The organism is Niallia sp. Kr1 (assembly GCF_050389805.1).
Classification (GTDB): domain Bacteria; phylum Bacillota; class Bacilli; order Bacillales; family Cytobacillaceae; genus Bacillus_BD.
The window spans coordinates 1,235,344-1,293,014 of sequence record NZ_CP130945.1 but is presented as its reverse complement, the minus strand read 5'-3'; the positions used below and the strand labels follow the sequence as shown (position 1 = coordinate 1,293,014).

General features: G+C 36.4%; 57 protein-coding genes (2 of these 57 only partly in view). 20 read left to right on the top strand and 37 right to left on the bottom strand.

The window, feature by feature from the left end:
• Positions 1–556: the 3' portion of a tryptophan--tRNA ligase gene (trpS, locus tag Q5760_RS06440; protein ID WP_428911379.1), read on the top strand. 437 nt of this gene lie to the left of the window's left edge; 556 of the gene's 993 nt are visible here — the last part of the coding sequence; its start codon lies off the left edge, out of view; its stop codon occupies positions 554–556.
• 104 nt (positions 557–660) lie between these two features.
• Here the strand turns inward: trpS and Q5760_RS06435 are convergent, their stop codons facing one another.
• From Q5760_RS06435 to Q5760_RS06415, 5 genes are all read right to left on the bottom strand, one after another.
• Positions 661–1,410: a YjbA family protein gene (locus tag Q5760_RS06435; RefSeq protein WP_428911378.1), complete on the bottom strand. Its 750-nt coding sequence runs from the start codon at positions 1,408–1,410 to the stop codon at positions 661–663.
• A gap of 124 nt (positions 1,411–1,534) precedes the next feature.
• On the bottom strand, positions 1,535–2,305 hold the full coding sequence (locus tag Q5760_RS06430; protein WP_428911377.1) for a DUF2268 domain-containing protein: 771 nt from the start codon (positions 2,303–2,305) through the stop codon (positions 1,535–1,537).
• Positions 2,306–2,388: 83 nt separating this feature from the next.
• Positions 2,389–2,823: a Fur family transcriptional regulator gene (locus Q5760_RS06425; protein ID WP_428911376.1), complete on the bottom strand. Its 435-nt coding sequence runs from the start codon at positions 2,821–2,823 to the stop codon at positions 2,389–2,391.
• Between the two features lie 184 nt (positions 2,824–3,007).
• Complete coding sequence (gene fabF, locus Q5760_RS06420; RefSeq protein ID WP_428911375.1) at positions 3,008–4,246, bottom strand: beta-ketoacyl-ACP synthase II; 1,239 nt, start codon at positions 4,244–4,246, stop codon at positions 3,008–3,010.
• 38 nt (positions 4,247–4,284) lie between these two features.
• Positions 4,285–5,217 carry a beta-ketoacyl-ACP synthase III gene (locus Q5760_RS06415; RefSeq protein ID WP_428911374.1) on the bottom strand — a complete coding sequence of 311 codons (933 nt, stop codon included), beginning with the start codon at positions 5,215–5,217 and terminating at the stop codon, positions 4,285–4,287.
• A gap of 263 nt (positions 5,218–5,480) precedes the next feature.
• On the opposite strand from Q5760_RS06415, the gene Q5760_RS06410 reads away from it, so the two are divergent.
• Complete coding sequence (locus Q5760_RS06410) at positions 5,481–5,804, top strand: hypothetical protein (protein ID WP_428911373.1); 324 nt, start codon at positions 5,481–5,483, stop codon at positions 5,802–5,804.
• Between the two features lie 31 nt (positions 5,805–5,835).
• Here Q5760_RS06410 and Q5760_RS06405 read toward each other — a convergent pair whose 3' ends face one another.
• The gene (locus Q5760_RS06405; protein ID WP_428911372.1) at positions 5,836–6,348 is read right to left on the bottom strand and encodes a hypothetical protein; all 513 of its coding nucleotides are present in this window, start codon (positions 6,346–6,348) and stop codon (positions 5,836–5,838) included.
• Between the two features lie 90 nt (positions 6,349–6,438).
• On the bottom strand, positions 6,439–7,173 hold the full coding sequence (locus Q5760_RS06400; RefSeq protein ID WP_428911371.1) for a hydrolase: 735 nt from the start codon (positions 7,171–7,173) through the stop codon (positions 6,439–6,441).
• Positions 7,174–7,585: 412 nt separating this feature from the next.
• On the opposite strand from Q5760_RS06400, the gene Q5760_RS06395 reads away from it, so the two are divergent.
• The gene (locus Q5760_RS06395; RefSeq protein WP_428911370.1) at positions 7,586–7,774 is read left to right on the top strand and encodes a YjzD family protein; all 189 of its coding nucleotides are present in this window, start codon (positions 7,586–7,588) and stop codon (positions 7,772–7,774) included.
• Positions 7,775–7,846: 72 nt separating this feature from the next.
• On the opposite strand, the gene clpB is transcribed toward Q5760_RS06395, so the two are convergent.
• The 9 genes from clpB to argC all read right to left on the bottom strand — a co-directional run bounded on the left by clpB (position 7,847) and on the right by argC (position 20,399).
• On the bottom strand, positions 7,847–10,444 hold the full coding sequence (clpB, locus tag Q5760_RS06390; protein ID WP_428911369.1) for an ATP-dependent chaperone ClpB: 2,598 nt from the start codon (positions 10,442–10,444) through the stop codon (positions 7,847–7,849).
• A 143-nt stretch (positions 10,445–10,587) separates the two neighbouring features.
• On the bottom strand, positions 10,588–10,767 hold the full coding sequence (locus Q5760_RS06385) for a YjzC family protein (RefSeq protein WP_428911368.1): 180 nt from the start codon (positions 10,765–10,767) through the stop codon (positions 10,588–10,590).
• A 152-nt stretch (positions 10,768–10,919) separates the two neighbouring features.
• Positions 10,920–11,885: an ornithine carbamoyltransferase gene (gene argF / locus Q5760_RS06380; protein ID WP_428911367.1), complete on the bottom strand. Its 966-nt coding sequence runs from the start codon at positions 11,883–11,885 to the stop codon at positions 10,920–10,922.
• Complete coding sequence (locus Q5760_RS06375) at positions 11,886–14,999, bottom strand: carbamoyl phosphate synthase large subunit (RefSeq protein WP_428911366.1); 3,114 nt, start codon at positions 14,997–14,999, stop codon at positions 11,886–11,888.
• On the bottom strand, positions 14,992–16,074 hold the full coding sequence (locus Q5760_RS06370) for a carbamoyl phosphate synthase small subunit (RefSeq protein ID WP_428911365.1): 1,083 nt from the start codon (positions 16,072–16,074) through the stop codon (positions 14,992–14,994). Before Q5760_RS06370 ends, Q5760_RS06375 begins: the two co-directional genes overlap by 8 nt.
• Before the next feature lie 90 nt (positions 16,075–16,164).
• Positions 16,165–17,310, bottom strand: coding sequence for an acetylornithine transaminase (locus tag Q5760_RS06365; RefSeq protein WP_428911364.1), 1,146 nt, complete (start codon positions 17,308–17,310; stop codon positions 16,165–16,167).
• A 7-nt stretch (positions 17,311–17,317) separates the two neighbouring features.
• A complete protein-coding gene (gene argB, locus Q5760_RS06360) occupies positions 17,318–18,079 on the bottom strand; it encodes an acetylglutamate kinase (RefSeq protein ID WP_428911363.1) in 762 nt (253 codons plus the stop codon).
• A gap of 13 nt (positions 18,080–18,092) precedes the next feature.
• A complete protein-coding gene (gene argJ / locus Q5760_RS06355) occupies positions 18,093–19,328 on the bottom strand; it encodes a bifunctional ornithine acetyltransferase/N-acetylglutamate synthase (protein WP_428911362.1) in 1,236 nt (411 codons plus the stop codon).
• Positions 19,329–19,364: 36 nt separating this feature from the next.
• Positions 19,365–20,399, bottom strand: a complete 1,035-nt coding sequence (gene argC, locus Q5760_RS06350; protein ID WP_428911361.1) for an N-acetyl-gamma-glutamyl-phosphate reductase — start codon at positions 20,397–20,399, stop codon at positions 19,365–19,367.
• A gap of 365 nt (positions 20,400–20,764) precedes the next feature.
• Between argC and Q5760_RS06345 the strand changes: the two genes are divergently transcribed.
• Complete coding sequence (locus tag Q5760_RS06345) at positions 20,765–21,460, top strand: Crp/Fnr family transcriptional regulator (protein ID WP_428911360.1); 696 nt, start codon at positions 20,765–20,767, stop codon at positions 21,458–21,460.
• Between the two features lie 19 nt (positions 21,461–21,479).
• Here the strand turns inward: Q5760_RS06345 and mobB are convergent, their stop codons facing one another.
• From mobB to Q5760_RS06320, 5 genes are all read right to left on the bottom strand, one after another.
• The gene (gene mobB, locus Q5760_RS06340) at positions 21,480–22,007 is read right to left on the bottom strand and encodes a molybdopterin-guanine dinucleotide biosynthesis protein B (RefSeq protein WP_428911359.1); all 528 of its coding nucleotides are present in this window, start codon (positions 22,005–22,007) and stop codon (positions 21,480–21,482) included.
• On the bottom strand, positions 22,001–23,266 hold the full coding sequence (locus Q5760_RS06335; protein ID WP_428912509.1) for a molybdopterin molybdotransferase MoeA: 1,266 nt from the start codon (positions 23,264–23,266) through the stop codon (positions 22,001–22,003). The genes mobB and Q5760_RS06335 overlap by 7 nt, the downstream gene beginning before the upstream one ends.
• Positions 23,267–23,472: 206 nt before the next feature.
• Entirely contained in the window at positions 23,473–24,489 is a 1,017-nt protein-coding gene (moaA, locus tag Q5760_RS06330; RefSeq protein WP_428911358.1) for a GTP 3',8-cyclase MoaA, read from the bottom strand.
• A 375-nt stretch (positions 24,490–24,864) separates the two neighbouring features.
• Positions 24,865–25,176: a metal-sulfur cluster assembly factor gene (locus Q5760_RS06325; RefSeq protein ID WP_428911357.1), complete on the bottom strand. Its 312-nt coding sequence runs from the start codon at positions 25,174–25,176 to the stop codon at positions 24,865–24,867.
• 56 nt (positions 25,177–25,232) lie between these two features.
• On the bottom strand, positions 25,233–26,003 hold the full coding sequence (locus tag Q5760_RS06320) for a prolyl oligopeptidase family serine peptidase (protein WP_428911356.1): 771 nt from the start codon (positions 26,001–26,003) through the stop codon (positions 25,233–25,235).
• A gap of 195 nt (positions 26,004–26,198) precedes the next feature.
• On the opposite strand from Q5760_RS06320, the gene Q5760_RS06315 reads away from it, so the two are divergent.
• From Q5760_RS06315 to Q5760_RS06305, 3 genes are all read left to right on the top strand, one after another.
• Positions 26,199–27,017, top strand: coding sequence for a Cof-type HAD-IIB family hydrolase (locus Q5760_RS06315; protein ID WP_428911355.1), 819 nt, complete (start codon positions 26,199–26,201; stop codon positions 27,015–27,017).
• 561 nt (positions 27,018–27,578) lie between these two features.
• On the top strand, positions 27,579–27,740 hold the full coding sequence (locus Q5760_RS06310) for a hypothetical protein (RefSeq protein WP_428911354.1): 162 nt from the start codon (positions 27,579–27,581) through the stop codon (positions 27,738–27,740).
• A gap of 1 nt (position 27,741) precedes the next feature.
• A complete protein-coding gene (locus tag Q5760_RS06305; protein WP_428911353.1) occupies positions 27,742–27,918 on the top strand; it encodes a DUF3813 domain-containing protein in 177 nt (58 codons plus the stop codon).
• A 35-nt stretch (positions 27,919–27,953) separates the two neighbouring features.
• Here Q5760_RS06305 and Q5760_RS06300 read toward each other — a convergent pair whose 3' ends face one another.
• Entirely contained in the window at positions 27,954–28,352 is a 399-nt protein-coding gene (locus tag Q5760_RS06300; protein WP_428911352.1) for a hypothetical protein, read from the bottom strand.
• Between the two features lie 205 nt (positions 28,353–28,557).
• Between Q5760_RS06300 and Q5760_RS06295 the strand changes: the two genes are divergently transcribed.
• Both Q5760_RS06295 and Q5760_RS06290 read left to right on the top strand, forming a co-directional pair.
• Positions 28,558–29,418, top strand: coding sequence for a DegV family protein (locus tag Q5760_RS06295; RefSeq protein WP_428911351.1), 861 nt, complete (start codon positions 28,558–28,560; stop codon positions 29,416–29,418).
• Positions 29,419–29,496: 78 nt separating this feature from the next.
• Complete coding sequence (locus Q5760_RS06290) at positions 29,497–29,628, top strand: DUF3941 domain-containing protein (RefSeq protein ID WP_428911350.1); 132 nt, start codon at positions 29,497–29,499, stop codon at positions 29,626–29,628.
• Between the two features lie 12 nt (positions 29,629–29,640).
• Here Q5760_RS06290 and Q5760_RS06285 read toward each other — a convergent pair whose 3' ends face one another.
• Positions 29,641–30,510 carry a CvfB family protein gene (locus tag Q5760_RS06285; protein ID WP_428911349.1) on the bottom strand — a complete coding sequence of 290 codons (870 nt, stop codon included), beginning with the start codon at positions 30,508–30,510 and terminating at the stop codon, positions 29,641–29,643.
• A gap of 190 nt (positions 30,511–30,700) precedes the next feature.
• Here Q5760_RS06285 and Q5760_RS06280 point away from each other — a divergent pair, with 190 nt between their 5' ends.
• The gene (locus Q5760_RS06280) at positions 30,701–31,195 is read left to right on the top strand and encodes a YajQ family cyclic di-GMP-binding protein (RefSeq protein WP_428912508.1); all 495 of its coding nucleotides are present in this window, start codon (positions 30,701–30,703) and stop codon (positions 31,193–31,195) included.
• Between the two features lie 244 nt (positions 31,196–31,439).
• Here Q5760_RS06280 and Q5760_RS06275 read toward each other — a convergent pair whose 3' ends face one another.
• Together Q5760_RS06275 and asnB are read right to left on the bottom strand one after the other, a co-directional pair.
• On the bottom strand, positions 31,440–32,915 hold the full coding sequence (locus tag Q5760_RS06275) for an alpha-amylase family glycosyl hydrolase (RefSeq protein ID WP_428911348.1): 1,476 nt from the start codon (positions 32,913–32,915) through the stop codon (positions 31,440–31,442).
• A gap of 183 nt (positions 32,916–33,098) precedes the next feature.
• Entirely contained in the window at positions 33,099–34,946 is a 1,848-nt protein-coding gene (gene asnB / locus Q5760_RS06270; protein WP_428911347.1) for an asparagine synthase (glutamine-hydrolyzing), read from the bottom strand.
• Positions 34,947–35,410: 464 nt separating this feature from the next.
• Here asnB and Q5760_RS06265 point away from each other — a divergent pair, with 464 nt between their 5' ends.
• Positions 35,411–35,971: a DUF2777 domain-containing protein gene (locus Q5760_RS06265; RefSeq protein ID WP_428911346.1), complete on the top strand. Its 561-nt coding sequence runs from the start codon at positions 35,411–35,413 to the stop codon at positions 35,969–35,971.
• Between the two features lie 49 nt (positions 35,972–36,020).
• On the opposite strand, the gene Q5760_RS06260 is transcribed toward Q5760_RS06265, so the two are convergent.
• Both Q5760_RS06260 and Q5760_RS06255 read right to left on the bottom strand, forming a co-directional pair.
• Positions 36,021–36,368: a YisL family protein gene (locus tag Q5760_RS06260; RefSeq protein WP_428911345.1), complete on the bottom strand. Its 348-nt coding sequence runs from the start codon at positions 36,366–36,368 to the stop codon at positions 36,021–36,023.
• 53 nt (positions 36,369–36,421) lie between these two features.
• Positions 36,422–37,639 (bottom strand): DUF418 domain-containing protein, encoded by a 1,218-nt coding sequence (locus Q5760_RS06255; protein ID WP_428911344.1) that lies wholly within the window; start codon positions 37,637–37,639, stop codon positions 36,422–36,424.
• Positions 37,640–37,894: 255 nt separating this feature from the next.
• Between Q5760_RS06255 and Q5760_RS06250 the strand changes: the two genes are divergently transcribed.
• The 6 genes from Q5760_RS06250 (at position 37,895) to Q5760_RS06225 (ending at position 39,917) form a co-directional block, all read left to right on the top strand.
• Positions 37,895–38,116, top strand: a complete 222-nt coding sequence (locus Q5760_RS06250) for a spore germination protein (protein WP_428911343.1) — start codon at positions 37,895–37,897, stop codon at positions 38,114–38,116.
• 57 nt (positions 38,117–38,173) lie between these two features.
• Positions 38,174–38,404 carry a spore germination protein GerPB gene (locus tag Q5760_RS06245; RefSeq protein WP_428911342.1) on the top strand — a complete coding sequence of 77 codons (231 nt, stop codon included), beginning with the start codon at positions 38,174–38,176 and terminating at the stop codon, positions 38,402–38,404.
• A 101-nt stretch (positions 38,405–38,505) separates the two neighbouring features.
• On the top strand, positions 38,506–39,123 hold the full coding sequence (gene gerPC, locus Q5760_RS06240) for a spore germination protein GerPC (RefSeq protein WP_428911341.1): 618 nt from the start codon (positions 38,506–38,508) through the stop codon (positions 39,121–39,123).
• The gene (locus Q5760_RS06235) at positions 39,120–39,293 is read left to right on the top strand and encodes a spore gernimation protein GerPD (protein WP_428911340.1); all 174 of its coding nucleotides are present in this window, start codon (positions 39,120–39,122) and stop codon (positions 39,291–39,293) included. Before gerPC ends, Q5760_RS06235 begins: the two co-directional genes overlap by 4 nt.
• Positions 39,293–39,697 carry a spore germination protein GerPE gene (locus tag Q5760_RS06230; RefSeq protein WP_428911339.1) on the top strand — a complete coding sequence of 135 codons (405 nt, stop codon included), beginning with the start codon at positions 39,293–39,295 and terminating at the stop codon, positions 39,695–39,697. The genes Q5760_RS06235 and Q5760_RS06230 overlap by 1 nt, the downstream gene beginning before the upstream one ends.
• A gap of 1 nt (position 39,698) precedes the next feature.
• Entirely contained in the window at positions 39,699–39,917 is a 219-nt protein-coding gene (locus Q5760_RS06225) for a spore germination protein (RefSeq protein WP_428911338.1), read from the top strand.
• A 21-nt stretch (positions 39,918–39,938) separates the two neighbouring features.
• Here Q5760_RS06225 and addA read toward each other — a convergent pair whose 3' ends face one another.
• The 5 genes from addA to Q5760_RS06200 all read right to left on the bottom strand — a co-directional run bounded on the left by addA (position 39,939) and on the right by Q5760_RS06200 (position 49,667).
• Positions 39,939–43,718: a helicase-exonuclease AddAB subunit AddA gene (gene addA / locus Q5760_RS06220; protein ID WP_428911337.1), complete on the bottom strand. Its 3,780-nt coding sequence runs from the start codon at positions 43,716–43,718 to the stop codon at positions 39,939–39,941.
• Positions 43,705–47,187 (bottom strand): helicase-exonuclease AddAB subunit AddB, encoded by a 3,483-nt coding sequence (gene addB / locus Q5760_RS06215; protein WP_428911336.1) that lies wholly within the window; start codon positions 47,185–47,187, stop codon positions 43,705–43,707. The genes addA and addB overlap by 14 nt, the downstream gene beginning before the upstream one ends.
• Before the next feature lie 193 nt (positions 47,188–47,380).
• Entirely contained in the window at positions 47,381–47,935 is a 555-nt protein-coding gene (gene lepB / locus Q5760_RS06210; protein ID WP_428911335.1) for a signal peptidase I, read from the bottom strand.
• 70 nt (positions 47,936–48,005) lie between these two features.
• Complete coding sequence (locus Q5760_RS06205; RefSeq protein ID WP_428911334.1) at positions 48,006–48,629, bottom strand: TVP38/TMEM64 family protein; 624 nt, start codon at positions 48,627–48,629, stop codon at positions 48,006–48,008.
• A gap of 90 nt (positions 48,630–48,719) precedes the next feature.
• Positions 48,720–49,667 (bottom strand): LCP family protein, encoded by a 948-nt coding sequence (locus Q5760_RS06200; protein ID WP_428911333.1) that lies wholly within the window; start codon positions 49,665–49,667, stop codon positions 48,720–48,722.
• A 426-nt stretch (positions 49,668–50,093) separates the two neighbouring features.
• Between Q5760_RS06200 and Q5760_RS06195 the strand changes: the two genes are divergently transcribed.
• A complete protein-coding gene (locus Q5760_RS06195; RefSeq protein WP_428911332.1) occupies positions 50,094–50,468 on the top strand; it encodes a hypothetical protein in 375 nt (124 codons plus the stop codon).
• A 108-nt stretch (positions 50,469–50,576) separates the two neighbouring features.
• Here Q5760_RS06195 and Q5760_RS06190 read toward each other — a convergent pair whose 3' ends face one another.
• Complete coding sequence (locus Q5760_RS06190) at positions 50,577–51,137, bottom strand: competence protein ComK (RefSeq protein WP_428911331.1); 561 nt, start codon at positions 51,135–51,137, stop codon at positions 50,577–50,579.
• Between the two features lie 241 nt (positions 51,138–51,378).
• Between Q5760_RS06190 and Q5760_RS06185 the strand changes: the two genes are divergently transcribed.
• Positions 51,379–51,615: an IDEAL domain-containing protein gene (locus Q5760_RS06185; RefSeq protein WP_428912507.1), complete on the top strand. Its 237-nt coding sequence runs from the start codon at positions 51,379–51,381 to the stop codon at positions 51,613–51,615.
• 151 nt (positions 51,616–51,766) lie between these two features.
• Here Q5760_RS06185 and Q5760_RS06180 read toward each other — a convergent pair whose 3' ends face one another.
• The 4 genes from Q5760_RS06180 to Q5760_RS06165 form a co-directional block, all read right to left on the bottom strand.
• Complete coding sequence (locus Q5760_RS06180) at positions 51,767–53,035, bottom strand: M48 family metallopeptidase (RefSeq protein WP_428911330.1); 1,269 nt, start codon at positions 53,033–53,035, stop codon at positions 51,767–51,769.
• A 94-nt stretch (positions 53,036–53,129) separates the two neighbouring features.
• A complete protein-coding gene (locus Q5760_RS06175; RefSeq protein WP_428912506.1) occupies positions 53,130–53,924 on the bottom strand; it encodes an ABC transporter ATP-binding protein in 795 nt (264 codons plus the stop codon).
• A gap of 69 nt (positions 53,925–53,993) precedes the next feature.
• Positions 53,994–54,983, bottom strand: coding sequence for an ABC transporter permease (locus Q5760_RS06170; RefSeq protein WP_428911329.1), 990 nt, complete (start codon positions 54,981–54,983; stop codon positions 53,994–53,996).
• 359 nt (positions 54,984–55,342) lie between these two features.
• Positions 55,343–56,338, bottom strand: coding sequence for an ABC transporter substrate-binding protein (locus Q5760_RS06165; protein WP_428911328.1), 996 nt, complete (start codon positions 56,336–56,338; stop codon positions 55,343–55,345).
• 392 nt (positions 56,339–56,730) lie between these two features.
• Here Q5760_RS06165 and Q5760_RS06160 point away from each other — a divergent pair, with 392 nt between their 5' ends.
• On the top strand, positions 56,731–57,671 hold the 5' portion of the coding sequence (locus tag Q5760_RS06160; protein WP_428911327.1) for a M24 family metallopeptidase. Its footprint extends 154 nt past the window's final position; the window shows 941 of its 1,095 coding nt (coding positions 1–941); the start codon lies at positions 56,731–56,733; its stop codon lies beyond the right edge, outside the window.

The window sequence follows — 57,671 nt, the reverse complement described above, 5'->3', positions numbered from 1 at the left end:
TCAAAAGCAACATTTGGAATTAACAAGAGATCTAGCCCAACGATTTAATAAAAAATATGCAGAAATTTTTACAATTCCTGAACCACGCATCCCAAAAGTGGGAGCACGGATTATGTCCCTACAAGATCCAACAAAGAAAATGAGCAAGTCTGATCCAAATCAGAAGGGCTTTATCTCCATGCTTGATGAGCCTAAACAAATTGAAAAGAAAATTAAAAGTGCTGTGACTGACTCAGATGGCGTCGTAAAATATGATGTAGAAAATAAACCAGGTGTATCCAATCTGATGTCCATTTATTCGATTCTCTCTGGGAAATCAATAGAGGAATTAGAAACGATGTACGAAGGAAAAGGATATGGTGCCTTTAAAGGAGATCTAGCACAAGTAGTCATTGATGCACTCGCTCCGATTCAAAAGCGATATACTGAATTAATGGAATCTCAAGAATTAGATGACATTCTTGATAAAGGTGCAGAAAAAGCAAATGAAGTGGCATCAAAAATGCTTAAGAAAATGGAAAATGCGATGGGACTAGGTAGAAAGAAAAGAAAATAAGGAACAAGCCTAAAAAAGGAGCTGAAATCATTTCAGCTCCTTTCTTTTTTCTAACTCCAGCGCTTACCCCTCGGGGATAAACAGACGCTGCCGCTTTTTTCTAATTAATTAACTTTGTGTCCTTGTTCCATATCCCATAGTTTTTCAAAGAATGGCTGTCCTTTAATCAAATTCTCGCAGAATTGTTCATGTTTATTTGTCCAGCCATACTTGATACTTTCGAATAATTGCTGCCAAGCTGTTTCCATTTCAAGCATTTGGATCTCTTCGTATTGATCTGGACTCCATTCAGTATACCAATAACGAATTTCCGCAACATTCTGTGACGTATATAATTGATCTAATGCCATGAATAAAAGCTGCTTTAATTGCCTTTCTTTTCGTGTAAGACCATTCATTAATTCTGGCTCTGGTGCTAAAATATGGAATTCTTTATGAACCGTTGAAGATGGATTAAACGAATAAGGAATGACTTCCTGATTTTCTAACATTTCAAAGGCTAACTGTTCTTGACGTGGAATCAACCTACTTTTTCGAATTGGAATATTATAACCAATTGTATCTACGGCTAAAATTCCGACGCCATCTGAAACCACGAAACAATATTCCAATTGAGCTCGCTCGTGATTTTTTCGCAAGTAAGCCTTTTGAAAAACATCATCTAATAATTGCTGTGGTAACTCTGATAAATCATTTTCAATGTAGTTATAAAGAATAGGGTCTACTTTTAATAACGGTACTTGGTCGAGTAACTCTACGCTGTCATCTTTACGCCATTCATGAAAATGGCAAACATTATAACCGTTCTCTTCCCCTTCAAACCAATTTACCCAAACATCATGAAGATACATCATTTTATACCCCTCACTTCAGCTAACTATTTGTCATTCAGTATAGGCAGATAACAGTTAAAATATTCCTGAAGTGGAGGATAACAACCAATTTTTTATTGATAGTATTACTTTAATCACTTAGCTTTCATGTATTTAGTCCAAGTATTTTTAGAATTTCCTCTGATTGAATGGAAAAGGTTTCGTTTATTGAAAAATCTTGTTTCTGACTGGCTTTTTTGACAAGCCAATACCCAACTGAATATCCTAATAATTTAGGATAGAAACCTTTTCCAAAAATCAATCTGTCATGAATTTTATCCGTTCTTTTTGCTCGAAGGTGTTCTTTTAAGAATCGATGATAAAACTTTTCAAGTTGATCGTCTGAAAAACGGCGAATCCAATGAGCATTATATTTTTCACCACAATTTTTGGTCACAGCAAATTCAGCAAAACCTTCCATGATGATTGAATCTAGTACTGTATATTCATGAACAACCTTGGTGCCTTGGTTTAAACGACATACATGATGATATTCATGTACAATCAAAGATTCTAATTCCTTTATATCCTTTAAAGGGGATAAAAACAAAAACATTTTATTCTTAAAAGAAACGCCTGACACTGCTTCGTCTATCCCTTCATGAATAGGGAAGATATATATCGGTATATCTGGGCCTTTCCAACCCTTCTTATACCGATTAAAAATCTGTGAAGCCTTAGTCCAATAGTTATGTTTTTTTAGACTTTCAACTATTTCTTTCGATTTTAAATTCGGACTATACATTCCAAACGACCGTAAATAGTTATATAATTTTCGTTCATCTTCTACCCGAGATGACAAAACTTGCTCTTTTATTAGTTTAATAGGTTGATCGAAATTTTCATCTAACCACTTATCTGTTCTTTCAATTCCCACGACCACCCCTCCCTACCATAATCTATGGGAGAATTTCACTCTTGTTCACAAAAAAAACACATCCAATAGATTGGATGTGGAGATTAATTCGATTCTTCTTCATTTTCCTTTTCACTACACTCTTGGCAAAGTCCATAAAACAATAAATGATGATTTTTTATCTTAAATTTGGACAGATCTTGAGCAAAAGATTCTACTTCCTTTAATTGCGGATAATAAAAATCCTCTATTTTACCACAAGAAGAACATATAATGTGGTAATGATCATTTTCAATCCACTCAAATTTACTTAATCCTTCTCCAAATTGCAGCTCATGAACTAACCCCAAACTCACAAAAAGTTTTAAATTATTGTATACGGTTGCAATACTAACAGATGGAAATTGTGTAATTAGTTGTTTATAAATATCCTCTGCTGTAAAATGTTGTTTCGTTCCCTTTAAAATCGAAATCATTTCTTGTCTTTGTGGTGTAATGCGAATATTCTCTTTTTTTAACTTTTCGATTACTCTCTCCATGTTACACCCACAACTTTCTAATTAGAATAATTTATGATTTATGAAAATGTTAAAGTACCCTAATATTTTATTTGTGTTCTTTATATAACTTTATTATAACCTTTTTTTGATTAAAGTCAATTTCAGCTTATAATCATTATTATATGGATATAAAAAACAGACTAGAAACTAGTCTGTTTTTTCCTTATTGATATTTTTTAAATATAATGGTCGCATTATGTCCGCCAAATCCAAGTGAATTACTTAGGGCTGTATTAATGTCTGTTTTTCTTGCTTCATTTGGAACGTAATCTAGATCACATTCAGGATCTGGCGTTTGATAATTGATGGTCGGCGGAATGATTCCTTCCTGTAAAGCTAATACTGAAATTATCGCTTCCACTCCACCTGCTGCACCTAATAAATGACCTGTCATCGATTTTGTTGAACTGATCTGAAGTTTGTAAGCATAGTCGGAAAATACTGCTTTAATTGCCGCTGTTTCAAATTTATCATTATAAGCTGTACTTGTTCCATGCGCGTTTATATAATCAATTTCCTCTGGAGCCAGTCCTGCATCATTAATAGCCATTTTCATTGCTCGCGCACCACCCTCACCTGCCGGAGCTGGTGCTGTAATATGATAAGCATCTCCTGTTGAGCCATATCCAACAATTTCAGCATAGATATGGGCACCCCGTGCTAAAGCATGCTCTAAATCCTCTAATACAACTATCCCTGCACCCTCACCAATGATAAAGCCATCACGATCTGTATCAAATGGTCGACATGCTGTCTTTGGATCTGGATTTGTACTTAATGCCGTATTGGCACAAAAGCCTGCAATAGACATGTTCGTAATCGGTGCTTCGGCACCACCTGTAATCATGGCAACGGCATCTCCACGTTGGATCACTTTGAATGCATCTCCAATAGAATTAGTTCCTGTTGCACATGCTGTCACCGTACAAGAATTTACCCCTCTAGCACCTAGAGTGATTGATACTTGTCCAGCAGCCATGTCAGGAATAAGCATCGGAACAAAGAATGGACTTACTCGTCGATACCCTTTATTTATAAAGTTTTGGTACTGATTTTCGAAAGTCTCCATCCCACCGATTCCTGAACCGATCCAAACACCGACTCGATCAGCAATTTCCTCGTTAATATCAAGACCGCTATCTTTCACAGCCATAAGAGAGGCAGCTACTGCAAATTGAGTAAACCGATCCATCTTTCTAGCATCTTTTTTCTCCATAAATTCACCAGGATCAAAATCCTTTACTTCTGCTGCTACCTTTGCTGGGAAATCATCCGCGTTCACACGGGTTAAAGGTCCAATTCCCGATACCCCAGCAATCAGATTATTCCAAGTCGTTTCCGTATCAAGTCCAAGAGGTGTTACGGCTCCAATACCGGTTACAACAACTCGACGTTTTTCCATTGTTAACATCTCCTTATGTTTGCTTTATCACGAATATTTTAGCGTCCCCAGCGCATACAAATAGCGCCCCATGTCAAACCGCCGCCAAATCCTACCATTACGACCACATCGTCATCTTTTATTTTTCCTGCTTCTAATTCCTCCGCCATCGCAATCGGAATGGAAGCCGAAGAGGTATTTCCATACTTTTTAATCGTTTTAGCCATTTTTTCCTCAGGCAAATCTAATCTTTGTCTTGACGCTTCCATAATTCGAATATTGGCTTGATGCGGAATTAAGAAATCAACATCATCTTTTGTTAGACCAGCTTGTTCAATCACATGTACAGAGCTATCAGCCATTTGTCGAACAGCAAACTTAAATACTTCTCGACCATTCATAATGATATATTCATCTTGGTATAAGTGTTTGGCACCCGTACCATCTGCTCCTAACTCAAATGATAGAATTCCACGACCTTCGGAAACACTTCCCATGACAACAGCACCTGCACCATCACCAAATAAAACAGCCGTATTCCGATCATTCCAGTCCGTAATTTTAGAAAGCTTTTCCGTACCGACAACAAGGATGTTTTTATAAGCACCACTTTCAATAAACTGTTTTGCTGTGATCATTCCATACATAAATCCCGCACAGGCTGCACTTACATCCATAGCAGCTGCTTTCTTAGCTCCTAAACGTTCTTGTAGCATGCAAGACACAGATGGAAATGGATGATCAGGTGTTACGGTTGCTACTAAAATCATATCAAGCTCTTCTGCTTTAATATTTGCATCTTTTAAGGCTATAACAGCAGCCTCATAGGCCATATGGGATGAATCCGTGTTGTCATCGGCAATTCTACGTTCTTCAATACCCGTTCTTGTACGGATCCATTCATCATTGGTATCCACTATTTTTTCTAAATCAAGATTTGTCACAATTTTTTCGGGTACGAATTTCCCAACTCCTAATATTCCTGCGTTCATCATGAACACTCCTTTATATCATGATTAAAGTTCCCTATAACCTCATTTATTTTGCCTAATAATGCATTAATTATTGATTCACCTTTGTTATCAAATATTATGACTTGGTACTAATTTTATCAAATGTTGATCAGAATGAAAAGAACCTTCGTATAAGAAATTCTTGATTAGCCCTAAAGTCCATGCACTTTTGAGCTTTTTTCATATTTTATATATAGAAGGCACTTTAAAACTTTCAAAAATCAAGGAAGAGGAGGATTAAGATGGAGCACGAAGAAAAAAAGGAATCTAAATCCAAACATGAGGAAGATCCGTTTGCATCTTTTATGTTTGGTAAGCGTAAAGTTAAGGATGACATAGGAGAAAAAGACGAAAGATCTAAAAGCAGAGATAGCTATGATTGGTTGTTTGGGAAACCGATTAAAAATAAATCCCAAGATAAGGAGAAAAATACCATAGATGATTTTTTGAGTCAAATTGATACAGAAAAACTCATGGAAAATGTAGATTTATTCCTTGAAACGACGCAAGAATTAAAACCTCTATGGAAAAAAGTCTCCCCTTACCTTCAAAAATTTAAAAAATAAACAAAAAGAGCTGACCATTTCTTTAAATCGGTCAGCCTTTTCTGTTTTTTCTTTTCTCCTCTATGATCTGTACAATGGCTTCAATTACATTTTCAATACATTCTCTATCGCCAGAACGAATCATTTCTTCATAAGCAGGTAAATAAAAATGATAAATCCCCTTCTGTTTTTCCCTTTTCTCATCATCATTATCGTTCTCTAGATCAAATTTTTGAATAGGCATAATGACCGCCGAACGATAATGATGATTTTTTTCAAAATAGGGCTTTATCTTTTCCAACAAAATTTTTTCTCTACTATTCACATAAAAACTATAGAAATCGATAAAAAGAAACATGTCTTTTGGTAAGTGTTCTAAAAAGGTTTCATCCTTTTCTATAAAATTACTATTCCTTCCAATAAATAATCGTTTATCATCTACCATTGCCTCAGAAGTATTTATTGGAATATGAACACCATATACTTCTATTCCTTCTTGCAATAAAACTTCACAAAGGTGATAACCTATAAATTCATAAGTCCCCACGATGACAGCCTTGTCCATAAGAAAACCTCCCTATGCTGGTTTCACTACCATCATCATATGCACAGGGAGGCTTATTATTTACACTTGAAAACAGGTTACACGGACTTATCATATATTTTCGTACTTCTTTAAGAACTCTAAGATTGGGAAAGACATTTGTGTTCTTTTTTCAGGAACCATATAACATAATGAAATCGGTACATTATTCTCTTTCCATTTAAGAGATAATTCATTCAAAAATTGAGATTGTTTGTATGCCCGACTATCAGAAAGAACTTGGAGAATTTTCATCGGGATTATAGGAATAGAGTTCAACGGTGCATCCACCTCAGCGATCTTATTAATCATTTGTTCACCACTTTGATTAAAAGATTCAGATAACTCTTTCACCATCTTTTTATAAAAAAATTTCCGATCCTTTTCTAACTCTAGCTGATGGTTTAAAGATAAAATGGGATTTAGTAAAACGACAGAACGGATACAATCTTCCATTTCACGGATTAGTTTCAATGTGACGAGTGCACCCATCCCTTCTGCAAGTATATGAATTTTTTCATTCAGAATTTCTGAACGAATCACATGTTGATAAAGCCTTTTTGATAATCGTACCGCCTTTTCACTACCCCAATTTTTTCCATACAAATTGCTATAAAAAACCGTATAACCGGCATCCAAAAGTGTTTGTAATAATAATGATTTCCCCTCATTTTGCATCCAGAAGCTTGTGTTTGAATCAACAAAATGCCTGTCGTCCCCAATGATGAGGATACCGAAACCTTGAGGTCTTTCAGGATAATGAATAACATTCCATTCGGTATCCAATTGAAAGTTCCGGTTCTCCATCGATTACTCTCCTTTAACTGATTTATAAAACGCTGATAAAAAAGTACCTTCTATGATTAATGTATGTAGGAAAGAATAAATTGAATAGGGATTAGCCTAAAATGTCCAATATCTTTTCAAAAATAAGAAAACTTTTTAATGGATAGTGAACCCACTCTTAACAGTCAGTTAGACACCCACCTTAAGAGTCCGAATATACAAAAGAGGTTAGTCTTAGGTCAACTACTCGTAAAGGTCCCATTGGCGAAATCAGATTTCTCTGTGGACTTCAGCGCTTAGAGAAATCGATCAGGGCTGTGTGACTGACCATCAGTCCGGGAAGAATACCCTTTTCTAATAGAAGTTTCACTTTATAAATAATTTAAAATATGGTAAGATAATTAGAAAGATTATACTTTTGAGGTGAGTGTTTGTGCGTTCTATTATGACAGCGATTTGGTCTTTTCTTTTAATGTTAATGCTTACATATGTCGTCAGTTCAATGGTCGGTGTTGCTTTTAATCTCCAACTTGCTTTAACCTTGGGTGTGATTACAACGATTTTGGTACATGTCATTCCTTTTATTTTACCCCAACCTGCAGAGCAAGATGGACATCATTAAAAAAATTAATGGAAACAAGTCATTCTGAAAAACAGAATGACTTGTTTTTTATTTTTTGGGGTACATAGTGTTCTATTCGATTTCAAAACCTATTTCGTTTTGTTTTATAACAATCGTCACAGATTGATTTTCACGAATTTCTCCTGCAATAATGGCACGTGCCATTTTCGTTTCAAGGTTCCTTTGAATAAATCTTTTCAGTGGTCTTGCTCCATAAATCGGATCAAAGCCATTTTCTGCAATATATTCCTTTGCTTCATCATTTATACGTAATTTTATTTGTTGCTCTGATAATCTAAGTTGCAGCTCTTGAACAAGCTTGCCTACAATCTCCTTGATATTTTGTAAAGTCAGTGGTTTGAATAAAATGATTTCATCAATCCGATTTAAGAATTCTGGTCGGAAGTGACCTCTTAATTGACCCATTACTAAGTCACGCGTTTCATCTGCGATTTCTTCGTTCCCATTATGTTGCTCTAACAGATATTGCGATCCAATGTTAGAAGTCATGATGATCACAGCATTTTTAAAATCAACCATTCTTCCCTGGGAATCGGTAATTCTACCATCATCGAGAACTTGTAGCAAGATATTGAATACTTCCGGATGGGCTTTCTCAATTTCATCCAATAAGATGACCGAGTAAGGTCTTCTTCTAACAGCTTCTGTAAGCTGCCCTCCTTCTTCATAGCCTACATATCCTGGAGGAGCACCGATTAACCTTGAAACGGAATGTTTCTCCATATATTCAGACATGTCTAAACGGACAATTTGTTCTTCACTATCAAATAAGCTTTGGGCTAAAGCTTTTGCTAATTCTGTTTTTCCGACACCAGTTGGACCCAAAAAGACAAATGAACCAATTGGGCGTTTCGGATCTTTAATTCCTGCTCTTGCCCTTAAAACAGCGTCTGATACTAAACGAACCGCTTCCTCTTGTCCAATGACTCTTTCGTGTAAAATACTTTCTAAACGAAGAAGTTTTTCTCGTTCTCCTTCTACAAGTTTCGTAACGGGGATCCCTGTCCATCGAGCTACAATGGAAGAGATTTCATCTTCTGTCACTTCTTCTCTTAATAACCGCTCTCCTTGTTTTTCATTAACCTCCATTTCTAATTGTTTTAATTCTTTTTCCAATGCTGGGATACGCCCGTGACGAAGTTCTGCAGCTTTATTGAGATCATATTCATTCTCTGCATGCTCTAATTCACGACGTAACTTTTCTAGCTGTTCGCGTTTCTCTTGAACCTTTCCAATGCTCTCCTTTTCAACCTGCCATTTAGCCCGCATTGCATGCGCTTGTTCACGGAATTGGGCTAATTCCTTTCTTAGAGAATCAAGTCTTTCTTTACTTGCATCGTCCTTTTCCTTCTCTAATGCCGCTTCTTCGATTTCTAATTGCATCACTCTTCTCGTGACTTCATCTAATTCAGATGGCATTGAATCCATTTCCGTACGAATCATCGCACACGCTTCATCAATTAGATCAATCGCTTTATCAGGCAAGAACCGATCGGTAATATAGCGATGAGACAATGTAGCTGCAGCTACTAATGCACGGTCATGAATATTCACACCGTGATATACTTCAAAGCGCTCCTTTAGTCCCCTTAAAATGGAGATCGTATCTTCTACGTCAGGTTCTTGAACAAGAACTTGCTGAAAGCGCCGTTCTAAAGCAGGATCTTTCTCAATATATTTACGATATTCGTCGAGTGTTGTCGCACCAATACAGTGAAGTTCCCCACGAGCAAGCATAGGCTTTAACATATTACCGGCATCCATGGCTCCTTCCGTTTTACCAGCACCAACAATCGTATGAATCTCATCAATAAAAAGAAGAATTTGTCCGTCACTTTTTTTCACTTCGTTTAATACAGCTTTTAGACGTTCCTCAAATTCTCCGCGAAATTTTGCACCTGCAATCAATGCACTCATATCCAGTGAAAAAATGGTCTTATTCTTTAACCCTTCTGGGACATCTTTGCGGACAATACGCTGTGCCAATCCTTCAACAATAGCTGTTTTCCCAACACCAGGTTCTCCAATAAGCACTGGATTATTTTTTGTTTTTCTTGATAAGATTCGAATTACATTTCGAATCTCACTGTCTCTTCCAATAACTGGATCTACCTTCCCAGCTTGGACTTCCGCAACCAAATCTCTTCCATACTTTTTCAACGCCTCATATGTACCCTCTGGATTTTGCGATGTCACTCTTTGATTCCCCCTTATCTCTCTAATCACTTCTAATAAAGTTTTTAACGATATTCCGTTATCCTTAAAATAATTCCCGATCTCGGATGGAAGGGAGATGGAAGCTAATAAAATATGTTCTACAGATAAATAATCATCCTTAAATTGCTTCATAAATTTTTCTGATTCAGCAAGAACCCTTTGCAAGCCGTTTGTGATATAAAGTTTCCCTTGTTCTACACCACTACCGGTGACTTTCGGTTTTTTCATGAGAAACTGTTGTATACCTGCCCGAATCTCCGTCATATTTACATCCATTTTTTGTAAAATAGAAAGGATTAAATTATCTTGATCTTCAAGCATGACCATAAATAAGTGGACTTCATCAACCTCTTGATGCTGTTCTCTAATGGCTATGCTTTGGGCATTCATAATTGCTTTTTGAACTTTTTCCGTCATTTGATTAATGTCCATATAATGCCTCCTTGACCTTTTTTGACCTTTATTTTTATTATATCCTTTTTAGTTTCATTTTAAAAGCTTCATGGAAATGTAAAACACTGTTTAAAGTAGAAGAAATGCACAAAAAGACCACCCATTTCGGATGGCCTAAAAGATTAAGGTTTTCTTTGATATGTCCAAATACGATCGTCATTTGAGTTTTCCGGGAATGCATCTCCCGCTTTCATTCTAAGCATTTTTGGGTTTTTCACATTGCTTCCTGTTTCACCAATTTCTATATAAATCCCATTATTTGGAGCTTTTTGACCTGGACGAAATTGTCGATTCTGACCCATATCGATTCCCCCTTATGTTTGGTCCCTTTTATTATGGCTATTTTAGAAACCATTCATGAAGGAAAATAAGGGAAGTTTGATTTACAATTGGTCACCAACCGTAAAAAAACTTTTTGACGCTGCTAATAATTCAATCTCAGCTAAACCGATCCTTACGCTAAAAGAGCTACTAGCAATGCCTTTTGTGCATGTAATCTATTTCCAGCTTCTTGGAAGACAACTGAATGATCCCCATCAATAATTTCAGCTGTAACCTCTTCACCTCGGTGGGCAGGAAGGCAATGTAAGAAAATAAAGTCATCTTTTGCATGCTTAACAAGTTCTTCATTTACTTGATACTTACCAGCGAATGCTTTCATTCTGTCTTCATTTTCTTTTTCCTGTCCCATACTCGTCCAGACATCTGTATAAATGGCATCTGCCTCTTTCACTGCTTCTACTGGATCTTGTGTGATTAGGATATTAGCTCCCGTTTCTTTGGCTATTTCTAGAGCCATATTCGTTACTTTTTCATTTGGTTTATATCCTTCTGGACAAGCTATAGCAAAGTCCATTCCAACTTTTGCAGCAGCAATCATTAAAGAATGAGCCATATTGTTTCCATCTCCAATATAAGCCAATTTCAAACCTTTCAGATTTTCCCCTTTACATTCTTGGATGGTTAATAAATCAGCCAATGCCTGACAAGGATGGGATAAATCGGTTAAGGCGTTAATCACTGGAATCGATGCATATTTAGCAAGTTCTTCTACCTTTTCATGCTCAAATGTTCGAATCATAATGGCATCTAGATACTCTGAAAGTACTTGCGCAGTATCAGATATCGGTTCCCCTCTTCCAATTTGTAAATCATTGCTGCTTAAAAAAAGTGCATGACCACCCAATTGGTACATCCCTGCTTCAAAAGAAACACGAGTTCTTGTTGAAGATTTTTCAAAAATCATACCAAGTGTTTTTCCTTTTAAAGGGTGGTACGTTTCACCCGCGAGTTTCAGGGCTTTGATTTTCTTTGCCTTCGACAATAACCCTAAAATCTGTTCCTGAGTTAACTCCGCTACTGTTAATAAATCTTTTCCCTTTAATTGAAGTTCATCTTTTGCTGTAATTTCAGCTGACATTTATGCATTCACGTCCTCTTTCATCATATTGTACCAATCTTCAATGGAATGAACCGTAAAATCTTTAACCGTTAATGCTTGTAAAAACGCATATAAACTTTCCTTTTCAGAAAATGTTATGACCCTGTTTTTTGTAGCAATCGCACGAAGTTGTTTATCTTGTTGTAGTCCACTAGGGTTATAATAGGCTATCGTATTCTCATCTTTCAAAAGAGCTTCAGACTGTTCTCCAGTTAGAACGAGCTTGGATCCAGATGCAGTAGCAACATCCTGATAATTCTCTAATCCATTCAATGTACTTACCAGTACAGTAGTTCCCTTTTTATTCTTTAAAGCAACATGGAATGCCTTATTTAATGCTTCTTTAACACTATCTGCAATCGAAATTCCTTCTCCTGTAGATCTCATTTCAGCCGTTACTTTTGAATCAAGTCCGCTTAAAGCATAATTAGAGAAAACAGGATATTTAATACAAACATATGGAATTTTACGCTCTTGGTTCACTTCATCTGATGATAATTGATAGTTCCCAAGCAAGATCTTTGTCGCAATTTGGACAAGCGGGATACCCGTTACTTTACTTACAATAGGAACTGTTCGACTTGCGCGTGGATTGACTTCAAGTAAATAAACGCTATCACCATCAACAATGTACTGGATATTCATAAGTCCTTTATAACCAAGCTTTCGAACAATTTTTAAAGCATAATCTTTCATTTTTGCTTCTGCAGCATCCGTTAGATTTTGCGCTGGCAGCATAGACAGACTGTCACCAGAGTGAACACCAGTTTTTTCAATATGCTCCATTAATGCTGGAATGCACGCATTCATTCCATCTGCAACAAGATCGAGTTCTGCCTCTGATGCTTGCATAAATTGATCCACTAATACTGGATAAGGAATATCATCATTTTGTAAATAGGTTTGGAGTTCTTGTTGATTCTTGATGGTTTCCATTCCTTTTCCACCAATTACATAGGAAGGGCGAATCAACACAGGTAAACCTAATTTAGAAACGGACTTTATTATTTGTTCCTCATCATAAGCAATATCCCCTTGAATATGAGGAATTTGTAATTCATCTAATAATTTATAGAATAGATCACGGTCTTCTAATACATCAATCGTATGTGAATTCGTTCCAAGAATCGTTACACCATACTCCTCTAGTTTCTTAGCAAGGTTGAGAGCCGTTTGTCCACCAAGTTGAACGATTACCTCAGTTATACCTTCACTTTCAATTACATTCATAATCGTTTCGAGAATTAACGGTTCAAAATATAATCGGTCAGCTGTTGTGAAATCAGTACTAACGGTTTCAGGATTATTGTTGATTAAAATCGTTTCAACATCCTCATTCTTAAGAGCAAGCACTCCATGTACAGAGCAATAATCAAATTCAATTCCTTGCCCAATTCTAATTGGACCACTGCCAATGATAGCTACTTTTCGGCGATTACTTGGAATTTGTTCATTCTCACCAAAATAACTTGAATAATAGTAATTGGATTGAGCCTCAAATTCTGCTGCACAAGTATCAACCATTTTATAAACAGGAAGGATTCCCAATTCTTTTCGCTTTTGACGAACACTTTCTTCCGTTACTCCCCACTGTGAGGCAATAAATGTATCGCTAAAGCCTTTTTCTTTCCACAATTGAAGCTGGTCTTTTGTAACATTTTCAATGGAAGACGTAGAAATGGCTTGCTCCTGTTGAATCAGGATTTGGAAACTTTGTAAGAAAAAGAAATCAATACCCGTTTTGTCATGTATTTCGTTTACGGTTACGCCTCTTCTTAAAAGCTCCATGATGACAAAAAAGCGCTGATCGGTTTGTTGAAGTAAAAGTTGCTGCAATTCGTTTGTTTTTAATTTATCTAATTCCGGTAATCTTAAATCATTAACGTTAATTTCAAGCGATTGAATTGCTTTTAATAGCGCTCTTTCTAAATTACGGTCAATCCCCATTACTTCACCGGTTGCTTTCATCTGCGTTCCTAATTTTCGCTCAAGCGAAGTAAATTTATCAAAAGGCCATTTTGGAATTTTCGCAACCACATAGTCGAGGGCTGGTTCAAAGCTTGCGAACGTATCCCCTGTAACCGGATTTATAATTTCATTTAGTAAATAGCCAACTGAGAGTTTTGCGGCCATTCTCGCTATTGGGTATCCCGTTGCCTTTGAAGCAAGTGCTGACGAACGACTTACCCTCGGGTTTACTTCGATTAAATAATATTTTTTGCTATTCGGATCAAGAGCAAACTGGATATTACAGCCACCGATAATTTCTAATGCAGAAATGATTTTAATGGATGCTGAACGAAGCATTTGATATTCCACATCTGTTAATGTTTGGGACGGTGCCACAACGATGGAATCACCTGTATGAATCCCGACTGGATCAATATTTTCCATGTTGCAAATCGTAATACATGTGTTGTTCGAATCCCTCATCACTTCATACTCAATTTCTTTAAAACCTGCAATACTTTTTTCAATTAAACACTGATGAATCGGACTTTCTTGTAAACCACCCGATACAAGTTTCACAAACTCTTCCTTATTGGAAGCAATCCCGCCACCTGTTCCACCTAATGTATATGCCGGGCGAATGATGATCGGAAACCCAATTTGTTCTGCAAAGTCAAGAGCTTCTGGTAATTCATGCACAATCGTGCTTTCTGGTACAGGTTCATTTAATTCGTGCATCAATGCACGAAACGCTTCTCGATCTTCTCCTTTTTTGATGGATTCAATTGAACTACCGAGCAACTTCACCCGATACTTTTCAAGAATTCCGTTCTCACTTAATTGAAAAGCTAAATTTAAACCTGTTTGCCCACCAAGGGTTGCCAGTAATCCATCGGGTTTTTCTTTTGCAATGATCTTTTCTAATACATCTACAGTCAATGGCTCAAAATAGATTTGATCAGCAAAGCTATGATCGGTCATAATCGTTGCTGGATTGTCATTTACAAGGATGACTTTATATCCGTCTTCTTTAAGAGCTAAGCAGGCTTGTGTTCCTGCATAGTCGAATTCTGCTGCCTGACCAATAACAATCGGACCGGAGCCAATAACAAGAATTGAATGGATGGATGTGTCTTTAGGCATAAGCGTATACTCTCCCGTTGTTTGCTTTTACTGTTTCAATAAATTCATCAAATAGATAACCGCTTTCCACTGGACCTGGATTCGCCTCAGGGTGGAATTGCACCGTTTGGAGCGGATAAACCTCATGTGTGAAACCTTCAATTGAATCATCATGTAAATTTTTAAAACGTAATACCAGCCCTGTATCTTTTAACGAGTTTTTTTCCACTACATAACTATGGTTCTGTGAAGACATCATAACTTTATTCTTTTCTAAATCAATAACAGGATGGTTCGCTCCACGATGTCCAAAAGCCAATTTTTCTGTATTAGCACCCAAAGCTAAGGATGCCAACTGATGACCGAGACAGATTCCTAATGTAGGATAGTGCTGGATTAAATTCTTGATCGTCGGCAATACGAACTCAATGTCTTTTGGATCCCCTGGTCCATTTGATAAAAGAATCCCCTCTGGTTTTAAACCATTAATAGCTTCTAAGGTTGTATTATAAGGCACCGAAGTAACTGTGCAATCTCGTTTTAACAAACTATTCATAATTGATTTTTTTGAGCCAAAATCAATTAGGACTATATGGTGTTTTCCGTTTCCAAAACGTTCAACTTTTGTAGAAGTAATTTCTTTTACTTTTTCTGTATTGGATAAAGTAAAACTGTTTTCATCTACATCTGTAGTGGATGATAAAACAGCTGGCATTGTACCGACATTACGAATCTTTTTAACTACTGCTCTAGTATCAATATGACCAAGCATTGGAATTTCCCATTTTTGCAGATATTCTTTTAACGAATACTTTGCTTCATAGTGGAACACTGATTCCTTAGCTTCGTACACAACTACACCAGCAACATGTGGCTTACTGCTTTCAAAATTCACTTCATTTATTCCGTAATTTCCAATTAATGGATAAGTAAATACAATGATTTGATCTTTATAAGATGGATCTGTTAAGACTTCCTGATAACCTGTCATTCCTGTAAAAAAAACGATTTCCCCTTTAATTGGTTTTTCAGGAGCATTTGTTAGCCATTCTCCCTTAAACTGATCCCCGCATTTTAGTTGTAAGTATCCTTCCATTATTTGCCCACCCCACATTTTTGTATATTTATTATACTTTATTTATATTTATACGGTCAACTGTAAATTAAAACAGCCTAATTAGCTGTTTTAATTTCTTTCAGAAAGCACATTTGTAATAATCTCGATTCCAGTTCTAATTTCTTCGATTGTTGCTGTTAATGGTGGTAGAAGTCTCACAACGTTTTCACCGGCTGATAGAACGATTATTCCACTGATTCTTAGACTTTTTAATATTTCTGAAACCCCTTCAGTCACTTCAATTCCTATCATGAAACCTAGACCTCTAATATCCTTTACATTTGTTAGACTGGAAAGATTCTTCTTTAGATTTATCTTTAAAAACTCAGCTTTTTTATTTACCTCTGTTAAAAATTCTTCATCAAATATCATATTCATGGTTGCAATCGATGATGCAACTGAAAGTGGATTTCCTCCAAAGGTTGTGCCATGGCTGCCAGGACCAAAAACATCTTTCAATTCTTTTCTACCAATAATAGCACCGATTGGAAGTCCATTTCCTAACCCTTTTGCAACCGAAACAATATCTGGTTTTAGGTCAAAATGTTGAAAAGCAAATGGCTTACCGGTACGACCAATCCCAGTTTGAATCTCATCGAGAATCAATAGGGAGCCATGTTGCTTACAAAGAGCTTCTATTCCATGAAGGAACTCTTCTGTAGCAGGAAAAATTCCACCCTCTCCTTGAATTACCTCTAACATAACAGCAGCCACTTCATCATTCATTTCTGACTCTAGTGCTTTTAGGTCATTAAATGGCACATATGTAAAGGTTTCAAGCATAGGGCCAAATCCTTTTTTTATTTTATCTTGACCTGTTGCAGACATTGTTGCATATGTCCGTCCATGAAAAGATTGGTTAAACGTAATGATCTTTTTTCTACCTGTTGCTTTTCTTGCTAATTTAATCGCCGCTTCATTGGCTTCTGCACCACTATTGCAAAAGAATACTAAATCCATTCCAGCAGCAGGGGCCAATTTTCCTGCTGCGATTTCTTGAAGTTCCACCGGAAATAAATTCGATACATGCCAAAACTTATCTAATTGTTCTTGGATTGCCTCCTGCACAACTTTTGGACGATGACCTAGGTTATTAACACCAATTCCAGATGTAAAATCCAGATATTTTTTTCCGTCTTTACCATATAGATAACTACCTTCCGCCCACTCGGGTTCAATTTCCCATCTACTATATGTTGGAAACAGATTGCTCATCATTTACTCACTCTTTTCCGATAATTTTCGTACCTTTCCAATTCTCACCATCATAGAAGGTTGATGTCCCAGAAACAATCATAACACTAGATAAGCCTTTATCGAGTGCTGACATGGCTGATGTCACTTTTGGAATCATGCCCCCATAGATGGTTCCATTTTCTATCAGCATTTCAACTTGTTTCTTTTCTAATGAATCAACCACTTTTCCATTAACCATAATCCCAGCTACATCCGTCACAAAAATACATTGTTCAGCACCGACTGACTGTGCAACAGCTGCAGCAGCATAATCTGCATTCACATTTAACTTTTGCCCACTTTTATGAATCGCAATGGGTGTAAGAACTGGGACAATCTCTTCTTGCATGATCAATGAAATGATTTTGTTATTTACAGATGTTATTTCTCCAACAAAACCTAATGTATCTTGATCTACGTAATCTGCCTGTAGTAAGTTAGCATCACTTCCGTTGATACCGAATGCCTGAAATCCGTTTTCCGTAAGTTTTTGAATTAATTTTCGATTCGTTAGCCCTGAAAGCACTAATTCAGCTATTTCTAATGTTTGTTCTGTTGTTTTCCTTAGACCATTGTAAAATACAGGCTCTACTTCATACAGGCTCAGCATTTTATTGATATCAGGTCCCCCGCCATGAACAAATATTAACTGATTTCCTTGTTCCTGTAGGTCTTTTAAGGATTTAAAGAAATCAGGCGTTAGTTCATCAAGGATACTGCCTCCACATTTAATGACTATTTTCCGCATTATACTTTCACCCTTACGTTCGATAATTTCCATTTATTTTCACATAGTCATAGGATAAATCACAGCCCCATGCTTTTCCTACTGCGTCCCCATAATGTAAATCAACAAAGATTTGTATAAAATCCTGTTGTAAATACTGAAGTGCCTCTTCTTCTGAAAATGGAACAGGAGAGCTTGATTTCAACATATCAATAGAACCAATGGCTACATCCACATCATCAGGGTTTAATTTGGCTTTTGTTTGACCAATCGCACTAATAATTCTTCCCCAGTTTGCATCCGTTCCAAATATCGCTGTTTTTACCAAACTAGAACCCACAATTTGCTTTGCAATCATTCTTGCATCAAGCTCGTTTTCCGCTCCCATTACCGTAACTTCAATGAGCTTTGTTGCCCCTTCTCCATCTTTAGCAATTTGCTTAGCAAGACTTTCACTTGTTAACTTTAACATGTTGATAAAAACAGGCCATTCTGGATGTTCTGGAGATAACGGTTCATTTCCGGCATTACCGTTTGCAAGGACAATCACTGTATCATTCGTTGATGTATCGCCATCAACGGTAATTTGATTAAAGGACGTTTCTGTTACTTCTCTTAATGCCTGCAAAAGAGCTTCTTGTGAAACTTCAGCATCCGTAGTAATAAAGCCTAGCATCGTTGCCATATTCGGATGGATCATGCCAGAACCTTTTGCTGCTCCACCCATTGTTATTGTTTTTCCATTTATTTCGGCAGTATAGCAACATGTTTTCATTGTAGTATCCGTTGTAAGGATTGCCGTCTGAAAAGCATCGGCATGGTCTTTTGATGAAAATGGATTTAACTTTTCAATTCCGTTTCGTATTTTCTCCATCTCTAGATTGACTCCAATGACACCAGTAGAACCAATAGCTACTAAATGTTCTGGTAGATTAAACTTTTGCGCCACTAGTGTTCTTGTTTCATAGGCATCCTTTAACCCCTGTTCGCCCGTACATGCATTTGCACAACCACTGTTCACAATAACGGCTTGAATGCATCCTGTGCGAGAAATGCTATTTTGTGTTACCTTTATCGGTGCTGCTTGAAATTGATTCGTTGTATAAACGGCGGCAGCAGTGGCTGGTACATTACTAAAGATTAAGCCTAAATCTTTTTTCCCTTGTTTGATCCCTGCTTCTATTCCATCCGCTGTAAAACCATTTGGCGATAAAATACTACCGTCTTTTATTTCTTTAATTTTGCAATTAGATACTGCTTGCACACTCATTTCCCCCTTCATATTCCGCACCGGGATTTTTACCTTTTAAGGGTACATTGGAATAAAATCAATTCCAGTTTTTTCATCAAGCCCATTCATTACATTTGCATTTTGAACAGCCTGACCTGCGGCGCCTTTCATTAAGTTGTCGATAACCGATACAATCGTTAATCTCCCTGTTCTTTCATCTAAGTGTAAACCGATATCACAATAATTTGATCCTGCTACTTCTTTTACTGCAGGAAATTGACCTAATGGTCGAATCCTAACAAATGGTGAATTTTCATATGATTGTTGATACAGGTCATAAATCTCATGTAACGTTTTTTCGTTATTTAATTGGACATAGATCGTTGCCATGATACCTCGAGAGATAGGAAGTAAATGAGTCGAAAAGGTAATTGTTTTCATACCTTTATTCCAAATATTCAATTGTTGTTCAATTTCTGGAATATGTTGATGTTCATTTACTTTATAAATTTTAAAGTTTTCCGACATTTCAGCCATCATATTCATTCTTGTCGGTTTTCTTCCTGCACCAGAAGTTCCTGATTTTGCATCAATAATGACAGATGAAGGAACGATCCAATTTTCTTTCACAATTGGTGCCAAACCAAGTAATGATGCAGTTGAATAGCATCCTGGATTTGATATCCACTTTGCATTCTCCACATGTTCACGATTCCATTCCGTTAAACCATACACTGCTTTATTTATTAATTGTTGTTGCGCTGGTTCATGCTTATACCATTTTACATAATCTTCTTGATTCTTTAGACGTAAATCACCAGATAAATCAATGACCTGTAAATCATACGGTTCAAATTGTGCTGCAAGTTGACTAGAAACACCGGATGGAGTTGCGAAGAAGACCATGTCGGCTTCCTGGGCAATCTTTTCTGGATTAATGGTTTCTAATGATTGATGATTAATATCAAATAAATGCGGATATTCCTTCCAAATAGGCGCATCGCCTCTCGTTGAGTGAATAGATTGTATATGAAAAACAGGATGATTATGAAGGATTCGTACTAATTCTATTCCACCGTACCCTGTTGTCCCGATTAAAGCTACTTTCATTTTATTTTGCCCTCCAAACAGAGAATGAATATTTAATCATTTTCTTTTATATTTATAAGTTTTATTTCTCTCATTATAAAAATATGTAATTATAAAATCAATGGTTTTTTACAAAAAATTATTTTCATACAAAACACTATAATTATAGTATAATATTAATCAAGAAGATGATTTTGTCCTTTTCATCTTTTAAAACCCTTTCAATAGATATATACTTTTATATTAGATGCAATTATAAAAATCATTTATGAATTGACACATTTGTTTTTATATTACAAAAATATTTAGCGGAAAAATATTTTCTTTTACGTGAAACATACTATGTGTAATACACTGGTTTATTCCGCAAAAAAGGTGGTTATTTTATGCAACCTGTTCAAGAAGTATCTAAAGAACTATCCCAATTGTTAGAACAACATATTCATCATGAAAGTAAAATAGAAAAGGGTAGTTTTTTATACCAAGAAGGCGAATCCGATTCTGAGATGTATATCATCCGCAGCGGGAAAATTAAAATAAGTAAATTAACACCTGACGGCAGTGAGCTTACATTAAGATTATGTTCCTCAAACGATTTAGTCGGTGAACTATCTTTAGGTTGCCCATCTTCCAAGCATAAGCTTAATGCAAAGGTATTAGAGGACGGAAAGGTTGCCGTTATTTATAAAAATGATTTAGAGAATCATCTTTTTTCAGATAATAAATTGGCAATCGAATTTATGAAGTGGCTTAGCACTCAAAACGAGATTACGCAAAGTAAACTTCGTGATCTCATCTTAAATGGAAAAAAAGGGGCTTTATACTCTACCTTAATTCGCTTAACCAATACGTATGGAAGTAAAACGAGTTCTGGCATCTTAATTGAGCACCCTTTAACCAATCAAGAAATTGCTAATTTTTGCGGTACATCAAGAGAAGTCATCAACCGTTTACTCAGTGAACTGCGTAAACTAGACGTGATTTCAGTTGATAAAGGGATTATTACAATACATGACTTAAATTATTTAAAAACTGAAATTAACTGCGAAAACTGCCCTTCATATATTTGTACAATAGGTTAAAAGAAAGGCTGATCCTTGCTTATTGCGGATCAGCCTTTTTCCATTGAATTTGTTGCCTGAGATAATCAATCAACCATTGTATTGCTTTACTATCATCACGTTGAAAGCAAACCATGTCTGTTTCTGGAAACTCGTCTTGATATAAAACAAGTTCTATCCCTTTTAATTTCTTTAAAAGTTCCGTATCCTTTTGATTTCGGATAAAAACAGCTTTTGGATAGGGTTCATGCTTATGACCTTCTATTAGGATCAGATTAGGCTTTATCATTGAAATGAGTTGGATTTGATCTGCTAGATCGGTCTCACAGTTTTCTATCTGTAAAAGTAGCCGCCCTTCCCCTTCAACTAAAGAGGCTAAAGCACCTGCTGTAATATGACTGGATGAATCCTTTTTCTCTACAATTTCAGGTTTACCTCCATGTCCATGGTGCTTAATCGTTGCCGTCCTGATCCCTAACAATTTTAATTTCGTTATTAAATGATTAATAAATGTGGTCTTTCCACTATTTTGATAACCCACGATTTGAAAAATGAATGGTTCTACCAAGGCCACGAGCTCCCAGTAACATCATCAAGTAATAACACATCCACTTCTTCTCCCGTTTCAAAACCTCGAGTTCCTCCAGGTAAAATAATGAAAGAGTTGGCTCCAGCCAAACTCATGACAATATTGGATTTATCCATACCATTTGGCTTTACAACAAGTCGCCCTTCTGATATTGAAACTGCACTCCTTACAAAACGGGTAAATGGATTGGCTTTAGGAAAATTCGCTTGTAGGATCGCAGATTCTTTTCGAAGATGCGGTTTGTCTGTAAATAGCATCTTTCTTATAATCGGTCTAGTGAATAATTCAAAGCCTACATAACAAGCAGATGGATTACCAGAAAGACCAAATAGTAATTTGCCTTGATGCTGTGCGACCGTTGTTACACTGCCTGGACGCATGGCAATTTTATTAAACAGGACCTCTGCTCCAAGCTTTTCATATATTTCAGGAAGTAAATCAAAGTCCCCTACTGAAACCCCGCCAGTTGTTATTAACATATCTACTTCAGGTAGGACTTTAGAGATGGCTTCAAAACAAGTATCGAGTTCGTCTGGTAAGTTTCCGTAAAAACGAGCTTCGGCACCAACTCGTTCAATTTGAGCCATGATCATATGTGAATTACTATTTCGTATTTTACCAGGTTGCAATGGCTCTTCAACATTTAATAATTCCGTTCCTGTAGCAAAAAGTCCGACGATCGGTTTCTTTGCTACAGGTACTTTAGCATATCCAAAAGTTGCTAACATCGCTTGAACACCAGGGTTAATGAAGCTCCCTTTTTGAACAAGGATCTCGCCTTCTTTTGCATCTTCTCCGCAATACGACACATTATCGCCTTTATTATAAGCTCGTTTAATGGTTATGTATGATTTCCCAACTTTTTCTGACTCTTTAGCTAATTCAAGCATGACCACAGCATCACTACCCTCAGGCATTTGCGCACCCGTCATAATCCGGATCACTTGGAATGGTCCAAGAGTCTTCGTACTCACGATTCCTGCGCCAATATGATCAATTACCTCAAATTCTACTGGATTTGAGAGTGCGGCTTCTTTTGTATCAACAGAGCGAATCGCAAATCCATCATATGGGGCTTTGTCAAATGGTGGTACATGATTTGTCGCAACTAAATCTTCGGACAAATATCGCCCATAGCTTTCATCGATTGAAACATATTCTACCGTGCCTGGTTTTTCATACTTCATAACCTTCCGTACTGCGTCACCTACTGAAATAGGCGTTCTTCTTTCAACCATATGATCTCTCACTCCTAAATACATCCTTAGTCATATTATAACGAATAAACATTTTGACAATCCTAACTTTTTTCCTCTAGACTATTTAAAGAGTCATGTTAATTTTGGATGGTTTAACAGAGCTTTCCTTTTTTAAAAAATGTTTATTCAGTGATAAATCTCACTTTTTAGCATTAATATGGAAAGAACTCCTTAAGAAAGGAGTTCTATCCACCAATATAAGACATTTCGATTTTCTTTCGATTTGCAACCGTTTCAGCAGTTCGTTCTTCAGAATATCGATCTGTTCGATCATGCCAAATTCCCATTACTCGATTTCGAATCTCTTCATCCGTTGCTCCATTGCGCATAAAATCACGAATATCATACCCATTTCCATTAAATAAGCAAGTGAAAACTTGACCATTAGCGGATAAACGAGACCTAGTACAAGTAGAACAAAATGCCTCTGAAACAGATGTTATGAATCCAACTTCAACACCATTATCTTTATATCGATAACGCTTTGCAACTTCACCATAATAATCAGGATAAACAGACTCTAGTTCAAAATGTTCTTTTAAGATATAATAGATCTCTTTTTTCGTTACCACATCGTCCATTTTCCAACCATTCGTGCTACCGACATCCATATATTCTATATAGCGAAGCTGTAGTCCTTCGTCTTTACAGAACTGGGCCATTGGAACAATTTCAGAATCATTGAGACCTTTTTTTACTACCATATTAATTTTAATCCCTAAGCCTGCTTCCTGGGCCGCTTTAATTCCTTTTAGTACGGGTTTCGTTCCAACGTTTCGACCATTAATTTCACCAAACAATTCATCTTTAAGCGTATCCAAACTAATGTTCACCCGTTTTAACCCTGCTGCTTTTAAAGCTTTTGCATACTTTGGTAAATAAACACCATTTGTTGTTAAAGCGATATCATGGAGTCCTTCAATAGAAGCAAGCTTTTCTACTAATAGAGGAATGTCTTGTCTTAATAAAGGTTCTCCACCCGTTAAGCGAATTTTCTCTACTCCTAGATCAATAAAGATACGTGCAATTCTCTCAATCTCTTCAAAGGAAAGTAATTCTTCTTTTGGCAAAAAAGCAAAGTCTGGGCCAAAAAGATCTGCAGGCATACAATATTGACAACGGAAATTACAACGGTCAATTACAGAAATACGCAAATCTCTTAGTGGTCGATCTAATTTATCTTTTACTAATTCTTTTGTCATGTAGTCAACTCCTTTAAAGAGTTTTAGTCATTTATTCAACAATAGTACAAATCAGATTAAATGTATATGGTAATTTAGACAATATAAAGAAACAAAGTCTTATATTAATTATATATTAAATGAATAAAACTATAAATGTAGTGACAATACTCACAAATTAACTACTCTAATACGTTATAAAAAGTTCAAACCTTCGGAAACTACCATTTTAAAATAGTGGAAAATTAAAGACACATAGAAGGTTAGGGTGTAGAATTTGCGAGGAAGTATACTCTATTTGCTATATAATAAAGAAACCGACAAATATGCCGGTTCTCTTAGATTTATCGTCTAATCAGGACGAATAAAAGATTGTTTCTATTTAAGGATTTGATATTAATCGTGGATCCCTAGTGCAATTTTTGCATATCTTGACATTCTAGATTTGTCCCATGGCGGATTCCAAACGATATTCACATTTGTAGCATTTACTTCCGGAATATCTTTTACTGCAGCTTGTACTTGATCCACAATAACCCCTGCTAACGGACACCCCATAGAAGTTAATGTCATATCAACGGTCAAAATCCCATCATCGTCCATTTTCAAATCATAAACTAAACCTAAATTGACAATATCAATGCCAATTTCAGGATCGACTACGTTCTCTAATGCACCCATAATATTATCTTTTAGTTCTTGTTCCATTTTCCAGTCCCCCTAATATTTAATCTAATCTATCATAACAAATCAAACAGAATTCTTTAAGCAAGATGCTGTTCAAACCATTCTACTGTTTTGAGCACACCTTCTCTACTTACCTTATGTCCGGATTTTTCATCGACAATAAATTGTAATTTTCCGGGTTCGTTCTTATAAAGTGGTTTAATCTCTTGGTAAAAATCATAAGTATATGTAAACGGAACAACTGGATCTTGCTTACCATGCCAAAATAAAAGTGGTCTTCCGTTTAACGCTTTTGGATTTTTACTTAAATCATAAGTGTTGATTTTAAGGAGTAGTTGATCAATTGCTTCCTGTGTTACAGGTAATTGAACACCTTTTTTCTTTAATGTTTCAAGTTGCCATAAAGCAAATTTTTCATACGATGGCATTCCCATTAAGCTAACTGCTGCCTTTACCCAATGGTATTGGGTTAAGGAACCTAGTGTGACAATCCCTCCCATCGATGTACCAACTAAGCCGATTCTAGATGGATCAATAAATTTCCGTGTCTCAAGATATTGACGAATCGTATCCAGTTCACCAATAGATTGCACCACAATTTCCCAAAAACGAAACGCTAGTTGTTCTGTACTAAGATTAGCACTACGTTCCCCATGATAAGCTGCTTCAGGTAAGACTACACGCATTCCCTTTTCTGCAAGTAAATAAGCATAATGTAGATTATTTTCTTTTGCACTTGTAAACCCATGTTCGAATATAACCAAAGGAAGTTGAGCATCGTAACGATCTTTTTGCGCCAAATGTAAAACAGGAATCTCATTCATATGCTGTTTTTCAACTAATATCAACTTGAATATCCCCCAAATCGTCTGTAAAGATATTTTTACAAAAAAAGATTATACTATTAATAAAATAGTATTAGTATTAAACCTACTTGAATACAATATCTGTTCATTCATCTCAAATTAAGTTTAACATGTGGACTTTTAATTTCCAAAAGGATTACACTTAATGCAAGCGATATTTAATAAAGGGGAGATAGCATGGCAGAAAAACATTTAATTGTACTGGATTTAGACGGAACACTGCTAAAAGATGATAAAACCATCTCAAGTAAAACAAAAAAAGTTCTTTTTAAGGCAAAAGAGGCAGGACATGAAGTCATGATTGCAACAGGCAGACCTTATCGATCATCAGAAATGTACTACAAAGAGTTAGACCTAAAATCTCCTGTTGTTAATTTCAATGGTGCTTTCATTCATCATCCGAAAGATTCTAGTTTCGGCATCCATCATTCTCCATTAGATATGTCAGTAGCCAAAGACATTGTTGATGCTTGTAACGATTTTGATTTTCACAATATCATTGCTGAAGTAATCGACGATGTTTTTATTCATTATCATGATGAGAAGCTTTTACAAATTTTTAGCTATGGGAACCCGAATATTACTACTGGAGATATACGAAAATTTTTAAATGCCTCCCCTACTAGTTTGCTCATTCATTCTGAGAAAGAACAGGTTAAAAAAATTCGACAACATTTAGCAGAGGTCCACGCTGAAGTGATCGAACAACGTAGCTGGGGTGATCCATTCCCTATCATCGAGATTGTTAGACATGGTCTTAATAAAGCGGTTGGGTTAAAAAAGGTGTCTCAATATTATGGAATTCCAAAAGACCGTATTATTGCTTTTGGGGATGAAGATAATGATCTAGAAATGATTGATTATGCAGGGTATGGCGTTGCCATGGGGAATGCGATTGATGAACTAAAAAACCTTGCAAATGACATTACTTATACAAATGAAGAAGATGGAATTGGTCATTACTTAAATGATCTGTTGAACTTGAAAGCTATTTAGAAGGAAAAACCAAAGCGACTTCGGAACGTATGGACTGCCATGCATAGGATGTACTGACATCGACGTTCGCCATAGGTCGTGGCGGTTTCAAGTCGATGTTGACGCAACCTTTGCGGAAGAAGCGGGAAGTCCACTAGGAGCTAGACATCAATCTAACTTCAAAGAAACCTTTTACCTTTTGGCTCAGTTATTTTTCATTGTTGATTTCGTGTAGGTAAAAGAATTCATTGGCGGAGAATTTCCGGCTAATGTATGTGTCGGAGGCTTTAGATGCAGATATAAGTGGAGATAAACCGTTTAGCCTTTCTGAATAAGACAAAATCCGAAGATTAGGATCAAATAATCAGAAAAATTTCCTTTATTCTTAGGAAAATATGAGTTTTTCCCCATTTAAACGGAATTTTACCGTTTATTTTTTCATACACAGTGAAACCGACATACGCCTTTAACACAGCCTAACTTTAAGGGAAATTCCATCTATTTCCATTTTATTATCACTATGACTAGCCCATACTATAACTGAAGCCAATGCTTCAATTACTCTTTTTGGAGGGGATTTGAATGGGTAAACGTAATAAATCAAAACGTTTTGTACAGCAAGGTGTAGATTCTGTCACGAAACATGCTGAACGTATCCCTTATCACATGACATATGCTGAAGCTGAAAGCTATAAAATGTCAAATGTGAAAGAATCAAATTCCATACTTGGAGAGGGCTTATAATATGAGTAACCGCTTATTTCAAGATGCTAGAAAGTTTGTCGAGGCAGCAAAAAATAGTTACTCAGAAGAAGCGCATTTAAAAGCGAAAAATGCGTTATCTTCAGCATATGCTAATTCTACAACAGCTGAAAAACAGCAACTCCAAGAACTGCAAAAAGAGTTAGAATCGCTACAATAACATTTTTTAAAGAGGCTGGAATTTCAGCCTCTTTCTTACTTAAATGAATCCAAAACTATAGGAGTCGAATGAGCTATTTTACCTCGTTTATCTTTTTCATATAAATTTAACATCAACACCCCATTTTTCGGTAGTTGTTGGGATGGAATAGAAATCTTCAATTTAAAATGGACCCAATTTAAATTGTTTAATTTTACTTTTTTCTCAGGAACCAATACATGATGTCCATTTTCAACTGAATAATAAAAAACCCCTTTACGTACTTTAGCCATTCCGGTTACTTCATAGTTCCTACCTATTTTAATGATTTGCAAATCTTTGAAATGGATCGTTTCTGGTTGTTCCTTATTTATACGCAACTCATTTTCCATCGCCAAAACTTGACTGGAAAAGGGAATTAGAAACAGGACCAAGATGATGAGCGACTTTTTCATATAGCACTCTCCTTAGTTTATAAGTCTTTCCAATTATCCTTCTTATTCCAGTGAAAAATTATTCCTTTATTGAATATTTTTATTTAAAACATCTTTCATTTTCTTTAATAGCAAAAAATTTAATGGTAAACTAGGGATTGATAGCATGGCAGTCTTTGTGTATACATAAAGTATTAGATAAATAGTGGAAAGAAGGTGCGTCCGAATGCCAGTTAAAATTTTAGCTGACAGTGGGAGTGACTTACCCTTACAATTTTATAAAGAAAATGACATAAAGCTTTTCCCATTAAAAGTTCTTCTTAAAGACCAAGAATACGAGGATTTAATTAAAATCGAACCAAAGACCATATTTGATTCGATAAGAAATGGGGAACTACCAAAAACATCTCAAGTATCACCACTTGATTTTGAAAAGACGTTTACCGAAATGGCTCAAAATAAAGAAGAGGGCGTTTATATTGCTTTCTCGTCACAGTTATCTGGAACTTATCAAACAGCTGTGATGATGCGTGACCAAGTAAAAGAAAGCTATCCAGAGTTTAAACTAGAAATCATAGATACAAAATGTGCCTCCTTAGGTCAGGGGTTAGTTGTTAGAGAAGCCTTAAATGTCGCAAAAACAGGTGCCACACTTGAAGAAGTTGCAAAAAGAGCAGAGTGGATTGCATCCCATATGGAGCATTTATTTACTGTCCCTGATTTGGATTATCTGGCTAAGGGTGGAAGAGTGTCAAAGGCATCTGCATTCTTGGGCGGATTATTAAATATTAACCCCCTCTTAAATGTAGAAGACGGAAAACTAGTGCCACTTGAAAAAATCCGCGGCAGAAAGAAAGTGTTGCGTCGAATGATAGAAGTCATGAGAGAACGCGGGGTCGATTTTGACAAACAAACGGTAGGAATTAGCCATGCCGATGACCTTAATACGGCTACAGAAATGAAAACAATGATTCAAGATGAACTTCATGCTAGAGAGGTTATTATTACTGAAATTGGTGCCGTTATTGGCTCCCATACAGGTCCTGAAACGATTGCCATCTTTTTCTTAAATGAAAAACCACAGTGATTGGTAAAAACTCTCTAACATACTCTTTTTCAGCATCACTCATACTAAATGAGAAAGATGATGGAAAGGAGTTTTTTTATGCCACACACTTCAGATAATGATAAAAAAGCAAAGGACAATAATGCCCTTCGCCATGAAAAAAACATGATTCGAGAAAAAAATCGCAAAGCAGGTAAAAATCAATATTCAAAAATGACAGATCACCTATAGAATGATGCGGAGTTACTCCGCATCTTCTCTTTTCAAATACGTCCACCCTTCTTCCTGATAGATCTTTCCTTCTTTCATTAATCGACCTAACGCCCGTTTAAATGCAGCTTTACTCATATTGAACTTATCCTGAATATCCTCTGGCATACTCTTATCCCAATATGGCATCGCACCACGTCCTTCTAAAACGGAAAGAATTTTCTCCGCATCTTGATCAAGAGCCTCCTGCTTACGCGGCAGTAAAGATACATTAATGGATCCGTCTTCTTTCACATCTATGACCCTTCCTTCTACCTTTTCTCCGAGGCGTGGCTCAACTTCCCGCTGCGACTCATGAATAAAACCCTTATACCCTTCTGCAGTAAAAATCCATGATCCTACTTTGGCTGTTCGATAAATAAATCCATGAACAGTTTTATTAAAACTATCCCTTGATGCTTTGATTGAGTTTTCTTCTATAATAGGATCGGTTGCAGTTTTGACATAAATACGATGGTTTTTATTCACTCTCAATGTAATAAAGAGGCGATCTCCCTCAACTGGCCAAACACTTTTATGGACAGGTAGGTCCTCTTGACCAAGCAGCATATCCTTTTGTATGCCAATATCTAAAAATACGCCTAAGCCTGGCTTCGTATCACTTACCGTTGCCCAATTATAGGTTCCTACTGTAACAGTGGGAATCGTGGTAGTTGCTGCAATTCTTCCTTTTGAATCTGTATATAAAAAGACCTCTACAGACTCATCTTCTTCTAATTCACGTTCCACCTCATTTTTATGTAAAAGAACATCCTCTGTTCCATCCGTTAAAAAGTAGCCAAATTCTGTTTGTCTCGCTACATTTAATGAAACGACCTTCCCAATAAATTCCTGAATAGCCACAAAATCACTCCTTATAAGTTGCATCACTTCTCGATCATAAAACATTGGGAAATGTGCATCTTTTTTATGAAAGTTGTATCAACTGGTTTATTTTACTATAATTGGTTTGGAAAGGAAAATTTCCATCTTAAAAACCCGATTGTTTCGATGGAAAGCAATTACAATGAAAACGAGTGTAGTGGAGGTTCATATGGCGGCAAAAGAAAGTTCTTTTGATATTGTATCTAACGTTGATTTTTCAGAGGTCACAAATGCAATTAATATTGCGATGAAAGAAATTCAAACACGCTACGACTTTAAAGGAAGTAAAAGTGAAATCACACTTGATAAAGAAGAAATCGTGATTGTATCTGATGACGAATTCAAACTAGATCAAGTAAAGGATGTATTATTCAGTAAATTAATAAAGCGTGAAGTCCCTGTCAAAAACCTTGACTATGGAAAAATAGAAAAGGCAAGCGGTGGAACGGTTCGGGTTCGAGCAAAGTTGGTTCAAGGAATCGATAAAGATAATGCAAAGAAAATTAATACCATTATCAAAAATAGCGGTTTAAAGGTAAAAAGCCAAATTCAAGATGATCAAATCCGTGTAACCGGAAAAAACCGTGATGATTTACAAAAAATCATCCAAGCCGTGAAAGAAGCCGATTTAAGTATTGATGTACAATTTGTCAATTATCGATAAAATCGAAAAGCAGAAGCGCCTTGCTCAGCTCCGCATGGACTGACTTGCACAGGATGTGTAGACATCGACGTTCGCCACAGGACGTGGCGGTCTTTAGTCGATGTCCCTCCCCTGAGATAAAGGAAACACGATGAGCACGTAGTGCGAATCGATGTTGACGCAATCGTTGCGGAAGAAGCGGGAAGTCCATTAGGAGCTAGGCGCTGAAGCTAGACATCCATCTAACTTCAAAAACTTTTCCTTTTTAACTTTGTGTTTTTCGTGATTTGCGCCATACAAGATATAAAAATACCCCAAATGTTATCGGAACGAGTACAATGGCCAGTATAAAAGTCATATTGATACCTGTTTGCGGTTGCAACAAGTAGATTTCAGATTCGTCTCGGTCAATCGTAATTTTGTACTCCTTGTCCTGACTACGAACTAGATCTCCATTTAAGACTCCTCTTAATTCCATATCATCTGCTAGCTCTTGAGCTTGAATGGTTGCTGTCTGGGTTCCTTTTGTATTATTTATCGCAACGACCGATATTTCATTTTCATATTGTCTTTTATAAATAGAAAAACCATCTTTTTCATATAAAACGTCTAACGTCCCTCTGGTCAAAGACGTTAATTGAGAACGCAACTTACCAATTTGAGTAATATAATCGACTAACTCAGGGTCCGTCCTAAAATTCATTTGTCGATGATTATCAGGTATCTCCCCGCCATCTAATGCGATTTCACTACCATAAAATACAATCGGAATTCCTGGAGTTGTATAAAGAAACGTTAACGCCTGCTTCCAACGAGGTCCTGGATGCTCGTTCTGTTCAATAATGCCTTTCGTAAACCTTGATATTCTATCATTATCTAAAAAAGTCCCAATCAAGTGTGGATTTTCAAATTGATTCATCTTGTTTTCAATCTGTGAAAATAAATCTGTAAACCCATGATCCGGTTCATGCATAACATTTCTTAATTCTTCGCTTAATCGATAATCTGTAAAACCATCCATTCCTGCCTCTATATAAACTTGATCCGTCCTTGAATCACCTAGAAGATAAAATGACTCCTTAACTGATTTTACACTTTCTGAAAAATCCTGTAAAAATTCTACAGGAATCTCATCTAAAGAAGTGAGTCGGTAGCCATCGAGATCTGTTTCTTCTATCCAATATTTTGCTGCCTCTATCATATATTGACTAGCATCTTGATTTTCAAGGTTAATTTCATACAGATGATCATCCACTTGACCTGTCAGCCATCCTTCTTTTGTTGAATCATTTAACCAAGGATGATCAGAACCAACATGACTGATCATAAAATCAATCATCACATTAACACCACGATTATGTGCCTCATTTATCAATGTCTTAAATTGGTCCATTGTACCAAAATGCTCGTCGACCGCATAAAAATCTGACACCCTAATCCCCTGATAATCCCCTTCTGTATGATTAAATATCGGTGATAATAAGATCGTAGTAAAGCCCATGTCTTTTATGTAATCTAACTTATCAATTATTCCTTGCAAGTCTCCACCATGATAAGCCTCTGGATCATTCATATCAACGTTAAAATCATTACTTTGATCAGCATTAAGATAACGATCAATCAGAATTGAATAAACGGTTTCATCTGGCCACATCCGGCCCTGTTTTTCAGCAGATCCTGCAGGCAAACTATTTGTTGTAAGCAGAATTAGAAAAGTGATCATACAAATTACTTTTTTCATTTTATATCCCCCGAGCTCTAATCTAATATTATATTTAAAAATCATTTTTGTTCGCACTTTAAGAGTATCCTTTTACAGAAAAACCGTCAATTAAAAATACTATCATTTTGAAATTTTCTGTATTTTATCCATTCCATATTAAAAAAGCTCGAAGAATCGAAGCTCCGAACTTTTTAACGATTTTCATTCTACCATATTAATATTATAATCATTGAACCAATAGTGGAGCTGAATCAGATAGGCCAATAATTGGGGGCCTGTCATTAATTGACCAAACCATGGCTCTTTGAAGGAAGAACCTTCCGATTCTACAATCCTAATCAATTGATCTTTATCAAATAATTCATACAGAACGGAACTACGATCCTGCAAAATCCCATGTAGCATACCCTTTACGATTTTTGTATATTGAGGGTGATGGGTTTTCGGATATGGACTCTTCTTTCGATATAAGACTTCATTTGGTAGAATCCCTTCTAACGCTTTTCGGAGAATTCCTTTTTCTCGGTTTTCGTACATTTTCATCTCCCATGGAATATTCCAAGCATATTCCACTAGACGGTGATCTGCAAAAGGTACCCTTACCTCCAAACTTGCCCCCATACTCATTCGGTCCTTACGATCTAATAATGTCGTCATAAAGGAAAGCATATTCAAATAGAATAATTGTCTTCGTTTTGTTTCCTCCTCACTTTCTCCTTCTAATAAAGGTGTTTCTCCGATCATTTCTTCATATTTCGTTAAGGTATATTCACGAATATTAAGCTTTCCTTGCCAGTAATCTTTTAATAACCCTTGCCTTTCATTTATAGATCTCATCCATGGAAACCCAACTCGGTTTAAATCTTCTTCTCTTCTAAACCACGGGTATCCGCCAAAAATTTCATCTGCACATTCACCTGATATACCAACAACAAAATCCTTTTTGATTTCACGGCAAAACCAAAGCAATGAAGAATCAATATCTGCCATACCGGGTAAATCTCGGACATGCACAGCCTCTAATAAATAATGCGCTAATTCTTGTTGAGAAATCACGCAACGATGATGAATGGTTTGAAATGTATCCGTCATTTTTTTGATAAATTCACTGTCTGAGTTTGGCTGGAACTCATTTGCTTTGAAATATTGATCATTTTCTTCATACTCGATGGAATAAGTATGCAATGAGCCTTTGCCTTCCTTTCTAATTGCATTGGCTGCAATGGCTGTAATCGCACTTGAATCGACACCACCTGAGAGAAACGTACATAACGGTACATCTGAAACTAGTTGTCTTGTAACGGAGTCCGTAAATAAATAGCGAACTTTCTCCACCGTTTCTTCAAATGAATCAACGTGTTTCTCACTCTTTACATTCCAATAACGCCATATTTTTAATCCATTTTTTGAAAACGTTAAAGCATGGGCTGGTCTTAATTCTTTGACTCCTTTAAATACCCCAGAACCTGGTGTTCTTGATGGTCCTAGTCCAATCACTTCCGCTAAACCTTCTCGATCAAGCACACAATGAACATCTGGATGCGCTAATATCGCCTTCATTTCTGATCCAAATAGAATAGCTCCCCCCATTTCATAATAAAATAATGGTTTTACTCCGAGTCGATCTCTTCCGATAAATACTAATTCACGCTCACTATCCCAAACAGCAAAGGCGAATATCCCATTCAAATAGTCTACGCATTTTTCTTTCCATTCTATATAGGCAGATAACAATACTTCAGTGTCAGAATGGCCATTAAAGGAATAACCTTTAAGTATAAGCTCTTTTCGGATATCTTCCGTGTTGTATAATTCACCGTTATAGGCGATTGTGTATCGTTGATCATATTTTTGTTTTACCATCGGTTGTTTTCCGTTTTCTAGGTCCACCACAACAAGTCTTTTGTGACCAAATCCTACATGAGTATCCGTCCATATTCTAGTGTCGTCTGGACCTCTTTTTGCTAATGTTTCCGTCATCATTTGTAAAATCTTTGTTTCATTGATCATATTTCTTTTAAAATCAACCCATCCTGTAATCCCACACATTTTACTCATCCCTTCTTTACTGAGTATGTTAGCTTACCTTACTTGAAATTAGTGTATGTGTGGTATACCAAATCGGTTAGTTGTCCGAAAAACAAATCATTGGGTTTAAAAAAAAAGAATTATGTCTAGAAATAGAAATGCGTGATTTCTTAAACGAAAAGCGGAAGCGCTTTGCCCAGCAACCTGAAGCCTGACTTGTACAGGGCGTAGCAACTTTTTAGTCGCTGCTCCTTTTCTAGAGATAAAGGTAACGTTGAGCAGGTAATGCGCGATGTTGATACAATAATCGTTGCGGAAGAAGCAAGAAGTTCACTAGGAGCTAGGCGCTGGCGCTAGGCGCTGGAGCTAGACATCAATCTATCTTCAGAAACTTATACATGATTTACAAAAACGATTAATGGTTCGTCTAAGAAATGAGAGAAAGTATGACATCCGAATGAGTGTCTAGGAGGTGTTTCAATTCCTTGGAAAAACAACAGCGCAACAAACTAATCCAACATCAGCAACGCGCCTTTACAGAAGGGTCTGTTGAATATATAAATGAACAATGGGTCTTTTTTGATGATGAAACAGAGGAGGCCACCCTTTTAAATGTGTGGATAAACGAAGAAATAGAAGTATTTGTATACAATCGTTGGCGAAATGGGGTATTAAAAAGTGACGGAATGATCGAATTGGGGCAAGAACATTATCATCTAAAAGATCAAGATCTAATCCGAATTCGTAAACGTCTCGTCTACGCTTTAGAACAATTACTAGCCGAAATTAATGATGATGCTTTCTGTCAATTCATCATCCATTTAAATTCCTTACAATTTTCGATTTACGATTGCATCTATTGCTACAACCATTTAAATTTTCTTAGTGAAAGTAATCAAAAAAGCGGGGTCAACTTTATTGTTTTTGATAACGGAGATAATATTTGTAGTGTACAACATCATTTCGTTTATTACGAAAAGAAAAGTGACCGTTTCGAATTCACCATGAGTTCTGGCAAACGAATGGTCATCGAAAAAATAGGGTGAAAGAAGCCTTCCATATACTGGAAGGCTTCTTTCACCCTTTTATTCTTAATTAAAATCCCATTGGTAAGTCAAATCCTAAATAAACAACTGCTATAAAGCCAACGATTAATAAAATCCAAGCAACCCCTGCTGATTTTCCTTTAGTTGAAAAACTTAAAACCATTTCTAAGAAACCGATTACTAGCAATCCAAGTAATGCTTTAACCCAGTACATTCCTGTAATCGTAGCTAAGCTAAATAATAACATAGCCCCTGTCGCTATAATTAATAGATAGAATACCCGTAGAATCATGACAACAATTTTATAAGCGCGTTTGCTTTCTTTCTTATGTAGTGCAATCGCAACAAAGAATAAAATTAATGCAATTACCCATGTTGTAATATGTGCATGCGTCATTTTTCTCCCTCCTCTCATTCAACTTACATATTATCATAATCAATTAGAAAAACCTATTTATATGGTGTTAACTCTGACTCTACGTTTCTACGTAATTTTTGTTTCTTCCAATAAGTAAAATTTCGCCACAGCCATTCCGCTAGTCCATAATGATAATATTTTAGCCAAAGTCGGCTCAATATGATTTGAATCATAAAAATGATAAGGACTAGAATCGTTCCCCATGTAACCGATACATCACCATAAAACCCTAATCCATATTGATAAAAAATAAGGGTTGAAACAATCGATTGAAATAAATAATTGCTAAAAGACATCCGCCCTACATAACTCATTGCGGATAAACCTTTTCTTCCACCTTTGGTTTCAGCTAAAAAAACGATAAGCAAACCGTAAGAAATGGCTAACAAGGGTCCACCAAATAAATCTTGAAGAAAACTAGTTGCGACATTATAACTGATGACATATGGAGAAAGCTTAAGCAACACTCCCAATATAAGGGTAATCAGGAAGGTGATCTTAAAAGCCCTTCTAAATTTTCCTACATGTTCTAACCATTTATATTTTGCTGCACTACCTCCGATTAAAAATAGAGGTAATAGCGTAAACAGCTGTGTCATGATTCCAAAAAGATTATTTGTATATGACCAATCCTTTATCCGCTGTACTGTTATTTCTAAAAAACTTCCATTTTGATAAATCTCCAATGACTGCGAAATCAATACAGGATTTTCCATAGAAAGATCGGTTCCTGTTCCTGCCATCATCATGACCGTCAATACTAATAATCCTAATAAAAGTAAATTAGGCAAAATATAAAAAACACTTCCGATAAGTAGCATACTTTTTCTACTTAATCTTAAAAATAAGAGAAAAATAAATCCGAGTAACGCATAGTTGAACAAAATATCACCATGCCAAACGAAAAAGGCATGAGCTAATCCAACGATTAACAACAATGATAGCCTTCGAAATACAATTGGGTAAAAATGCAGTCCCTTCTGATTCGTTCTTTCCCATAATAAAACCAGACCATATCCGAAAAGCATTGAAAATAATGGATAAAAACTAGCTTGGATAAAAATATCAATAAAGATATATGTCCATTTATCTAGGGGGGCTTTCCACCATTCTAAAGGGTCTATATACAAAAAGGGTGAATGAAACGATAACATGTTTACTAAAAAAATACCTAGTATTGCTCCCCCCCTTATCATGTCTAAAGACACAATTCGATTCTCTACTGAATTTTGAGTTGTTTTTCCTTCCATCATCTAACTCCTTATATTTAAAGTGCAAATAACGATCATTCTATATTTATATATTCTAAGATAAGAGTCATCTTTCCTTGTTTTTATCCCATTTGCATAATATAGATAAAAACAGCATATTTATAAACAAACCTTACACCTCAACCATATTCACATTTTTTTCATCCATTCATACAATATAAAAAAACTGGGCATATGATCTGAAAGTACAGATTTATACCCCGATTTAATCATATTATTAAAGGGTGTTTATAAATGCCAGCTATTGTAGGTGTTGTTCAGGTTATAAATATCAGTTCTGCTTCCGTTTTCCATATTGGTGATACGTTTAAAATATCGGCTAATTCAAATGCAAAAACATATGCCGGAGCTGGTTCTTTTAATACAGGAGATAATGTGTACTTACAAAACTATCAAAGTGCAACAAATACATTTGATCAAGATAGTATGGATCAAGGTAATTTCTTTAATGTATAGGTATCGTTGCCTTCCCAAAAATTCATAATATGACAAAGAATAAAGTGGTGATTTTTAATGAATCTCTACGTTCAACAATCCATAACGATTCAGTTCTTAAAAGTAAATAGTGTCACAAATTCCTCTGTTTTACAAATTGGAAGTGCAGGAATGATTAAACCAGCTACCCATTTATATAACACTGGTGGATTTACGGGACCAGCGCCGGATATACAAGGTCCCATTCCTATTACCGCTGGATTTCACCATACTTCACCATTGGTTCCTTTAACATCAACAGGTAGATAAGATCTGATGATGTTATAGAATTCCGACTATCATTTTGTTTTCAAAAAACATCCTTAAAAAAATCATTTGGTTCTAGATAGATAGCATCGTGAGGTGGGAACATGAATCAGGATATTTATCAAATACTCCAGTCAATGCAAGCCTATATCTATAATCAAGATAACGTCATACGAGGAATGCAAAAAAAAATTCAGTCTTTAGAAAAGCAACTATCTGAACTTCAGACTCGACCTCCCATTCATATTGATCGCATGGAATATAAATTTGATCAATTAAAAGTTGAAACCCTTGAAGGCACTTTAAATATCGGACTTAATCCTTCTGATTTACAGGGAATCGAGGATTATTCAGTACCTAATGGAAATGGAGGTCATGGCCAGGGTCCTCGTGAACCAAAGGAAAGAATGTCTATGTTTACAGAAATTGAAAATTTGACTAACCAATATCTTGATGAAAATCTTCCGACCATTGTCGATGCCACATGCCAGCAATTTCAATATAAAGTTGACGAAACCTATCACGAGTTTATTCTTCAAGATATTAAAAGACAGCTTCCTAACCGAATTGAAGCTTATCTAAATCAACCTTTAAGAAATGGACAAACGAAAGAACAACAAAAAGAATGGATTGTTGAACAATTAAAAACAGAAATTCAAAATGGTGTTTCAGCGTTTTTGAAACATTTACCCCAAAATATGAATGGAGAGAAAACAGAATGAACTTTGAAGTAGTAAACCGTGAGATTTGTGTTGGTAATATTACTGTTCTCGGTGTTTCAAGTTCCTCGGTTTTAATGGTTGGGGATACCAATACCATTCAGCTTACTTCCCTTTTTGATACTCCGCCTGAATCATTAATTATTGGTCCGTTTGTACCATTGGGGCTGTAATGTTAACAAGAGTATCGAAAGTCGACAATATTGAGGTCAAATCAGTCATTTTCGGATCTCACATCCAAATTGGCGATTCAAACGAACTAAATGGTTTGGCCCGTGTTCTTGCTGTTCAAAGACAAAGGGAAGTGTTTTTTGGTTATGAAGGCGATTTTTCTTTATTTAAAATATATTCCTATCCACTACCGCTACCACCAATAAACGAACCGTTAACAATCCATACTACTTCACCCAACCCGATTATTAAAGTAGGCTCAATTGATGTCACTGCGCTTAGTACCTCAGCCTTTATGCATATTGGAAATACAGAACATATCACCATGGAATCTAGAATTTTACACATTAGACAACTCGAAACTGTCGATAAACCGATCAACACTACTGGAGAGGAGGAGGAATAAGATGCCTGCATTTGTTGGTCAAACGCAAATCATAAATGTTGGTGGCGGAAATGTTCAATTTGGTGATGCACTAAATATTTCACCAAAAAGTAATGCAAAATCAACTTTAGGTTCTGGAGCTGCTAATACGGCTGGATTCGTCATGGCAAACAATGGATTAAGCTCAACCAATCATTTTGATACAAACTTAATTGATCAACCTAACGTTGGAAACAATTAAAAAACGGTAGGGTTTCTACACCTACCGTTTTTCTTTTTCCAGTTTTAACGTATAAGCTCCGTCGAAAAAGAACAAATATCGTTCGGCTACTTTTTGTTTATAGATTTGTTCGATCGCTCTTGTATAAAGTTCAATTTGAACTCGATAGCGTTTTTCAAGAATAGGTCTAGCTTCTTCAAACCCACCTTTAAACCGATCGGTTATTCCATCTGTTTTATAGTCAACAAGGATTAATCCCTTTTCATCTTGGAATAAACAATCTATAATCCCTTGAACTAGTACCGGTTCATCTTCTCCTTTCCAGTCTGCATAGGCCTCACTTGCCATAAGAGAGAAACTGAACGGTACCTCTCGATCTAATTTTTCCGCTGTTTTCATCCGTCGTCCTAAATCGGATCCAGCAAATGAAACCAGCAATTCTGGATTAATTACATTTTTTTGTTCTTCCGTAATCAGTTCTTTACGTACCATTTCCTGTAACAACGTTTCAATATATTTATGATCGATATGTTTAGAAAGATCAATATGTTGCATCACCATATGCATAGCCGTTCCGATTTCCGCGGGTGTTAAGGCCTTTTCCTGCATAAAACGAGGTCGATTCATTAACGGCTTTTTAAATTTTCTTAACAGCTCTGTACCGCTTCCCTCATCAGCCACTTCTCTTTGTCTTTTAATTTCAGAAACGGATTGCTTGGAACGATGAGTTGAAGCACTCCAAAATAGATACGTCCAAGAAAGACGTTCCTCAATTTCATCCTTATAAGGTGATTCGATGGAAATCGGTTTTCCTTCTGTAACGTTTTCCAACCATGTTTCATCATTTTCTTCGACTTCTTCCTCAAGAATCGTATCATATGGCTTAATAACCTCTATCTTCCAACAAGATGGATGTTGAAGAAGGTCTTCTGAAATCAGTGAAGAAGAATGAACCGTTTCACCTATTAAGGTTTGACAATCTTGATGTCGAATAAGGGAAGGTCCGACCCAATCTAGATAGCTACCAGCTGATGCACGATCATAATCCGTTAAAAGCCATTCATGGTGATCCAGGTGTTTTTCCCAGTTCTCGAGTTTTTTCTGTAAGTTTTTTACAGAGGCCAATAAATACAATTTTTCCTTTGCCCTTGTCAAAGCCACATATAAGACGCGCATTTCCTCTGCAAGCATTTCCATCTTTTTCTTTCTTTTAAAAGCAAGCTGTGGTAAAGAAGGGTAAGTAATTCGTTTGTCGACATTTACATATTTGGTAGCAAACCCAAATTCTTTATCTAATAAATAAGGTTTACGTAAATCCATCGTATTAAAACTACGTCCCATACCTGCGACAAATACGACGGGAAATTCAAGCCCCTTACTGCTGTGAATCGTCATAATTCGTACTACATCTTCTTGTTCACCCAATGCACGAGCTGCGCCTAAATCATCCCCTCGTTCTTGCATTCGTTCAATAAACCTGAGAAAGCGGAATAAGCCCCTAAATGAGGTTGCTTCATATTGCCGTGCACGGTCATATAAAGCTCTTAAGTTCGCTTGTCGCTGTTTTCCGCCAGGAAGTCCCCCGACATAATCATAAAAATGGGTATCCCGATATATCTGCCATATCAATGAGGCTAATGATCCCTGTCTTGCCATCGTTCGCCATTCTTTTAGCATCAAGTAAAAAGGCTTTACCTTGTCATATACCCACTCATCACTTTCAGTTGGCTTTTGACGACAAAAAGAGGATAAGGCATCATAAAAGGATCCATTTTTTTGATGGATGCGAATAAGAGATAACTCATCTTCTTGCAGCCCGACAACCGGTGAACGCAGGACAGAAGCTAAAGGAATATCCTGATACGGGTTATCAATCACTTTTAATAATGACATCATAATCGTTACCTCAGTTGCTTGAAAATAGCCAGTAGAGAGGTTCGCGTAGATCGGTATTCCTTGTTGCTTAAATTCTTCCATAATCTGCGGTGCCCATGTCATCGATCGTAATAAAATCACAATATCTCGATACATGACAGGTCGTTCACTTTTTGTTTTTGGGTTATAAACTGCATTCATGTTTGCAATCATCGTTTTAATTTTTTTAGCCATCACTCTTGCTTCTAGTTGGGACTGCTCCAACTCAACTACATCAAAAGTCGAATCTGCATCCTCAACTTGTATTTCATCATTTTCTTCATTTTCAAGATCAACGAGCAACAATTCGACTGGATAGGGATCATCCTCAGGGTAAGGTGCACCTTTCACGAGCTCTGCCTCTTCGTTATAGTGAATCTCGCCAACACTTACCCCCATTATTTGTTTAAACAAATAATTCGTCCCCGCCAAAACTTCTTTCCTACTTCGGAAATTCCGTGCTAAGTCGATTTTTAATCCCGTATTCTCCCCATCAGTTGTAAAACGATTATATTTTCCAAGAAATAATTTTGGCTCTGCGAGTCGAAAACGATAGATGGACTGCTTTACATCGCCCACCATGAATTTATTTCCGGAACTTTCTTCTTCCTTCGACACAAGGCTAATGATTGCTTCCTGAACCGCATTGACATCCTGATACTCATCAACTAGAACTTCTTTAAATGTATTTCGATAATGGATAGCCGCTTCTGAAGGTGCTAGGATTCCTTCTTGTTTAGCAGAAGGGTCTTGTAGGATATCAAGACAGTAATGTTCTAAATCGGCAAAATCCACCAATCCTTTTTCCAATTTAACTTTATTAAATTTGTCAGAAAAAGATTTTACCAATTGTACCAATGTTTCAATCAATGGTTTCATGTCTTTCATATCGCGAAGAAAACTTTCTGGTTTCCGGTTAAATAATTCTTCCTGTAAAGCCTTTAGTTTTTTCTTTGCCTCATCTCGTACCTTTTGTGCACGCTCGATTAAGGTTTTATCATATTCGTCACCTTTACATGTTTTTGCACGAGAGAAAGTCCAGTTTTGGATCGCTTCATATAGGGCATTCCAAGAATCTTGACTTGCCACAATCATCGTATCAATGATGTTTATATCGTCCAGAAAGTTTTCTGCCCGAGGTGCTGGACCGCCTGGTTGTTTTGTAATTTGGAGTCCGTTATCAAGCATTCCTCTAATCCCTTCTAGCTGTAATCGGATATCAAGAAGCAATGAATCGATAAACGGCAACTCCTCCATTTTCGTAACAGATTCGACTTCATACATATTCACAATATCCTGCAAATAGCTTTCAGGGGAAGGATTGGACCTGGCAAAATCATAAAGGTCTCGAATGATATCCATTAGAGCATCATCACTGCGATCACTCGTAAAGCTATCAACAACTTGGAAAAAGGGTTCATTATCCGGTTTTCCATATTCTTCTTCAAATAGCTCATCTAATACTTCGTCACGTAAAAGTTGAGCCTCTGTTGAATCAGCAATTCGAAATCCTGGATCGATATCAATTAAGTAATAATACTTTCTGATTACTTCTAAACAAAATGAGTGGATAGTAGAAATCGAAGCTCGGTTTAACAAACTCAATTGTTTTCGTAAATGAGTAGAAGCAGGATCCTGGTTGATTGCTTTTTCTAACGCCTCACTAATTCGGTTTCGCATTTCAGCTGCTGAAGCATTTGTAAAGGTAACGACTAGTAGCTCATCGACATTGATTGGACGTTCTTTTGAGATGACTTTATTAATCATTCGTTCAACTAGTACAGCCGTTTTTCCCGATCCTGCAGCAGCTGCAACTAATATATCCTTTCCTGTTGCCATGATGGCTTTCCATTGGTCATCAGTCCACGTGGCATGTTCTGGTTTAGGAGGTATATTATTCAACGTCATTTTCCTCCACCTCCTTTTTCATCAATTGAATAGCCTGATCTTTTGAGCTAGGAATAAGCAAACGGTATTGATTTTCCTCCATCGACTCATCAAATTGACAAACTGATTTAAAACTACAAAATGTACATGGTGTCCGATTCTTTAACTTATAAGGAGCAATCGCAACATTTCCTTCTGTAATCTCATTGCCCGTTTTTACATACAAGTGATGTAAATAATCGCTAATCTCCTTAAACTCTTGTTTACTCGCAATTTTTGAATTTTTAGCAAAGGATCCATCTTTATTCATTTTTGCTGGAACAACATCGGACGCGGAACCTGCATCCAAACTCAGATCCATTAGGCGAACCGCATTTTCCTCTCCAAGTACCAGACCATTCATTTTAAACTTTTTAAATAATTCATTTTCAATATCTTCCATCGTCATAATCTTCTTCGCATTTAACATCGGATTATGCACATGGAAATAAAGAACTCCTGCAGGTATAGCTTCTTTTCCAATCAAGACGTCAGAATGATGGATGATAATATCTAAATAGGTTAACATTTGTAGTGCAACACCATAGTAGACTTCAGTTAAATTCAACTCTTTGGCACTTGACTTATAATCAATAATCCGTAAGTAAACGCCATTTTCATCCTCCGCTTTATCGACTCGATCAATTCTTCCAATAAGCTGCATACGATTACCATTACGTAATTTAAAGGTTAATGGGGGTAACTCTCTTTTTGGTCCGAAATCAACTTCAAGACCAACTGGTGCGAAACCACTCATTTTTGCATGCTCACTTAAAATAATCGAAGCTCGACTGATAATTTGCTGAAGCTTTCTTTTGATATACGCATGACGATTAGAACTAAGCAAAATTTCATTTTGCAGCTTTGGCGCTAAAAGTTCTACAGCCTCTTTCGCTAATTGTTCAGTCTGTTCTTTTGTTAGATCGGACCAAGAAATCCTCTTGTCCATGACGGTCTCAGCAATATATTTTAAGGCAGAGTGGAATAATTCTCCAATATCAGGCGCCTCTAATTTAAAAATTTGGCGGTCACGAAGTTTAAGACCGTGTTGGGCAAAATGAGAGAATTGACAGCTATGGAATAACTCCATTCTTGACACACTTGCTTGAATATCGTCGCCGTATAATTCCTGACTTATTTCTTCTGGTAATCGTTTAGCCTCGTTTTTATAAACTAAACTAGATAAAACTCGACGAGCCATTAGCCCCTTTGTCCCTTTTACATACCAGTTATAGACGTCCCACCAAAAGTCAGCTACAGGATAATGACGTTTTTTCATCTGCAACTGTGAAGTCAAATAAGACAAACTCCTATTTTGATGGGAGATATAAGACAACTGTTCATTTTCAAGTAGCTCAACCGGATCTGTCATATAAACAGTCTTAGATAGCTCTGGGAATAGATCGTGCATTCTTTTTATATAAAGAGAGGGCATAAGGGCATTTCCTTCTTCATTTGCAAGTGGATAGCTAATATATAGTTGATCCGATGGAGTCGTAAAAGCCATATAGGCTAAAAATTCTTCATCTAGTAATCTTGTTTTACTTGTTGGAGCAATTTTTACCCCACTTCCAATAATTTTTTCACGATCTTCATCGGCGAGTATCCCATCATCTGTGAATTTCTTTGGCATGACCCCTTCATTCAATCCAATGATAAAAGCCACTTTCACATTTGATAATCTTGATTTCTCTAAATCACCAGCTAATACCTGATCCATGGCAGGGGGAACCAGTGAAAATCTTAGAGATTCTAAGCCTGCTTCTATGATTTTTGAGAATGAAGCTAAAGAAATCTTTTGGTCTCCTAGAATTTCTACAAACTGATCCAATATCTCAATGATCGCATTCCAAGCCTGATCATGCTCCCTTGCCTTCACAAGATTCCCTTTTTCTTCTTGAACTGTTTTCCAGTTCTCTAACTTAACGGGAATATCCAATTCCTCAATAAATAAATAGAGAGCCTCTCCCAACTGACGCCCATTTTCTGCCTTTTTCAATCTACGTGATAAACGGAGAATCGGTGCTGTGACCATCAACCGCAGTTCATTCAAAATTTGTTCAACTTGTCTTTCTCTATCCGTTTGTCCTACATTTTCAAATTCCAATCCACGAATACGACGATACTTCCACCGGTCTCTTTTTGTCCATTTATTTCCTTTAATTCCAAAAGCAAGTACATAGTTCTCAAGTAGATCCATTTGCTCACGAAGCTTTTCCATATTTTGTCCAAGTGGGAATAGGAGTTCGGTTTTAATCGCTCGAAAGACCGGTTCATAGCGCCAGTTGCTGTTCATAATTTCAAGAACAGAGCGAATTAACTCCACTAAGGGATGATGGAGCATCGTTCTTTTCACATCAATAAAATAAGGAATCTCATAATCAACAAAAATGGTTTCGATCATTTCATGGTAATCTTGACCATTTCTCATGAGGATCGCGATATCGCGATAACGATAGTTTTCCACGCTTACAAGCCGCCTAATAGTACGTGCTATCCCTTCGATTTCGGCTCTTCGATTCACAGCCTCTGCCATATGAATCGATGTTTCTCCTATAAAGGATCTCGCCGGTCTCGAGTCAAAATAGGTCTCAAGATGCTGCATATCTGCGTTTTTCCATCTCTTTTGCTCTTGTAGCACAACTTCTTCAACTGCTAATCCATTCACTTCAGCCATTTCAAATAAGGTTCTAAAGTTTTCACCTGAAAGACGGAATAAATGTAAATCATCTGGACTTTTATGAAAAGGCTTGTCCACTGTTAATGTAATGGAAACTTGTGCACAATGTTTCATCAATGCATCAATGATCATATATTCTTGGGGCGTGAAACTATGAAAACCATCAATATAGATTTCAGCATTTTTTAAAAATGCCGATTCACTAATTTTCTCTGATAACAATCGGAAATAATCTTCAGAGTCAATATACTTATTGGATAATTCCGCTTCAAAGTTTTCATAAATTAACTGCAAATCGTGGAGTTTATCTTCTAATACTTTTTCCTTACCTTGTTCTTGTGTGATTTTTCTCAACTCTTGTGGTTCAATACAATAGCGTTTAAACTCAATCAGCATTTGCTCCATTTGATTAATAAATCCTGCTTTGTCAGCGGTACGTTGATAAATCGTTAATTCTTCCTTTTTATCTTCTATAATTTTTTGGATTAGCATGCTAATACCTGTACTATTCAAATGATAGCGACTAATGCCTCCGGTTTCTTGTAGGATCTTCCAGGCAAGGCGGGTAAAAGAAAATACTTGAGCTCGAATCATTCCACCAAGACCAGGTGATTGAATGAACTGGTATTCTGATAAAAATGTCATTTGATCTGGTACAATATAAAGAATGGGATTTCCTACTGGATTTTCTACTAATTTTGCTTTTATTTCATTGAAACATTCGGTCGTTTTTCCACTTCCGGATCGTCCAATGATTAAACGAACTGACATCTCTCTCCTCCTTTTTCAATCTTTTTCTGTTATTGTTGATTTTCGTTTCAGGCACTTCACTTTCCGCTCAGCTACGCAAGAGCCACCTTGAATTGGTGCCTTGAGGTGGCTTCCTGTTTCACTTCTCCCGCAGGAGTCTTCATCCCTCCACTGCAAACAACAGAAGTCCATAAAATTTTTACGCAGCCTTCTGTTAAAACGTAACGCCTATTTGATCAAATGGCCAATACCTGAGATCTACTTTTCCTACAACCTGATCAATTGATACAAAGCCAAACTCACGGCTATCACGGCTACCTAATCGATTATCACCTAAAACAAAGATATGACCTTCCGGTACTGTTTCACTCCCCGTAAGTTCAAGTAACGTAAAATTACCTGTTAAGTGAACACCAAAAGCTTCTTTACGATATTTTTCTAAATAGGGTTCGTTATATTTCTTATCATTTATAAAAAGAATATCATCACGATATTCGATTTCGTCTCCTGGTAACCCAATAATTCTCTTTACATAATCCTCTTTTTGATTCGCATGAAAGACAATCACATCAAATCGATGTAAATCTCCAATTTGATAACCAATTTTATTGACTACAAGTTTGTTTCCATCTTGGAGAGTGGGCATCATTGAGCCTCCCTCCACTACATAATTGGAAAAAAAGAACGTGCGAATAAATACAAAAATGATGGTCCCAATCGCAAATGCCTTCAGCCATTCGATACCCTCTTGTTTTATTTCTTCTTTCATTCACATCACACTTTCAACTCATTTTTTTACGATAGGATTACTACTTTCTCTAATGCAGTAAATTCTTTCGTCAGCCTTCCTGTCCTCCCCGCTCCTTTTCTGCCCCTTTATTAATCTTTACTTCAATTCTCTTTCCAACATACCATAGAATAAAAATAACGACACCCAAAATAGCTGTTCTAAATGGCTTTGTCAAAAGGGAATGGATATCATGTCCAATAAAACTAACCGTAAAAATCATGACAAACTTCCCAGTCATGACTGCCAACATATATTGTTTTTTACTTATTTGAGATAGCCCTGCAACAATATTGACCAAAGCCGATGGTGTAAATGGAAAACATAAAAGCAGAAACAAAGGACCAAATCCATGGCGTTCAACCCAATGCATTAATTTTTGTACTTGTCTATGTTTCGTTAAAAAATGTAACGCTCGTTGCCTTCCATATTTACGTACAATCCAAAAGACAAGCAAGGCTCCTACACATGCTCCAATCCAAGAAAAAATAAATCCAAGCCATAGCCCAAACGCATTGGCATTTGCCATGACAAATAAAAATAAAGGCAAAAATGGCAAAAAAGCCTCCAGCATTGGCAAAATAATCCCTGGGATTGGACCAAACGAACGATATTCCTGGATCAACTTCATCAAATTTTCTAGAGTTATCCATTCTTTTAACATTTCAAAGTCCATTCATGATTTCTCCTACACTTTTATAAAGCATTTTTACCAAATTCATACCCACCTATTTTTATGCTTAATCCCCAAAATTGACTAGCATCATTATTTATCCAAAAATGTTCTAATCGCTTCCTGGTTTGCTTCAAGGTCAACCCGTAACACTTCACCCACGCCACTAATTCTTTGTGGTTCATATTCACCGTCAACGGGAATCCGAAGAGTTTCGATATTTCGATTATCTTCTGACAAATAATCTTTTCCTATATATATAATATCTGATGTATTCAAGTTCGTATTCACAAATGGTTTCACAACACCTACTAATTTAGGCAATTTCGTTAACGTTTGAAAAGAAGCAAATTGAGATGCCACTTCTTTTAGCGCTTTTTGTTGTCGTTCCACCCGATTAAAGTCCCCCATTGCATCATGGCGGAAGCGAACATATCCTAATAAATGTTCTCCATCAAGCCTTTGCACGCCCGGTTCTAACGTTACCCCTATATAGGCTGACATCGCCTTTTCTACCTCAATTTCTACCCCATCTGGAAATGCTTCATCTATTAAATGAACAAACCCTTCAAAATCAATAATGGCATAGTATTGAACATCCACATCAAAATTTTCCTTAATCGTCTTACGGAGTAATTCCGGTCCCCCCAGCGCAAACGCTGTATTAATTTTATTCTTCCCATGTTCCGGAATATCTACATAGGTATCTCGCATAATTGAAATCAATTTATATGAATGATTTTCGGGATGATACTGTGCAATCATAATCGTATCGGATCTTGCATTTTTTTCTCCCCTTGAATCGCTCCCAATCAATAACACATTCGTACCGCCATATTGATCCTGTTTTCCATTAAATTCGTATTCAATTTGATCAATATTTGCTTCATCCATTGTCTTTTTGATCCCCTGTATGTATTGAATAAAAATATATCCAAATGCAAGAAGGATCAGAAAAAAGAAAATCAAAACGGTTTTTCGCAATCTTCTCTTTTTCTTCCTTTTCAACCTTTTTCTTTCCTGATTTTTTTCATACCTCATGGCACAAGTCCCCTGACCTAATAAATAATGATATGCTTTTAGTACTTTCTATTTTACCTTAAAAAGGTTGTACCTGCGAATGAATACTAGCGATTTCTAGGTTATTTTTAAAGACCATTTTCTGTTAATCTTAATTGTTGAATTCCATTTCAGGCACTTTGCTTTCCGTACAACAACACCTAAGCCACCCTGTTATTTTGTATCTACAGTCGCCTGCCTATTTTGTTTCTCCCGCAGGATGGTCTGTACCTTCCAGCTAATCAACAGTTGTCTAAAATTAACATCACCCATTAACACAGCCCATTAGTAAAGAATTAAGTCGAATCTTTAGCATGTATTAAACGAGGTTGAAATTACGTGGCATTTCCTGTAAAATAACCATTAGAACATTTGTTCCCATTTTTTCAGGTAAGGAGGGTTTGAAAGATGACAAGAATTCCTGAGGGCGATCGAAATATCATGGAAAAAGCCATTTATTTACCAATGGTACTTACAATTTTGAATCGAGACCTTGAGATTGTTAACTGCAGTCCTTTCAAATTAAAGCAGCCATATTTAGAACTTATCGAAGAAACAATGAAAATCATTCAAAAAGAACTCAAAGAAGTCAAATATTATATGAGGCAACAAAAGTTAAAAGTCGAGCAAATTAGTCATGATGATGCTTTTACGGGCTTTCTTTTTTTGTATAAAGGCTATGAGGAACAACATAATTACTTTAATCCCCGAATCCGAAACAAAGTTCAGGAATTGCTCAGCTTTTATCTATACAAAAGATTTGCTTCTCCCTCAAAAATATAAGATTGTTTAAACTAAAATAAAAGTATAAGCATGGATATTTCCATGCTTATACTTTATATAATAATATAAAATAATAAATGCAAAAGATGGTGTAAACGCTTACTCTTTTTAGAAATCAAGATCACCATATGGAGATAGATTTTCAGATGCTTTCGAGTGATTATTGTAAACATACATTAATCGACGATTTTGGCTTGCGATCTTTTGTGAAAGTCTTGTCCGTAATAACGCAGTTCGCAACATTTGTTTTTCAAAGGAATAAACAGAAATGGGAATAACAATAGACTTATTATTTCTAAATGTCACATGTGTATGTGAGGAATCAGACTTTTTATATTCTTTAACATGTTCATGGGAAATCCATGCACATGGAGCTTTTGTAGGTGAATTTGTTGGAAAAAAATAGACTAAATTTGTGGAATCGATTGTAATCGGAACTTTATGGGTGATTCCAACTAAATGCCGGCAGCCATCACGCCTACCTTCATAACTAGCCCCAAATGCCTTGCACGCCTTTTTAATTAAATCCAGAGGTTTAAACGGTACGAAAAACTCTTCATCAAGCTGATATACTTTTGAATAAAGCTTACCTTCTCCAAACTCAATGGGCAAAATAGCAACTGTCAGGGGATTTATTTCAAAGTCCATATTAAATTCTTTTTCATTCATATATTTCATCTCCTTTAGGAATCAAATTCAGGTACTATCATAACAAATAACCCCCATATTTACTTCAAAAATAAGACTTTATTTCTAGTAAAAAATAACGAATTACTATTTTGTTCACAAATATGATAAATGCATTATTTTCTAAAAATTTGTAAAATTCAGTTGAATAATAATCGATAATTCCATATAATATAAAGAAAACTCACATTAAGATGAGTTGGAAGAAATCGAGGTGAAAAGAATGAAAGACCATCCTAACACTGAGCTCATGAAATCCAATGTTTTGAAACAAAAAAAGTTAAAAGAGGGTTATATGCTTGATTTGTACATTGACATGTTTTTAGCGGAAATTATTTTGAAGCATGAAAGAGAAAAGTTGTTAAACAAGATTGATCTTGCTATCGATGAGCGTAATCAGAATCACTTTATGGAATTGTCAAATCAATATAAAGAATTGAACAAACGTTTTGGGACTTAGAAAAAAGGAGTTCAATTTCTCAATTTCCCCTCACAATACTCTCCTTTTTTCCATCATTCATGAAGCGCAACTTTTAACTGTGTGTACCAATTTCCAAAAAAGGGCTATCTCACACTTGAGACAGCCCTTTCCCATTCATCAATGAAAACATTTAATCTCTTTGCTTTATCTCATAGTCCTCTAGCCTTGAGATTCGCTCTAACATCGTTGGATGACCATAGCGGAAAAACTTCACTAAAAATGGTGGGTTCACTTGGCTAAGACCAGCTCGGGTTAATTCTTGAAAAGTCGTGATTCCTGCTTCCGTATTCTTTGTTAACTCAATCGCATACCGGTCTGCCCTTGTTTCTTGATATCTTGAAATCGTATTTTCGATTGGACTAGCGGCAAATGCCAACATCGACATGATGATTAATAAAAGTGGCAGTGAGCGTATGTCTGAAACCGAAGATATTTTAAGTGCCTCGCCAAACCTTCGCACGCAACTATTCATGAATCGATAAACAACATATAACCCTACTAAAGAAAACAACAAAGAGATACCTAGTCCAATATAAATATGTTTTTCAACATAGTGAGCCATTTCATGTGCCATAATAAATAAAATTTGATCGTCTGATAATTCATTTAGTGTTGTATCCCATAGAACGATTCTTGCATTTGAACCTATTCCTGTTACATACGCATTTAACGCATTGGTTTTATCAGCCATATTTACTTCAAATACATGGTCTGCTGGAATATCAGCCTCACTGGCCAGCTCCAAAATCTGTGCCTCTAATTCCTTATCTTTTAACGGATAAAAATCATTATAAAGTGGTGCAATCACAACTGGTTGTAAAAACAACATAAATAAGGTAAACGGAACCGATAGAAGCCATGCGTATAGCCACCAACGTTTTTCACTTTTCTTCATTAACCAATAAAGTACAGTAACAATGATGAATATCAACCCGTAATTGATCCAAAAATCAATAAGTCCATCTTTCATCCAAGAAGCAAATTCTTGTGTTGAAATATGATAGCTTTTGGAAAGCGTATAACTGATATAACTAATTGGTAATGTCGCAACAAATGAAAAAAGTGATAACCAAAATAAATAAACTGCCGTTTGTACCCATTTATAAGGTGATGTATTCTTTGACCATTTCTCAAAGGCCTTGGATAATCCAAACAATAAAATGAACAAATAAAAAAGCCACTCAAATGGCGTTGCCAAAAAGAATAATAAATTTCGGATTTGTGAGTACTCCTCCGTTAACATTAGCTCCCTTCCGTTCAAGAAGGTAGCGGGATCAGCATTTGTTCCTTGATATTCAAATGGCAGCGAAGAATCTGCAAAGTAAAATAAATACCAATAAAAAAATAAACTATAAAGTAAATAGGCTACTATTCCATAGAATCCAATCTTTCTTGCCACACGATTTCCCCCTTGTACACCCCTTTACTATAGTGTAATAGCAGGAAGAACAGATTAGAACAAAAAAAGGAGACGGAATCATAAGTATCCGTCTCTAAATTAACATCGCTCGATCACTACTCATTTGTTCTCCACGAATGCGTTGGAATTCCGCTAGGAGTTTTTCAATCGTTAATTGTTTCTTTTCCTCTCTATTCGCTTGAAAGATGATTTGTCCTTTGTCCATCATAATTAAGCGATTCCCTAAATCTAAAGCCTGTTGCATATTATGAGTAACCATTAAGGTAGTTAACTGGTTTTTTTGAACGATTTCCCTTGTCAGATTTGTTATTAATTCCGCACGTGATGGATCGAGGGCAGCTGTATGTTCATCGAGCAAAAGGATTTTGGGGTCCGTAAAGGTTGCCATTAACAGAGAGAGCGCCTGCCTTTCCCCTCCTGACAATAATCCAACTTTTGCTTCTAAACGATCCTCTAGCCCTAAGTTTAAAGTTTGTAATTTCTCTTTAAAATAGTCTCGTCTTTTCTTTGAAACCCCAACTCTAAGTCTTCTACTCTTTGTACGTGCATAGGCAATGGCTAAATTTTCTTCAATTGTCATCGTGGGGGCCGTACCAGCCATTGGATCTTGGAAAACACGACCGACTAACTGTGCTCGATTATGTTCTTTTACATTTGTAACATCTTTTCCATCAATGACAATCGAACCAATGTCAGTAAAGATTTTTCCAGAAATAATATTCATTAAAGTTGATTTACCAGCGCCATTACTTCCGATAATGGTGACAAAATCCCCTGGCTCTAATTCGAGTGTTATTTCCTGTAAGGCAATTTTTTCATCTGGTGTGCCTTCATTAAATACTTTATTAATTTGTTTTAATTGTAACAAAGGATTCACCTCGTTTTCTATTAAACTAAAGTCTTCGAATAATACTAAACAATTGCTGTTAAACGTCACTTATGCGCCAATTGTTTGATCATTCGCCATCGACTGAATTCGTTTCTTTTTCCTTAGTTTTTCTTTCCTACTGTCATTAATCTTTGGTAATACTAAAGCAATAATCACAATAACGGCTGTAATAAGCTTCATATCGCCTGTGTCTAAAAATTCAACACGAAGGGCTAAGGCAACAATGATCCGGTATAGAATAGAACCACCAATCACGGCTAACGTCGCTCTGACAATTGTTTTCGCTCCAAAAATTGCCTCACCAATTATTACTGAAGCTAAACCAATAACGATTAAACCGATTCCCATTCCGACATCACTGAATCCATTATACTGAGCAATAAGTGCACCCGAGAAAGCAACGAGGGCATTCGACAATCCCAACCCTATAATTTTCAAAAAGTCCGTATCAGCTGAAAAACTGCGGATCATCGTTTCATTATCACCTGTTGCGCGAATTGCCAAGCCAATATCTGTTCGAAGGAAATAATCTAACCCTTTTTTCACAATACAGACCAAAATTGCCATAATGATGAAAATACCCCACGTTTTTGGCAAAAAGGACCCAAGTCCAATCGCTGATAATACAGCGTTAATTCCATCATCAATTTTTAAGCTTTGCCAAAAAGCTGTAAGCTTCGTAATAACTGTTTCCTCTTGAAGCAAGGGAACATTGGGTTTCCCCATAATTCGTAAATTAATAGAATAAAGGGCAATCTGCATTAAGATCCCTGCTAAAAGAGCATTGATTTTACCTTTTGTATGAAGAAGTCCTGTTACACATCCTGCTACAAACCCAACCATTAGAGCTAGAAGAGTAGCAATAAAAGGATTCATACCTCCAACAATTAAGACCGCTGATAGAGCTGCACCCGTTACGAATGAACCATCAACCGTCATATCTGGAAAGTCTAAGATTCTAAAAGATAAGTAAACTCCTAAGGCCATCAGTGCATAAATAATCCCAGCCTCAAAAGAACCAAATATCGCGTTAAACATATTGTAACTCCTTTCATGAAAAGCGTAAGCGTTGCTTTAGCCCCGATAAAGAAAACTCTCCGACTGGCAAGCCTTTAGGCGAAGACAGAGGAGTAGTTGCACTTATGCCGGTACGGCCAAGCACAAGACGAGCCGTCAAGAAGATTGCTCTTTAATCTTCTTGACGGATTGAAAGAAATGTATAGGCGACTGCCCCCCGGAGCCGACACTAGACACGCTTGTGACCTCGAGGGGCTAGGCGCTGAAGCTAGACCACTATCCAGCCAAGAAAATTAAAACTATTCTTACAAATCTTCCCTTATATAGAATAATGGGGCTTCCATAAAAAGCAGGAGCCCCATTATCATAGGTTCATTTCATTATTCAATAAACTCTGCAATATCGTTCCATTCGTCTTTCAGTTCAATATTCATTGCCTCAGCGGCCTTCTTATTGATGACTAATTTTAAATTCTGTGGATATTGAGCTGGTAATTGGGATGGCTGTTTTTCACCTTTCAAGATTTGAGCAGCCATAATTCCTGCTTCATAGCCAATATCTTCATAGCTAAAGCCATATGCAGCAAAGCCACCACGATCAACGGAATCCAATTCACCAACGAATAAAGGCATATCTTTCTCTTCTGCAACCTGTACAACAGACTCTAAAGCAGAAACAACCGTATTATCTGTCACAATAAAAATGACATCCGCTTTCCCAACGAGTGATTCTGCTGCTTGTTTTACTTCAGCAGATGTAGCAACTGTTGATTCAACTGGCGCTTTCATGCCTAATTCCTCTGCAGCCTTTTTCATAATATCAACTTGAACAACTGAGTTTGGCTCTCCTGCACTATATACAGTACCGATTGTTGCATCTGGGAAGTTTTCATGAATAAATTTAACCGTATTAGGAATTGCTTCTGGATGCATATCAGCTGTACCTGTTACATTACCGCCTGGTTCCTCCATAGATTTTACAAGTTGCGTTTCAACTGGATCTGTAACAGAAGTAAAGACAATTGGAATTTCTTTCGTTGCATTTAATGCCGCTAATGCACTTGGAGTGGCATTTGCAAAAATTAAATCAACATTATCTCCAGCTAAATTAGATGCAATGGTTTGAACGGTTGTTTGATCTCCATTGGCATTTTGTTCATCATACTCTACTTTAAGCCCTTCTTCTTCTAATGCTTTCTTAAATCCATCTGTAGCAGCGTCTAGTGAAGGGTGTGTGACAAATTGAGAGATTCCTACTTTATATGTTTTTTCCCCTGAATCCCCAGCTTCTTCAGAACCGCCGTTACCACAAGCGCTTAGTAACAATGAACCTGCTAAACCCAAAGTTGCTAAACCTAAGAATTTTTTCTTTAACATTTTTATCCCCCTTTAATATATGTAACTTTTGTATTATTTTTACTACTTTTATACGTTTATGCTGTTATGCTTTTGTGTAGTAAATTATAATATTAAAATAATAATATTTCAATCTATTTTATTAATTTTTTGAAAAATTATTTCTTACTTATTTAGTAAATTACTATATTAACAACTTATCCTCTCTTTTTTCTTTTTAACCCACCATTTTAACTATGTCCATAATACTATAAATTCAAATAAATCGCACTATTCAAATTTAAATATTAATTGTAAAATAAACAACATTTATGGATTTGTCTCCCTTCCCTTTTATATCGTTTTAGAAAGATATACAATGTTAATGATCAAATATAGGCTGATACGTATTAAATGAAATGGAGGCCGTTATGATGCAAAATAGAATGGCAAATTTATCAAAGTGGATGAAGGAAAATCAAATTGATGTTTCTGTTATTACTTCTACGGAAAATGTGTTTTACTTAAGTGGTTTTTATAGCGATCCACACGAAAGACTACTCGGACTCGTTTTATTTCAAGAAGAAGAACCCTTCCTTGTCTGTCCTGCAATGGAAAAGGGTGATGCCAAACGCTCTGGTTGGGATTATGACATTATCGGTTATACAGATATTGAAAATCCTTGGGACCTTATACACAAAAAGATTAAAGCTAGAACAAATAAAATCACTAAAGTAGCGATTGAAAAAGAACATCTGAATGTGGAACGTTACGAAGCCCTTAACACCATGTTTCCAAACACTACATATGCCTCTGCTGAAGAAAAATTACAACAATTACGCATGATTAAGGACGATAAGGAAATGTCAATCTTACGTGAGGCATGTAAACTCGCTGACTACGCAGTGGAAGTCGGCTGTTCGGAAATCAGAGAAGGAAAAACAGAGCTTGAAATTGTAGCTGCGATTGAATTCGAATTAAAGAAAAAAGGAATTACAGACATGTCATTTGCAACAATGGTATTGACTGGAGCAAATGGAGCCTCACCACATGGAACTCCCGGAATGACAAAAATTCAGAAAGGCGACCTAGTATTATTTGACTTAGGGGTCATCGTCGATGGTTATTGCTCAGATATTACTCGTACTGTTGCTTTTGGTGATATTAATGACAAACAACAAGAAATATATGATACTGTGTTAAAAGCACAACTAGCGGCCATTGATGCCAGCAAATCAGGTGTTACTTGCTCTGAAGTTGATTTAACGGCTAGAAAGATTATTTCTGATGCTGGGTATGGTGAATATTTTCCACATCGACTTGGACATGGATTAGGCATTGGAGTTCATGAATATCCTTCACTAACTGAAACCAA

Coding starts and splice junctions, on each gene's coding strand:
- Q5760_RS06205 (WP_428911334.1), bottom strand. CDS start 48,629: ATGGACTTTGAAATGTTAAAAGAATGGATAACTCTAGAAAATTTGATG.
- Q5760_RS06300 (WP_428911352.1), bottom strand. CDS start 28,352: ATGAAAAAGTCGCTCATCATCTTGGTCCTGTTTCTAATTCCCTTTTCC.
- moaA (WP_428911358.1), bottom strand. CDS start 24,489: ATGACAAAAGAATTAGTAAAAGATAAATTAGATCGACCACTAAGAGAT.
- Q5760_RS06170 (WP_428911329.1), bottom strand. CDS start 54,983: ATGTTTAACGCGATATTTGGTTCTTTTGAGGCTGGGATTATTTATGCA.
- Q5760_RS06255 (WP_428911344.1), bottom strand. CDS start 37,639: ATGGAAGGAAAAACAACTCAAAATTCAGTAGAGAATCGAATTGTGTCT.
- Q5760_RS06245 (WP_428911342.1), top strand. CDS start 38,174: ATGAATCTCTACGTTCAACAATCCATAACGATTCAGTTCTTAAAAGTA.
- Q5760_RS06165 (WP_428911328.1), bottom strand. CDS start 56,338: ATGTTAAAGAAAAAATTCTTAGGTTTAGCAACTTTGGGTTTAGCAGGT.
- Q5760_RS06305 (WP_428911353.1), top strand. CDS start 27,742: ATGAGTAACCGCTTATTTCAAGATGCTAGAAAGTTTGTCGAGGCAGCA.
- Q5760_RS06325 (WP_428911357.1), bottom strand. CDS start 25,176: ATGGAACAAGAACTAAAAGATAATATTATGGGTGCATTAGAGAACGTA.
- Q5760_RS06315 (WP_428911355.1), top strand. CDS start 26,199: ATGGCAGAAAAACATTTAATTGTACTGGATTTAGACGGAACACTGCTA.
- Q5760_RS06310 (WP_428911354.1), top strand. CDS start 27,579: ATGGGTAAACGTAATAAATCAAAACGTTTTGTACAGCAAGGTGTAGAT.
- Q5760_RS06185 (WP_428912507.1), top strand. CDS start 51,379: ATGAAAGACCATCCTAACACTGAGCTCATGAAATCCAATGTTTTGAAA.
- Q5760_RS06200 (WP_428911333.1), bottom strand. CDS start 49,667: ATGAGGTATGAAAAAAATCAGGAAAGAAAAAGGTTGAAAAGGAAGAAA.
- Q5760_RS06295 (WP_428911351.1), top strand. CDS start 28,558: ATGCCAGTTAAAATTTTAGCTGACAGTGGGAGTGACTTACCCTTACAA.
- Q5760_RS06225 (WP_428911338.1), top strand. CDS start 39,699: ATGCCTGCATTTGTTGGTCAAACGCAAATCATAAATGTTGGTGGCGGA.
- addA (WP_428911337.1), bottom strand. CDS start 43,718: ATGACGTTGAATAATATACCTCCTAAACCAGAACATGCCACGTGGACT.
- Q5760_RS06410 (WP_428911373.1), top strand. CDS start 5,481: ATGGAGCACGAAGAAAAAAAGGAATCTAAATCCAAACATGAGGAAGAT.
- Q5760_RS06260 (WP_428911345.1), bottom strand. CDS start 36,368: ATGACGCATGCACATATTACAACATGGGTAATTGCATTAATTTTATTC.
- Q5760_RS06375 (WP_428911366.1), bottom strand. CDS start 14,999: ATGCCTAAAGACACATCCATCCATTCAATTCTTGTTATTGGCTCCGGT.
- clpB (WP_428911369.1), bottom strand. CDS start 10,444: ATGGACATTAATCAAATGACGGAAAAAGTTCAAAAAGCAATTATGAAT.
- argC (WP_428911361.1), bottom strand. CDS start 20,399: ATGAAAGTAGCTTTAATCGGGACAACAGGGTACGGTGGAATAGAATTA.
- asnB (WP_428911347.1), bottom strand. CDS start 34,946: ATGTGTGGGATTACAGGATGGGTTGATTTTAAAAGAAATATGATCAAT.
- Q5760_RS06405 (WP_428911372.1), bottom strand. CDS start 6,348: ATGGACAAGGCTGTCATCGTGGGGACTTATGAATTTATAGGTTATCAC.
- gerPC (WP_428911341.1), top strand. CDS start 38,506: ATGAATCAGGATATTTATCAAATACTCCAGTCAATGCAAGCCTATATC.
- Q5760_RS06335 (WP_428912509.1), bottom strand. CDS start 23,266: ATGGTTGAAAGAAGAACGCCTATTTCAGTAGGTGACGCAGTACGGAAG.
- Q5760_RS06370 (WP_428911365.1), bottom strand. CDS start 16,074: ATGGAAGGATACTTACAACTAAAATGCGGGGATCAGTTTAAGGGAGAA.
- argJ (WP_428911362.1), bottom strand. CDS start 19,328: ATGAGTGTGCAAGCAGTATCTAATTGCAAAATTAAAGAAATAAAAGAC.
- Q5760_RS06195 (WP_428911332.1), top strand. CDS start 50,094: ATGACAAGAATTCCTGAGGGCGATCGAAATATCATGGAAAAAGCCATT.
- Q5760_RS06280 (WP_428912508.1), top strand. CDS start 30,701: ATGGCGGCAAAAGAAAGTTCTTTTGATATTGTATCTAACGTTGATTTT.
- Q5760_RS06290 (WP_428911350.1), top strand. CDS start 29,497: ATGCCACACACTTCAGATAATGATAAAAAAGCAAAGGACAATAATGCC.
- Q5760_RS06230 (WP_428911339.1), top strand. CDS start 39,293: ATGTTAACAAGAGTATCGAAAGTCGACAATATTGAGGTCAAATCAGTC.
- Q5760_RS06365 (WP_428911364.1), bottom strand. CDS start 17,310: ATGAGCAATCTGTTTCCAACATATAGTAGATGGGAAATTGAACCCGAG.
- lepB (WP_428911335.1), bottom strand. CDS start 47,935: ATGAAAGAAGAAATAAAACAAGAGGGTATCGAATGGCTGAAGGCATTT.
- Q5760_RS06235 (WP_428911340.1), top strand. CDS start 39,120: ATGAACTTTGAAGTAGTAAACCGTGAGATTTGTGTTGGTAATATTACT.
- Q5760_RS06190 (WP_428911331.1), bottom strand. CDS start 51,137: ATGAATGAAAAAGAATTTAATATGGACTTTGAAATAAATCCCCTGACA.
- Q5760_RS06385 (WP_428911368.1), bottom strand. CDS start 10,767: ATGGGTCAGAATCGACAATTTCGTCCAGGTCAAAAAGCTCCAAATAAT.
- argF (WP_428911367.1), bottom strand. CDS start 11,885: ATGTCAGCTGAAATTACAGCAAAAGATGAACTTCAATTAAAGGGAAAA.
- Q5760_RS06400 (WP_428911371.1), bottom strand. CDS start 7,173: ATGGAGAACCGGAACTTTCAATTGGATACCGAATGGAATGTTATTCAT.
- Q5760_RS06275 (WP_428911348.1), bottom strand. CDS start 32,915: ATGAAAAAAGTAATTTGTATGATCACTTTTCTAATTCTGCTTACAACA.
- fabF (WP_428911375.1), bottom strand. CDS start 4,246: ATGGAAAAACGTCGAGTTGTTGTAACCGGTATTGGAGCCGTAACACCT.
- Q5760_RS06345 (WP_428911360.1), top strand. CDS start 20,765: ATGCAACCTGTTCAAGAAGTATCTAAAGAACTATCCCAATTGTTAGAA.
- Q5760_RS06425 (WP_428911376.1), bottom strand. CDS start 2,823: ATGGAGAGAGTAATCGAAAAGTTAAAAAAAGAGAATATTCGCATTACA.
- argB (WP_428911363.1), bottom strand. CDS start 18,079: ATGCGGAAAATAGTCATTAAATGTGGAGGCAGTATCCTTGATGAACTA.
- Q5760_RS06250 (WP_428911343.1), top strand. CDS start 37,895: ATGCCAGCTATTGTAGGTGTTGTTCAGGTTATAAATATCAGTTCTGCT.
- Q5760_RS06435 (WP_428911378.1), bottom strand. CDS start 1,410: ATGATGTATCTTCATGATGTTTGGGTAAATTGGTTTGAAGGGGAAGAG.
- Q5760_RS06415 (WP_428911374.1), bottom strand. CDS start 5,217: ATGAACGCAGGAATATTAGGAGTTGGGAAATTCGTACCCGAAAAAATT.
- addB (WP_428911336.1), bottom strand. CDS start 47,187: ATGTCAGTTCGTTTAATCATTGGACGATCCGGAAGTGGAAAAACGACC.